This is a genomic window from Massilia sp. LjRoot122 (assembly GCF_964252725.1).
GTDB lineage: Bacteria > Pseudomonadota > Gammaproteobacteria > Burkholderiales > Burkholderiaceae_D > Telluria.
This window is the reverse complement of record NZ_CAXUPB020000003.1, coordinates 108,987-163,971: the sequence shown is the minus strand read 5'-3', so window position 1 is coordinate 163,971 and position 54,985 is coordinate 108,987. Positions and strand designations below refer to the sequence as shown.

The following is a 54,985-nucleotide window of genomic DNA, read 5'->3' as shown; positions in this document are numbered from 1 at the left end:
CCTTAGCCCCGAAGACATGCAGGCGAGAGCCTTTGGGGACGTAATTCTTCACGCCTTCCAGAATGGCCAAGAGGCCTTGCTCCGGATCGTTCAGATCACGCCGGCACATCGAGCCAATTCCGATCAGCGCAGGGGGCGCAAGCCACGGCTCCCAGCGCGACCACACATCCAACATAAGCTCCATCGAGAACTGATAATCCTCGATGGTTCGCCCCTGGATGATGGGCACACACGGCCGCAACATATTCGCCACAACCGTGGAGTTGCATTGCTTGCTGAGTTCGTCCTGCCACGCATAGAGCGTTCGCAGGACCCCTTCCAGGAGCGTTGCGGTAGCTCGGATACGATAGCGAACCTCTTCGCGGTCCTTGGCTACCTCGGCCTCCGTACATAGGTCTGGCTGCGACCACCAGCTGGCACTGGTCGAAGTCGCGAACTCAACATACTGCGCCATTGTCCATGGATAGATGCCGGCCATGCCTGGTTGCGTTCCTTTGCGCCCCCATAAACTGACGGCCACGAAGCCCGCACTATCAAGGGCGAAGTCTGTCTCGCTTAAGTCCGTGTACTCGGGCATATGAAAGCGCTGTTTGGCCCGGTTCCAGAAGGCCGAGCTGGACACCATGCATGGATACCCGGACTCGAACGCGTGGAAGGCCAAGCGGCCACTGCTGTGCGGTATACCGACCCGCATTACGAACTCTTCTGACAGGTGCGCGTTGACCTGCCCTACTGGCATATTGTTGTTCATGATTTTTAAGGGGTTGTACGGCGCCTGAGCGGCGCCGCGTGGTTGTTAGAACAGCGCGGCCTGTTCGGTGTAGGCTTGTGGGTTTGCGGTCAGCATGTCGACTGCGACTTCATCGCCGTGAAGCGCCGCGGACCATTGAACCTGAGCGGCCTGCAGCGTCGACAGAAGACGCTCTTCCCCTATAGCCTTTACGTCGCCGAAAGTGACTTTGAAGGTCGCAGACACAGGGTCGGTGCCGATGACGACGCCGAGTTTGCTGACCAGACTCTCCGCATTCTCGATGTAGTAACGGTGGTCTCCGGCGGCCGGGATGATGGTCAACGTGGCGCTGTCTGGAAGCTTAGGTGCAGCAGCCAGCTTGTCCCTGAACGCGGCAATCATCTTCTTTGCAGCGCCATCGCAGCGCAGTTCCAGCGGCAGCACAACATCCCGCGTGTACTGGACGACTGCCCTGTAGTCCCACCCCAAGATCTCGTATGGCGCACCGCCAATGCTCACCAAGACGTTATGTTCGTCGACGCGATATGCATCGACTGTCGGTGCCATGACCGGTGCATTCCGCTTCGCTGGAGCGAGCCAGTCTGCGCCGGTACCGTGTGGCGGTCCACCGTTCACGATCTTCCACAGGGAGAGCTTCGCGTCCACGCCGTAGAGAGCGATGATGATGTCGACGTCGTCGTGAAGGCTCAATGTGACCGGGCCAGCACGCAAGCCGTCAACCAGGTCGTTGCGACCGTGCTTTGCAAGGACAGCCAGAGCCTCATCGACTTCCTTGTCCTCGATCGTCGAGTAAATGGAAGCGCCGCCGAGTTTCAGCTGGATCGCCATGTCCGGCATCGGGACCGGCGCCTTGAATTCACTGCGCCATTTTTGAATGTAGGCTTCCGGACTGGTGCAGCCCGAGCGCGTTTGCAGGCTGCCGCCTTCGGTGGCCGCGGCTGAACTGAACACTATTTGCATCACGTCGTCGTAGGAACCAATGGCCCGCGCGTTCCAGCGAGGCGTGCGCGGATCGTCGCGCTTCGAGCAGGTCTCCTCGAACGTGATGTAGACGATCTCGCCGTTACTGCGTGCGAAGCCGGCTACCTTCTTGTTGATGCTGATTGTTGCGCCCATGTCGTGCTCCAGGTTTTCGTGCCGCTATGCGGCTGTGTTGTTGAGGCCTGCCGAGTGGCAGAAGTGAGGATGCCGATAGCGGCATTGAGAAAACCTTGAGCTGACGCTCTTCCAGTCCAGGCGAATGGAAGAACGGTGCGGGTGCTGGGGTGACACTTGCGAAGGATCTGACAATCCTCCGCAGGTGCGAACTTACTTGCTGAAGCGCTCGAGGGCGTTCTTGTACCAGGTGCCAAGCGAGAAGCGGTCCGACGCGCGATAGCACGCGTACACAGGTTCATGGCGTTTGACGACCTCGTTCCATTGATGGGATGAATAGCGCACGCGTACCGGGCCAGTAGGAAGGCCGGATTGCAGATCGTGCGCCTCCTTGGTGAAGCGTGCGAAGCGGAACTGCGCGTCCGCGTGCGAGGTTGTTTCAGGCATGATGATTTTCGTGAAAGGATTGTTGGAGACGTCCGGCGCCAGCGATCGGTGCTGGCGCGTTGCTGTGTTGAGCTGGTCCCGGGCGCAAGGCCAAGGCTTACTGCTCTGCTGAACTGGACGTAGGTGCCATGAAGATGGCGGGGGAAAGGCTTGAGCATGTCGCTCATCGCTGCCGAGCAGGGATGAGAGAACGGTTTGGGGGGGAGCCGACACTCGTCGTCGAGTGCCGGCTTTTCGTCAGTTCAGTGCCTGCGCAAGATGTGCTACAGGCGAATCGCTCTTGAGCATGCCAGCGATCGCGGTCGTCCAGATGCGTTCGACGCGCTCGCGGTTGCCAAGCAGGTGCAGCTCGACCGAACCACTCATGCTTTCGAGCCAATTAACATCGCCTGGAGGTACACCCAGTGCGAGCATCCATTGAAACGACGAGTTCTTCAGAGTGGTCAGGGTAGTGTTCATACAGGTCTTTCCTCAAAGGTAGGTAAATGGACGGGTTGTCCCTGCTGCGGTCTCGGCTGAAACCGCACCAGGGACAACCCGCCCCAATTGGGGAGAGTTGTCGGTACTACCCTTTCCTAGTTAAGTCGAACGCCCAGACGACTGAGCTTCTGTCCGACTTTTGCATACTGCATGGCTTCTGCAGCACGTTGGAATAGGTGCTGGGGGAGCTTCGCTACCCGCAGACTGGTGTTTTTCTTGTTCACCGAGAAGAACCCGGCTGTTGCTGGCAGAGCGAACACGCGGTTGAAGTCGAAACGGCTTTCGCCGTGCAAGACCCCGCTGCGATCGTCGGTGATGCTGACGATGAGGTCGCCCCCGTTCTTGGTTTCCTTGTGAGCTTCCATCTTGGACGTGCCATAGGCAACGACCCAGTGAGTAAGCCCATCGATTTCCGTTTCGCCCAAAAAAATAACCGGTCGAAATTTCGGACCGGCTACTTTGGGCGATTCGTCAAATGGAACCCAGGCTCTAATTATGTCCCCCATTACGAGGGCTGGATTTTTCATTTTCATGTTTATCTCCTGAACCCTCGACGAGGCGCTTGAACGCATCTGCGAGTGTTGGTGGTTGGGAAGTTGTTGAGGCATCGTAGGTAATCCGACGCTGTTTAAGGTGCTCGACTTGATCGGCCGAGAGCTCAGGAGAATCCAGATCAAGATCCGGAATATCTGCCTGGGCCCAGGTAGTCGCTGCGCGAACGAGCATTGCTTCGGGGGTGATCCCGTAACTGGCGGCCAGCGCACGCAAGGTACTCGATGAGATACCAAACGCGCTGTTGACCGGTTCCAGGGTGACGGTGAAACTGTTTTCTTTGTCCGCGGACGAAGACCCCAGCTCCTTCTTGTTGCTGTTATCGTGCATGAGTGTCCTATTGAGAGTAGTTTTCCTTGCGAGGTGGACTGGTGGTCGACTGCTCGACACACCAATCGATATCCCGGCCGTTCTTGCTGGCATGCGTGATCAGGGAGATCGTGCGGCCTTTACGGTCGCCGCTGCTTAGCTTGATGATACCAATCCGGCGATCCTCGACGTAGATTTCGTCTTGGCGCGACCAGGTGGTGCAGTTGTAGATGCGTTGTCCCACCTTGATGGTGGCGCCTTGCCGTTGCATGTGAAGCTCCAAGTCAGTTCCGCGAAAGCGGGTCAGAAAACTTGGCGGCGTTTGCCTTCTCGATGTCGTCAACATGGAGAAAGTCTGGAATTGCTGGACTGGATTGGAATGCGGGTAAGGTTCGGTCATTGCCTGGTCGGGGCGCTCGTCGATACCGTCGGCATCGAGAAGCGGAGTCGCTTCTGCCTTGCGGAATAAGCGGACGCACCATCAGGCACGTCCGCTATTCGCGCGATCACTATCGGTACGCCGGTTGGTGCCGGCAGCCGGAAACCGAGAGCAGGCCTTGGTAAGCCTGTTCCTCGATCCGGCGGATCCGGGCAGCAGCATCGGCAAAGCGTGCACTGGGCGTATTAGCGATACGCTGCAGCCACGCCACGTCTTCCTGCGGGACTCCGACGTCGACCATGTACTGCAATGGTTCCGGGGTTTGATCTTGCGACATCACGCGCTCCTGTTGAGTTATGGACAAGGCCGTCCCTGTTGCGCCCGCTGCGCGCAGAAACGCAAAAGGGACAGCCCTGGCCAAACTGGCGTGATAGTTGATGGAGGTTGCAGGCGCACTGAGGTAATGCGCGTGCTGGCGCGATACGGCCGCTAGGGACGTGAGTTGTCGCTTAGTTGTTGCAGGTTTACTGGAGAGGATTTCCGCGTAGGCGAGACAAAATCCATCGAGCTTTTTGAAGCTCACGGATGAGTGGTCAGCCGTGAACTGGATGGGCGCAAGGGCCAAGAATCATTGCCGGAAACCGACAACGGAATCTTACCACGCTTTCAAGCCGGTTTTGCAACTGTGGTTCCACTTGGCAACACGTGCCCGCTACGTCCGAAAGCGCTAGAAGGCCCAGCCACCTGGGCCTTCTATCCTTTCGCTAGCAGGAAGGGTGAGCCAGGTCCGCACGGTCTTTAGAGAAGATCGTGCCGCACTTGGAGCACACTTCCAAGCGGGCCAGCTTCTTGCGGCCGGCGCCGTGCGTCAATTCCGCCAGCTGGCGATAGCTAGTCGTTACTGAGTGTTGTTGCTCTAGCTTGTAATACTTCGAGTAGCGCATAGGCACTTCCTGATCGCGGCGCAACCTGGTGGCGAACAAGTACGGAGTGACGATATCGAAGTAGTTGCGCTTTTCGTCAAAGCTCAGCAGGAAGAATCCCAGGCCCAAGGTAGCGTTCTCGCTGTAGCCAGTAGCGTCGAACTGGTCCGCACGTGCCATTTCACTCGCAAGAAGGCTTGGCAAGGGGAACTCAACCAGCCAGGGCTTCGCCGTTTCAATCCACGAAGTCAAGCCTCCATCAAGACGGAAGCTCAACGGGCGCCACGTATGATCAAACGAGCGGATGAGGTCAGCTACCGTGTACGCAGGGAGACTAGGAAGGCGGCCCACCGCCAAAGCGACGCTGGCGCTGTGTGGCTCGAACTCGTCAACTTTCATCGACTTGAACAGGCCCAGACGCGCTTCGAGCGGTAAGCTCGCGTCAAAAAGTAACTTTTGCGAATACACCAGAAGGCCCTGCTGCAGCGTCTGCTGCTTCAGGTGCTCGACCGCGCTAAGGGCACGAAATTGCAGGGTGATCTTGTCCGGGACGGAGCCCCCGGCTTTCTCGTAAGCGCGGAGCAGAATACGTTCAGCCTTTTCAGCCATGAGGCGCTCGTTCAGCTGCTGGCGCTGCGCCATCATGTCGCGATTACGACGTTGTGCCGGGTTGTCCAGCACGAACGGGATTTTGAGGCGGACGGCCTCTTCCAAGCGAGCGACGCCGTTGCCGAGAATTCCGGCGCAGAGGATCTGGCCTGCCGATTGCGGTTGAAGTGGAAGGTTGTCGGCCTGAGCGGCCAGAGCGCCCGCAGTAGCGGTACGCATCAGAATGATGGTCATAGAGAATCCCAGTTAGTTAGCATCTGTCGCCAGTGCACATCTACCCTGAAATGTGCCGACGCGGCGACCTAACGTGGTCTTCCTGGTGCGGTACATTTTTACTACGGCCCTACTTCGCTGCGACCGGCTGCCGATGGGGGTAATCATGGGCAGCGACTGATTGCGCTTGAGGCGATTATTGTTGAGTTTTGCCCTTGTGTCAATTACGTGCCACTGCGTGCTACTGGCCGCCCTGCCACGACACCCGGCATATAGGCGGCGATCAAGATGAAAGCGACGCAAAAAGCGCCAGCATTTGCAGCGCTGCACTGGTCAGCTCGCACTAATCTTGCGCTCATGGAACATCTGCAAACCTCCCCCACCATCGTTGCCGGCGAAAACGGCACAGCCGTCACCGACGATGGCCTCGTCGTGAAAAACGTTCATCGTGCCGAACGCATCAACACGAATTTCGAGGCTCGCGTCGAGGCCCCGTTTGAGTCGTGGCAGGTTTGTCGCTTGGTGCGACGCGACTTCAACTTCGTCACCAGCAAGAGCTTCCATCGAACCGCCCACAGGCGCCAGACAGGTCATGATCTTCGCGATCTGGGCTATGACCTGCGGCTGCAAGCTGAATTCTTCCGCGACGATGTCAGCAACCTTCCTACCAATCCAGCACCCGATGTGAAGGTGGTCCCGATCCGCCTGTTCACCAACCTCGGGGGAAGCCTGTACCGCTCCTTGCTCATCGCCGACAAGGCGTACGCTCGCATCAATTACGCGTTCAGCAACAACCAGCTGTCCGAAGCCGACTATCAGGCCTACAGCAAAAATTTTGAGCTGGCCTGGGCCGGCATCAAGGCATACCTGAACGACGGCCAGTCGGAGAAGACGGCGCAACAATTGGGCGTGGATCAAGGGATTGCATGAGTGCGCAAGTCTGTGGCAACGCGGTAGCCGCAGGACAGCAGCTGGCCGTTAAGAACGTCGACCGCATAGAGGCGATCAACATCCCCGGCGTAGAGAAGAGGCGCATCGCTGAGCTTTACACGTGGGTATTCAGCCGGATGGTACGGCGCGACTTCAACCTCACTAGCGTGAAGCTCTTCTTCTACTGCAAGAAGACCGACCAGGCCGACCTGGCGCGATTCCTACTCGCGAATTTGACTGAGGAAGCACAGGTGCTCGAAGATATGGCGCGGCCGTACGAGATGCCAGCCTCGACCATCTTCAGCAGCTGCGATATGCGCATCATCTCCGACGAATCGGAAGAATTGCTGAATGCCCTACTCACTGCCGACCGGGCGCTTCACAAGCTGATGCACAGCCCGCTCGCGGAAGTCGCAGAGGCCAACCTCTTGCCCTTCATGCGGGCCTACAACGCCTTGCGTCACAAGGTGATCGGCTTCCCAAAGCGCCAGCCCGCCTGCGCTGAATAAGCGCCACCTGGGCGTCTCTCATCGCTCGGCGCCTCATCACTTCCATTTCGACTTCGGGGCCACGCGGCCCCCAGCCGCTCACCTCGCCTGCTCGATTAAACTTGGGGCCATGCGGCCCCGAATGCGTAATCCAAGGCCAAGTAGGCGAATGCCAGCACTTCAAAAGTGACTTTTCGACTTGCGCGGCGCGCGGCTCACGATACGCTAGCGGTATTCGTACAACACAAGGATTAAAAAGATGGCAAACGATATGTACAACCTGAACGAACTGTCCGAACACTTCACGCTGCAGCTGACCCCGGGGAACCTGAAAGAAGGGATGAAGGCCATTGGTGCCACCTCCAACGATCTTTGGAAGGTCCCGGTCGAACAGCTGCGCCCTATTGAGGGATTCAACGTCCGCGTGCGCAACGCCAAGTATCTCGCTCGCGTGCGTAAATATGCCGACTCCCTGAAGAAGCACGGCTACCTTTTCCAGAAGCCGATGTCCGGCTACATGGCTCGTGATGCCAGTGGCAACGATGTGGCCTATTTCACTGCCGGCTATACCCGCCGGGAAGCCATCGACCTGGCCAACAGCGAACTGCCAGAGGACCAGCAAATCAAGTTCGTCAGCATGGTCATGCAGCCGGCGAAGACCACGACGATGCGCCAACTCAATGCACTGCTGATCACCGAGAACGAGTCGGCGGCCCTGGACCCATACGAGCAGTCGATCGTCTGCAAGCGCATGCTCAATGACGGCGCAACGGTGGCGGAGATCGCATCGGAGACTGGCTTCTCGACCGAATGGGTCGATAGCCTGCTCGAGCTGGCAGCAGCGCCTCAGGAGCTCCAGCTGATGGTCGTGGACGACATCATCAAGCCCACGTTCGCGATCGAGACGATCAAGGAGCACGGCGGCGAAGGTGCGCTGGCGATCCTCAAGGAGGCGCTTGCGCGCAAGACGGGCGGGAAAGCGCAGCCACCTGGCGGCGATCAGCCGGCGGTGAGCGCGGCTCCCGATGCCGCTCCCAATCCCGATGACGCCGCGGCCGCCGCTGATGCGGATGCTGAGGAAGCCCCGGCACCGAAAAAAGTGCGTCTCACCGCAAAAGACCTGACCAGTCCGGAAGTGCGCAAGTTCCAGAACTCGCTCAAGCGTGAAGCGCCGGTGATGTACAACACTCTCTCGAGCGTCACCGAAGACCCGGCATTCGGCACCCTCGCGACCGAGACGAGGGAGAAGCTGCTGGCGCTGATGGATAAGCTGAAGAAGCATGAGGTCCCAAGCGGCGAGCCGGATCCTCGCCAGACCCCATTGTTCGACGCTGACGCCGCGGCTCCAGCACCGACTGCAGGCGCAAGCGGCGATACTCCGGCGGCCTGAGCATGCTGCCCCGGGCCCGCGCGGCGATCGCGCGGCGCCCAGACCCCCTCACCCCACCCACGTCCTTACTCGGCCCCGATCCAGGTGTGTGAACCGTTTCGACGGATAGAAGCCCACCCCGCCGCCCGCCAAGTATTGGCCAAATCTTCCGACAGCTTCTGGGCTGACACCGTCTATGCGCAGGTCCAGGGCTTGCGCCTTCGTGTGGAAGCTGTTTCGCGCACCCCCTTCGTTTGCGTTCGTATGGCCGGTCCTGTACCCGCTGTTGATGATCAGCGGCCGGTCAATGCCGTTGGCGCGAAGCCATCCGTACACCCCCCGAGCGATGTCAAGCGTGACCAGGTCGAACTGCACTGCGGTATCAGCCTGCACATCGCGCAGCAGCCTGCAAATTTGCACATACCCGTCCAGTACCAGCTGGCCGTCGGCCCAATACACGGCGCGGACTTGCTCGCGCGTGGCGGGGCGATACAGCCACAGCTCGCGCGGTAGGGACCAGAAGTCTGACGGCTGGCCAAAAGCCGGGACGACAGTAGCGGCAGCCACGCCGGCAAGGCCTCGCAGGAATCGGCGCCGGTCCGGACGCAAGATGTCCGTAGCCCCAGGAGGAAGGATCAAGGGGGTCATTTTGGACAAAGGGCCAAGGCCTTCGCCGCAGCATCCTTCTCGGCTTGCTTGCGGTTCGAGCCTGTGCCCGTAGTCTTGATGCTGAGACGTGGGATCGAGCAGGTGACAGTGAACTGCCGCTTGTCGACTTCGCCCTTGGTGAGCATCTCATATGTGGGAACAGGGATGGCGCGGGCCTGCAGGTGTTCTTGGAGCGACGTCTTCGGATCTTTGCGCAGCTCGGCCTGGCCGCTTTCGAGCAGCGCAATCATGTGCGCTTCGATAATCCGCTTCGCCTTTTCGTGACCGGCGTCGAGTTGAACCGCAGCGAACAGCGCCTCGAGCGCGTCCGAAAGAATCGACTCACGAGACAGGCCGCCGCGGTAGCTCTCGGCAACGCGTAACAAGGGCGCCAAGCCGATTCGGTTCGCGATCATCACCAGGGACTCGTGGCAGACCAGTCCAGCCCGAGTGCGCGACATCTCGCCTTCGGACAGGGATTCGTAGCGGTGGTAAAGCATCTCCGCTACGCAGTAGTTGAGGATCGAGTCGCCCAGGAATTCCAACCGTTCGTTGGAATGCTTCTGGTCGAAGCTCTTATGAGTTAGAGCGCGCAACAGAAGTCGTGCATCGGTGAAATGGTGCCCCAATTTTGCTTGTAATGCATCGGTTGGCGAACTCGACATGTTTTATTCTCCAGTAGAGCCGCGATTTTAGGTGGCTCACGCAGAGCGCAGCCGGCGAAACGAGTTCGTTTTTTCAGCCGACTCCCTCTGCCAAACAAGACAGAAAGGCTCGCAATGGCGGGAACCATCATGACCAAGACAATGAGCGGCAACCCACAGTATTTCGTTCCATCGCTGACCAATCCTTCGGTCCTTCTACGGTTCGAGGCGCAACCGATCATGTCGCTGCAAGGCGACGACGTCATTGGCCACGAACTGCTTTACCGCGGCGCGCATCCGGGCAGCTGGTCCGATGTTGACGCGGCCCTGATCGCCTATCTCCAGGCGCCGCGTGCTCACGCCCTACTGTTCATCAACCTGTCGAACCAGGGCCTGCTCAACGCGAGCATCGATGAACTCGTACGAGCGTCGACTTCCAATAGTGTGATTTTTGAGCTGAGCGAGTCCGTGCTCGAGTATGCGCAGCGTGCGCACATCGCTGCGAAGGTGAACGAACTCATCGGTCAAGGAGTGCGCGTGGCGATCGACGACTTCGGCGCCGGCCGCGATTCGCTTGAGCGTCTGTACGAGCTCGGGCCGACTACCGCGGTGAAGATCGATCGCATGTTCCTCCAGACGTGCGCACGTCGAAGCGATGCCGCCAGCACTCTGCAGCATCTGCTCCAGCAGTGGCGCGGGGCTGGTGTGATGTCGATCGCAGAGGGTGTTGAAACCGCCGCCCTCTACGAGTTCGCCCGCGAGGTGGGTTGCGACATGGTTCAGGGCTGGCACATCGATGCCCTTTGCGGCCAGCAGCGGGTCTAAAGTCGCCTTCCTGGCCCCTCGGCCGTAATCCCCTACCTGGCTTCGCCAGTCCCGCTGCTCGCCAGCGCCTGCTCAAGCACCTCGCTGCTTAGCGCCCCAGTCATTACGCTACCGTCCGACAGCACCATCGAAGGCGTTTGCTCGAGGCCGATATTCCGCGCCAAGGCAAGGTTTCTGTCCAGCGCAGCATCGTCGCAGCTCGGTGCCGATATCGATCCCCCGCCCGCAACGGTTTCCCAGGCACGCACTTTGTCAGCTGCGCACCAGACCTTCTGCGAGTCCGCGCGGGCGGCTGGGCTGTGCCCGGGCAGTAAGTGGTAGTAGACCGTGACGTCGCGAAGCTTTGCAAGCTCCGGCTCGATCTGTCGGCAGAACCTGCAATCCACGCTGATGAAGATGTGAAGCGGCCGCTTTCCGCTGCCCGAAACACGCGTGAATGTGTCCGCGGCGGAGACACTGCTCATCATGGCTTTGTCCACGACCAAGGGCTTCGCTGGCGCCAGGATGAAGTAGGCCGAGGCTGCAACGGCGCACAGCGCAGCGATGGCGGCCACGGGGCGGCGTTTAAGAGGTTTGACTTCGAGTTGCATCACTTGATGGCCGGGATAAAATGGATTCATAAATCGTACTTCAAGACATCATTCAAACGGAGCAGAAAATGGCGTTCATCATGGAAAACATCGGCTACATCATCCTCGGTCTCTGCGGCCTGGGCCTGCTGTCCAGCGCAGGCGGCGGTAGCGGCCAGGCAGAGGACGATGACACGGCGTGGTTCTACTCGAAAGAGAATGCGTGCGGCCCGAACTACGAAGGTATCTAACTGGCGCAAAGTGACTTTCTCTTCACGCCGGTTGCCTACCGGGCTTTCGGTGGAAATGGAGGAACTGCATTGTCGCGTGTAGCATCCCAGCGCCACCACCCCGCTTCACCATACCTCTTGTCGTAATAGGCCGTCTTTTCAGCCTTCCGTCTCACGTATTCCTCATCGTTTCTTCCGAAGACTTCCAGCGGCACTTCTGCGCCAGCACAGTCGATCAGCACGAAGTCAGGGAAGACCACTTCCGACTCCTGGTTGTACCGCAGTGGCTTGCTGAACGCCCTTCCCTCTTCCACCAGCTTCTCTGCAACGATCCGCTCGTGGCTGGACTCGGTCGGGATCCAGTGCTGCGAGACCGCCATCAATGCCGCGTCAACCACATTCGCGCTTTGCCGCCCTTTCCGCTCGCGCACCTCAATCTGCGCGATCACGATCGTGCTCTGGCCAGCCCTCCAACCCGCGACGGCCGACCGATAGCGCTTGTTGAGCGTCTCCCACTGACCAGGACGCATGAAAGCCCTCGGGATGCCATGGAACCCGGTAATGGCCAAGTCTTTCGCCATGCGTACTTCGCGCTCGGCGGTATAGCTGGCCAGCGGCGCGATGATGAGCATTCGCTTTTTCGCTGCAAGCGACGCGAGGACCCTTGCGCGATTTCGATCTGCCTCCGATCCATCTGCAGTAACCGCTGGCAGCAGCAGCTGATCGGAAAGCTTCAGCTCGCCCGCATGTACGTCATCGGCGGCCTGGTCCAAGCGCCAGAAGACCTGCCGCGCGTTTCGTTTGCCGTTCCAGTACGGCCGCCATTGATTGAGTGTTGCCGCGTCCCAGAGGTAATGAAGCAGCCCCGCCAACTTGATCGCTGATTGGCGGGTCGACGCCGGCCGAGCTGGCCGGTCCGAAGGCGTGCTGGAGGTGACAGGGTCAACTCCGTCGCGGACCGTCATGCCAATCTCTAGCCGGATCTTCACGCTGCCGTCCGGTTGCACGTCGAGCACGCCAGCGCCGTTTCCGGCGGGTCCACTCGCCTCGTCGCCGGCGCTGAAGTACTTGCAGTCCGCGGCGTGCTCGTATCCGCTCAATCCGAACTTCGCGAGGTCGAAACTATCGGACGATCCGTAGTACTTCACGGCTAGCCGCTTCGGGCCGCCGCCACGGCATTGGCAGCAGACCTCAGCGAGGCCATACGCGTCCTTGAGCACCTTTTGCCAGGATCGTCCAAAGTCCGGCGAGGTCTGGAATTCGACCGAGTAGCGCTTGGCCTGGCCGTTGGTTGTGATAACGACTGGATGGATGTCACTCATACGTGGGCGTGTAGATATCGATGGGCCTAGTTTCGCATCGGATTCGATCTCCGCAAGTGCAAATAGTGGTGTTTCCGTGTTTCGATTTACCTCGTTCCCAAAACGCGGCCTGCCGCTTTCAAAAAACCCCTGTTTTTTCATGCGTTTAATTTCAAGGTCTGTAAAAACGTCATGGGACACTTGTTGGGTCGATTGCAATAGCCGCAATCTAGCCATCCGGAGAAGAACCGCCATGATCCATCACGAATCGCATGTGGCCCTGCCGCAGCGACGCCGAACTGCAGCGCCAGCGCGCAACTCGGACCTGCTCACCGAAACGCAAATCCTAGCGATGCCCGACGACGAATATATGAGCGAGCGCCAGCTTACGTTCTTCTCATCGTTATTGGCCGCGCTCGAGGCGACCCTGGTGGCGAAGGCTCAACGCGCCGATGGAGAGATCGCCGCAGGTGCTGTCGAGGCCGATCCGGTCGATCGCGCGAGCATTGAGGAAGAACATCGAATGGCGCTGAGTACTCGCGCCCGGGACGCCGGCCAGCTGCTCGAAGTGCGCGCAGCGCTGGCGCGCATCGGGTCCGGAGACTTTGGCTACTGCGCCGAAACAGGGGATCCGATTGGTATCGCCCGTTTGCTAGTCCGCCCGACGACAGTCTTGACGACGGAGGCGCAGCAGCGCAAGGAAAGCATGACTCGCCGGTTTCGTGTTTGAGGGAGGCCAGCAATGATGAGTTCGCCGAGGGATGACAATCCCCACTACAACCCAGGCCACCTGCTCGATACTCTGATTCGGCTCTACAATGTGAAAAACGATCGGCAGCTGGCTGATCGGCTCAGGGTGACGCCGCCGTTGCTTTGCAAGATCCGCGGCTGCAAGATCGATCCACCGTCGTGGTTTTTGATCCATCTCAATGAGGAAACCAACTTCAGCGTACGCGAGCTTCGCGCGTTGATGGGCGACTACCGCGCCCATAGCGGGCCGTCCGCCAGACATCCGACGAGTGACGAGCTGTCAGCGCAGCGCACATTGAGGGTGGAGGTGATTCAACGTCCTGGACCTCACGCACGCGCTGCTTAAGTGTCCAGATCAATATAGAGCGCCCGGGTTGGCTCCCCGGGCGCTTTTGCGTTTACGCTTGCATCGTTGGTACCGAACTGGCTTTAGGGCGCATGATCGATGCGGCTGCCGCCTCGAGGGCAGCTAAATTTGTCTCCGGTGACGGCGGCAACCAGTCAACCGCGTGCCGGCGGCTATGGTGCTCCCAGAGCAGCTGGATCTTGCGCGGATCGTCGTAGACGCCGATCCCGATGATTTCGTTTGCCAGCGACAGGCACTGCGACACGCGCTCTGGGGGAATAGCTTTGACCTGGTCGAGCGTGACCGTTTTCAGGCAAGCCTCGATCGCGTCTTTTGCTCGCAGGCGCGGATCGTCGAGCGGTACCTCGCGGCCGAAGCTACCGTAATACGCGGTCGTGACCGATTTGCGCGAATGGCCCAACTGCTCACTCACCTGGACCCGAGTGAGGTCGAGATCTTCACGCGGCATTTGGCCTGCAGTTCCTCCGAGCGTTGGCGGAATGAGATTACGCAGCAATGCTGCATTCTCAGCGAACTGCGCACGCAGGCCGTGTCCTGTAACTTGGGCGAGCGCTTTGGTAATTCCGAGTTTTTCCATAAAATAGCAGTAGCGCCGTTCACAGTATTCAAGGGTCGCCGGCCCTCCGTCGGTTCGCTGAGTCCAGCCGAGAAATTCGTTTTTTCCCACCTTTGATTTAATCAAATCGAGAATTGCGCGCTGGACCTCAGTGTCAATGTCGACGTCGCGAGGGCGGCCGCCCTTCGTTTTGTAGACTGCGAATCGGTTCCCTTTATCGCATTTCCATGGCTTCATTTGCAGCACTTCCAACCGGCGAAGGCCGAATGCAACTTGAGCCATAACCTGCAAACCGAAACGTAGATCGAGCTGCATCGCGATATCGACTTTTTCAGCGACGTCGATCCCCATTTCCGCCCAGCTCTTGCTGCGTTCCGCAACGGTATTAACCCGCAATTCATTGCGCGGGACGTCTGGCAGGTAATAGTAAATGTCCTTTACCATGCCGGGTTTGCCGATCCATCCGCTGAAGATTCGCAGTTGAGAGATGTAGCCTTGGATTGTCTTCGGTGCTTTCTTAGTTTTGTGCCATTCGACGCAGAGCGCTTTAATGTGCTTCTCTTCCAGGTTCTGCGGTGTCTGCAACCGATAGCCGAGCTGCACAAGCAGCCGGAAGGTTGCACGCAGCGATTCGCCGGCCGCGGTCGCTGTGCGCTGACTCGCGACGTTCCCGTTGACGCGAGTGTGAGCATGCTCAGCGAGGATGGTGTTCAGCTTTGCGATCAAGTCCATATCTTTAATCTCCACTTGGTTACAGCGCAGCACGACAGGTCGATGCGCACTCACAGGAACTGCGCAGTGAGCTGTCGTGCTGCTGAGGACTGCCAGGGGTGAAGGTCCCTAACGTAAGAACACTGATTTCATGCTGTCGCCTTCATGGCAATTCGACAACACGTCGGCACCTTCCGGTAGCCGATCGCCTGACCTACAGCTGTCAGGACCCGAACATTCACGCAGTTTCTCGCGTAGCGCATCCCGCCATCACGGCAGGTTGAGGGTGGCGCTTGCACCCGGTCGTGTATTTCTCGCCCGTAGGCGTCGCGGAGGTCAGCAGTAGCCCGGCCCTTTCGGCCAGCGCATCCTGTGTCCGGTAGGTATCCGGATATCCGCCCTTCTGTCCCTGGCAGTCATTGAGACGTCGCGCAGGCCCCTGTGCAGGTGGCTATGCGCTCGGCGACGGTCCCGTTTGGGCCGTTTTGCCGTTGTACTTTCAGTTCCGTGGAAGAACTGTGTTCATAAATGTCTTGTAACCCGCATGGTTGACGGGTTTGCTCGACACTCTGTGTCCAACCGTGCCACAGAACACATGGCAAAAAAAACAGCCCTTGCGGCTGCACGATAAGGTCGGACGATTTCTGCGCCAGGCCTGCTGGCGTACTTGGAGAGTGCCGCGAGTGCGGCGTGCTACGTAAATCTTTTCACTTCCAGGGGAACTGAAAAGACAAATGTCAGATGGGATTAGCGGATGAAGCTAGTGCACCGATGAGCTGGTGAACTTTGGAGGCCACGCAATGCGTGTTTGGGTCGAATTCCATTCGGATTGCGGATGGAACACGGAATTGCAGAGTTGCCGCTGGGCGACGAAAGGATTCTAGGGGAACGCGTACCGTCGAGTCAACGCGAATCCTCCTTTTTTGCACATGGTATTCCCTGCGGCGCTTAAAGAAGGCCGCCGTATATTTGGGAAACCCCTGACAAAGTCCCTGACATGCCCCCTGACAAAGTTCCTGACAACCCCCCTGACAACAGCCCCTGACAAGCCCCCTGACAAGCCCCCTGACAAGCCCCCTGACAAAAACCGAAAACCCTCTGCTGGAACTGCTAAAAAGCCGGTAACGGTCCCGATGAGCTGAATGAACAACGAATTTCTTAAGGCACTGGAAGCCAATACATCCCAGTCCGCCGCACGGCGCGTCAAGCGTCGGCTACCTGACATCGAAGCAGCGCTCGCGCAGGGCTTCACTCACCGAGAAATCCGAGCCCAGCTCGAGCGTGAGGGCATCGTGTTGACCGAAGCGTATTACGCCCGGCTCATTCCGCGGCTGCGGAGCCAAGTACGAAGACTCGCTGCGATCCCCGCATTAGCACACCTGGCTGACGGCCGTGCGGGAGCGCCAGATGCACCGGCGCCGTCGCTCTCAGCTCAGCAAGTAAGTGCGACTGTCGGCAGCCAAGTGCCTGCGTCAAAAACGGATGATTTGAGCCCCGGACTCGCAATGAGTGCTCCCGACGGCCCGCGTACCATTTTGCCCAAGGCACCCGAGAAAAAGAAGTTCCTGTGGGACCCGCACGGCGCCACAAATTTTGACCCCGACAATTTCTAAGGATTCGTATGAAACAGAGTAACTGGACCATTATGGGTAAGGGCGGCGTAGGTAAATCTTTTGTTACCTGGCTCCTGGCTCAGTATTTCATTGAGCAAAAGCGCGACACGTATTTCGCCGATACTGATCCTACTAATGCAACTTTTAGCCGCTTCCCGGCCATCAATGCGCAACACATCAATATCACCGATGACGAGATGAATATCGACCAGAGCTTGTTCGATAAGCTGGTCAATGAAATCGCTGCTCATTCCGGATATAGCGTGATTGATACAGGTGCGCCTTCATTCCTCTCGATGATGAACTACCTTACCCAAAACGGGACTTTCGATGCATTGATCGAAGATGGGCACCAAGTGATCGTGCACACTCCGCTGGTCGGCGGCCCAGCCAAGCCCGATACGTTGCAGGGCATTTACGGTATTCTCGAAAATACGAACGCAAATATCGTCGTGTGGCAAAACGACTATTTCGGCCCTGTGATGAAAGACGGAATGACGTTCACCGATTCTGCGCTTTACTCCAAATTCGGATCGCGAATCCTGGGCGTGGTTCATCTCCCTAAACGCGAAGAAACGACTTTCGGCCGTGACATCCATGGCCTGATTGAGCGCCGCCTGCTCTTGAATGCTTGCGATGAACCGGACTTCCCCTTCGCACAGAAGTCCCGGATCAAGAACTTCCGCAAGGACGTCTTCAGCCAGCTCGACGCAATCAGGATCTGATATGCCGGATGTCACCGATCGCCGCCGCATTGCTCATGAGGTGTATACCCTGACTGGCGTGCTCGTACCGGAAGACGACGTGCTCGTACTGGCGGCCATGTTCTACGCCGCAAAGATGCGCGAAGCAGCGCGTGATGCGGCAGGCGCAATCACGGCCGCCGGCGACTCCACTCGGGCCGCGACGCACGAGGCAAAGGAGTTGGTGCGGCTGGCCACCGCCAACAATAAAGCCCTTGCAGACTTGCTCGAAGCGCGAGTGCAAAAGACATTGGGTCAAGCCCTTAAGACCCAATCCACGCGCGAAGATGGCGTTGTCTTGACGGTGAAGCACCTGTTCGGCGCGTTCGCACTGGGCGCGGCATCGGTTGTGCTCGCCACTTGCATGGCGAGCGGTTTCAGCTACTCATGGATGGCCGATGCTACGATCGGCAAAGCCTACCGTGCGATCTTGCCCGACCTGGATCCAGCAACGAAGGCCAAGATCATGGAGCAGTTGAAAAGGAGCATGGACAAGTGATCGAGCGGCGCCCTGACTTGCGCCGCCCTATTCCCTTGCTATCGTTGGTTCATGGACGAACGCAATACCGCGTGATTCCAGCTGCAGGCGAAGGCCCTACAGCCCATCAATCAGCGAGGGATGTCATGCGAATCAAAAACTCTACAAATTCCCAGATTTCGGGTACCGACTTTGCCGCCGGCGAGCGCCAGGCTGCGCTCCGCACCATGCACCGTAGCCGTCTGGGTCCAGCTCGGGCGGTTTCAAGCGGCTGGGGTGAGGATGTGGCGAAGAATGATCGGCGCTCGGTTCACGCGTGGCTACGTGGGAAGGGCGACCTGCGCGGCGCTTGGTGGAACCTGTACAGCCGGGTCTATTTGGCAGCAGTGCCAGGCGCAGACCTCGAGCGTGCCATGTATTCGTTCCACTGCATTCATCATGCAATGACGTTGGGCTGGTTGTCCTACGTAATGTCGGTCCGCAAGACGTCGGCGGACATCAGGCACGTCGGCCTGATCGCAGCTGTCCGGGCCGCAGCAGCCGACAACTCGCGTACGCTGCGCTGACCTGGCCAGCTGTACTCGCCTCCTCAAGCCGGTGGCACTATCCCTCTGCTAATCCAGAAGTTCAGGATTCGCCTTATCTTCGCCGAGTAAGCATCACGCTTGCTCGGCGTTTTGCTGTGATATGCCCCCACTGCCTCCCAGGTGTTGCCGAAGCGATCGACTTGCTTCCTGAGATGCCATGCAGCCACGTATAAAGCTTTACATGCATCCCTGAGATCGCCTGCGCTTACCCCGTAGCGAGCAAGCTCCGGTAAGTGAACGCTGTTGATCCCGGTCCAGCCCGTGTCGACTGAGCCGTCGGCATTCCTAGGGTGGGTCACGTTCGGATTAAAGCTGCTTTCCTGAGCAGTGATCGCGCGAAGTATCCAAGGGTTCACCTTATGGTGCTGCGCCGCTTCATCGAAGCAGTCTGCCCTGCTATCGAGCGCAAGCATGCTTGCGCTGATGGCGAGAAAAGCGCATAGCAAGTGACGCCGGACTCGTTGCAGCGCCAGGCCGGCGCACTGTGCCGCTTGCTTCATTACTTCAGTTTCGCCTCGATCTGCTCGGCCTTCACGTAGCCCCGTTCCTTCGGTGAGTTCTTGTAATAGATCGCTGGGGTGCCGTTGACGTGCAGTCTACGTCCCAGCGCCAGGTTGCGCTCGATCGGCGTATCGCAGCTGGAAGTTACTTGTGCAGGCATGATGTTTCTGCCCATGAGATCGGCCCAGGCTTTTGAGCGATCGGCCGAGCACCAGACCGCTTTCGCTTTGGTGGTCGAGTCTGGCGACAGAATTGGCATCAGGAAGGTGTAGACGGTCACGTTGTCGATCTTGTCGATCTCCCCGGTCAGCTTCTTGCAAAACCCGCAGTTGGGATCTTCAAAGGTAACCATGACGCGAGAGCCGTCACCCTTGACGGTTTTGATCGCATCCTTCAGCGGGAAGTCGGAAAAATTGAATTTGATCAGCTCATCGACGCGGCGATCCGTCAGGTTGACTTTCGTCTTGCTGTCAACCATGACTGCATTGAAAATGACAAAGCTGCCGCTCTTATCGGTGTAGAAGAGTCCGCGGGGTGTAAGAATCTCGTAGAGGCCGGCATGTTGGCTCTGCACTACCTTCTCGACGGGCATGTTGTTGAGCAGTGGCGTCACATTTCGGACGATCTCATCTTCGACCGAGCCAGCATGTGCGGCGCTCGAGGCGAGGAATACGGCTGCGACTGCAGCCCTGGTGATGGTGTTCATAGACTCTCCGAATTTGGCGTCCGGTGCCCTGGCAGTGGGTCGCAAACTTCAAGCCATCCGGCTTTGGCAACCCGTCACGCTCGCGAGGCGCACCCGCTATGGGCACGGACGGCAGATAAAGTATCGGGGCCACGTGGCCCCGAACGCTGAAGGCGCACTCTTTGGGGAGTACGCCGGTGGGAATGGTTACTCGACGGTTACGTTGATGTTGACGACGGAGCCATTTGCATCCCGGATCGACACGACCGCAAGTCCAGCGGCGACCCCCGCTACCGTGAACGTGTTGGAGGTTTGCGACACGGTGGCCACGCTGACATTGCTGCTCGTGACTGTGTATGGCGCAGCGCCGCCGGCGAGCTGGTAGGTTGGCGTTGCGCCGACCATGACGGTGATCGAGTCAGGAGCAGTGGTATACAGCGGTACGATGCCGGTACCACCGCCAACGGTCGCAACGACCTTGACGCTGGCGCCGATGGAGTCGAAGACAATGATATCGGCGACTCCCGCCGAAATGCCCTGAATCTCCAGCTTGTTACCGGAGACGATCGAGGCTTGCGCGACGCCGGCAGCACTGGTGGATGCCACGTACGGTGCCGTTCCGCCGTCGATGTTGTAGCTGGACGTCGCGCCAGCAGCAAGCGTCAGACCGCTCGGTGCTGTCGTGTACAGCGGCATCATGTAGTCGCCCAGGACGTTGACCGTGACGACCTGCAGGATGCCGGCTGCGTCGCGAATGTTCAGCAGACCGCGGCCAGCGGCGCCGGACGTAATGGTGAATTTGTTGCCCTCGATCGCGCCAGTGACAATCGCTGCATCGCTGGTGGTTACGACATATGGGGCCGTGCCGCCGTGGACACTATATTCGCCGGTCGCCTTCGTCGCCATGCGGATTGACTCTGGAGCAGTGGTGTAGAGCGGGACGCTGATCGTGCCGCCACCGGTGACGGTGATTTCAAAGCTGTCCGAATTACCGAGCACATCATAGACAATGACTGTCGCCGTTCCCGGATTTGCAGCGGTTACCGACACAGCGTCTTTTCCAGCAGCTGCGGCAATAACGTTTGGATTACTGATCGCCACAGAATACGGTGCCTGGCCGCCGGCGACCTTGAACTGCGATGTCAATCCAGGCGTGAGCGTGACTTTTTCCGGGCCGTTAATTGCGATCTTTGGAAGCGCCACGACCGGGACTTTTACCGTGATGGTAACGCTGGCGCCAGCTGAGTCGGTGACGATGATGCTTGCGTCTCCAGGGTTGACGCCAGTGATCTTCAGCTTTGGTCCTTCCACGGCGACCGTAGCAACCTTCAGGTCACTCGACGACGCTGTATAGGAAACGAAACTGCCGCCGCCACCGCCGCCGCCGATGGCGAAATCTGCACTGGAGCCGCTCGACAGGGTAACGACTGACCCGGCGTTGGTGTGCAGCGCGACGCCAGGTTTGCTTACGACGGTGTTGCCGCTACCGCCACCGCCACCACAGGCTGCAAGGGCCAGGGACGCGGTAACTACGGCCATCAGCTGTGCAGCTCGGCGGGCTGCGCTTGACATCAAGATACGACTCATCGATACACTCCAATGTGGAAGAAATTGTGTTGCACTGTACCAATATCGCGATTCTTTCCACGGCCGAAAGCGCTGCTCAAATCGTAAGGATTTCAGGGGACTTTACCGACTTGCGTCGGCGATTTCGCCCTATATCATGGTTGTAAGTTTCGATTGAGAAACCTTTAACCTGCTGAAAGACCATACCAATGATGAAACTCAAGACCTCCGTTGCTGCCATCGCCGTTTCCCTTTTCCTCGCTGCGTGCGGTGGCGGAGGCAGTGATGCTGCTTCCAATGCACCAGTGAGCGGTTCGCCGACCACCCCGCCAGTCGCTACACCAGCACCGACTCCTATCGTCCCGCCTTCGGACCTTCAAACCAGCGTTCCGTCGCTTACCTACCCTATGGCAAGCGCCGAGTACGAATTCGTCAACGCACTTAACCAGTTTCGCGCGAGCGTCGGCCTCGGCCTGCTGGCCCAAAGCACACTGCTGGACAAATCTGCACGCAACCATCTTGAATACGTCCTCAAGAACGACGTGCTAAATGGTGGACAGGTGAACATGCGCACCAATGATGCCGCGACCGGACGCTCGATGTTTCACATCGAGAACGCGACTTATCCGTTGTACACCGGCGTGAACGAGGCTGAGCGTGCGCGCTTTGTCGGCTACAACGGTGGCTATGTTGGTGAGGAGCTTGCGTTCGCAGGCGGTAAAGGTGGGCGCATCGCGTTGTCCAGCTTGGCAGCAACGATTTACCATCGAGCTGGACTGATGATGCAGGGCCTGCGCGATGTTGGTGTCGCTGTAGGAACCGATCGGTCGCAGACTGTCACCCTGGAATTTGGTTACGTGCAGCCTCAGTCCAATGCCAGTGACTTTGTTGGCGTCTATCCAGCGAGTAATCAGACCGGCGTCGGGCTGCATACTTACGTGGAAACGCCAAATCCCTTCCCAGAACTGTCGACCGCAACGGACGACTTTCCTACTAAAACCGGTTACCCAATTTCTGTAGTGGTGAAGGAGGGTGTTCAGTTGGAGGTGCTGACTTTCACCATGACCGAGGCCGGGGCGTCGTCGCCGCTGCAAGGCCGCGTCATGACGCGCGACAATGATCCGAATCGCATGCTCGGCACCAATATCGCGTTCTTCGTGGCGTCGGCACGGCTTAAGCCGAATACGACTTACACCGTATCGTTCAGCGGGCGTGCTGCCAACGTGGTCATCAAAAAGGACTGGAGCTTTAGTACTGGCGCTTGATGAAATTTGCCCTTAGAGGGCGAGCACCGTTAAAGAGGCTGAGCGCCCCATAACAGGGACTCAGCCTTTTTTCGTTGCCGCTATACGATGCGGTTGGCGCCCTAGCAACTTGGTGTACGGCAAGCTTCGACTTCTCCAAGATGGAAAAATGAAAAATGCCCCGGTTGAGCAAACATACCGGGGCACTTAAAAAGTTAGTTTGTCCAGGCTAGCTGCTGCATGGCCCCTGATTGACCCACTGGGAATCATACTCCTTGGACCCATCAGAGCAGCTGCGCTCATAAGTCTCTTCCCAGTCCATCGTTTCGCTGTAGCAGGTACCTTTCCCGAACGGACCAGTTTTCACCCATGCGCCGCACGTGACCGTTACTGGTGGAGGCGGTGGAGTGCAAGTTGGGAAATCGGAAGCACCGTTCGCGCAGCCACAACCGCTGTCATCTGTCTCGACAGTCTGGCGTCCGTCTGGGCACCAATAGTACGTTGTTACAGTCATCTGACCCGTGTATCCAGAGCCGCAACTTGTCTGACTGGAGACATTGTAGTCCTGGCATTGCGGCTCTTGCACTGGCGGATCGCCAACTGGCGGCGGAGGTGTGGTGGGCTCTGGTTCTGGCGCGGTCGGTGGCGGAGAAGATCCCGTTGGTTCATCTTCACATTGGCTGGTGTCCCAACCGCTGGTCGACGTCGACGGCGAACCGTACGTGCCTCCCGGGCAGCTGGTTGTGTGATAGCGCCACATCGCCCCTTTATACGGACAATAGGCCCACTCGGTTTCCGTGCCAGCAGAGCATGTCGGCGTTGGCGTTGGCGTGGGCGCAGCATCCTCGCATTCCGAGATGTCCCAGTAGAATGAAGTAGAAGGTTCACCGTAAGCACCGGCTGGGCAGGTCGTAGCTCTACGGCCATACCTGTACCCAGAACCTTCCGGACAGTCGAGGACGTATCCTGGGGCTATTACGTCGCTTTCTTGGCAGGTTGGCGCCGGCTGAACACAGCTTGATCCGTTCCATACAGTCGTGCCTGGGCATGCGCACGATTTGCCATCGGTCTGCAGCACTTGTCCGCTTGGACATGTGTTCGCCTCGCAACTTGGATTGCCAAGAAAGTCGTGCGCGAGTGAAGTTCCCCACGGGCAAACGGGATCGTTTTTGACACAATGAGCGATGCCGGATCCCTTCAATGTCCAGTAGGAGTCAGAAGGACAGTTTGAAGTGCTGATTGCCGGCGCACACGCGTCGGGATTGACCGCGCACTTATTGATTGAATTTACCGCTCCTGGAGCTGGCGCCGGAGCTGTGCAGTTGCTCGTGTCGAACTCGCGCGACTCGATCACGGCTCCGCTTGGGCATTCTTTCGTCATCGTGCGGAATTTCGAGCCCATCATCCCGTTATCGCATGCCGTAATGGTCGAGGCGATCGGGATCTTGTACGGCTCACATGCAAATTGGCTGGTGTCATTTGCATGCGCAATGCCGCCTGCCCAGAACGCGAGCAATGCAACGCTCATCCTTAAAAATTTCAAGAGACTCCCCTTTGATATAGTTCTGAACTGGTAAGCATGCTCCGGCCGCGTCGACGGCCAGAGCTAAACGCATCGCAATATTGCTGGATGCCTTGGGGCAACTGGATGTAAGTCGTTACCGATTTAGTAGTGACATTCCAGCTTCATAACGGCCGTGATTGAGTACGTGTTCGCGGAGAATTCCGCGCCTGTGTGATCTTTCAACTTGATATTTGCGGTCCACGTCGCGCCGTTATCCGTAGCTGAGACGAACATGGCTTGACGGGGCGGTGTCACGGCCACATCTACGATGGTCTGGGTCAGCTGGAACGAGTAGGCGGGCGTCCCTCCGCTTTCGCAGTTGGTTGGCTTGGTGACGATCGTGCCGTCCGCAATCAGAACCCTTGAAACTTCGACGCTTTTGGTCAGAAGATTCATCAACCGCACGTACCGTCCGTTCTTGCACACGAGTTGGACGCGGTCCACTGCCATTGCTAATCGCCCGTCGGGAGCGCAGGCCGCATTGAGTGCTGCTGTAGTGTTCACCGAGCTCCAAACTGAGCCATTACAGATATAGGACACGCCAGTCGCGTTGCTGCCGATCTGGCCTGCTGATGAGCACACGGCTCCTTCGCTGATGCCGTTGACAACATTGCCGACGAGTTGCCACGTTCCACCTGAACAGATGACCAGGGCACTCCCACTAGTGCTCTTCCGGACAATAGGCTCGCTCCCGCAAGCAGTACCAGGTGCTGCGCCGCTACCCACCAATCCAAGGGCGCCGGAGACGTTAATGTCCTGTGTTCTAAGCGTGTTCTCGACTTCTAGATTTCCTACGTTGTTGATGTCCTGGCTGTTGGCGTTCATTGGGCCTGTTAGCCTACGGCTGCCGTCAAGTCGGTAATATGGATTCAGCAGTGCCGTGATTCCTGAGTTGTTTCCGATACGAATAGCCAGTATGCCTGCTGTGCCAGCAACCGGGTTTATCATCGTTGTACCGCCTTGGAACCGAAGTTGCCCAGGATTCTCGGCATAGGACATTGCTCCGTCCTTTCCAATAGCGGCGAGAGCTATTCCAAGAACATCGGTTCGTACCTGGCCGCCAGTATCGCGGTATGCTGCGGTGGAATGGACCACGCCAGAAATGACGCAGGCAGGATCATCGGCGCTGACGTTGCAAGCAGCATCGCGAGTAATAACGATAATGAAATCAAGACCAAGAGCAGATCTTGCAGACAGGCGTGCATCAATGTATTTCGCTGGTGAGGCCTGCAGTTGTGCGATAGTTGGCTGCAGCGGCAAGGCGAACCCTGCAACTGCGTTACTGGTTTTAAGCGCCTGCAAATTCTCTTCGATGTAGCGATTGACACCGCTCTGGACTTCCTTCGCATACTCAGCCGTTGACTTAGCGTTCGTTTCGTCCAGGCCGTTGAGGATCTGGCTAAACTGGCTGGCCAAAAGAATTGTTGAGACAATCAGAACAAGGCCCAGCTCGATAAGAAGGTACCCCTTTTGACGGCGGGGGCGTATCTTAATTCGGGTTCGGGTAAGAGCGGGGGCAGGAGTGCGCGACATCGACGAATTCTCGGTGAATTGCTGTTGGAAGGGATCCAACGGAAGGCGCCGGGCCGCGGGAGGGCCCGGCGGTAGAGCTATTACTGCACCTGCATGGTGATCGTATTGTTGTCACCCGCGCAGGTGATACGCGATGGGTCCGGCAGGCCGCCGGCGGCCTTAACCACGTTCGCGCCCACGCTCAGAGTCGTGGCAGTTCTCGCGAGTGCTGCGACGAACGGTTGGCATGCTGCATCCGGGAACTGCGTGATCACGTAACGCACGCTATCGTTTGCGGCAGTGACGGTTCCAGGCGATACGGTGAGCGTGCCGCCGCCGAGCGCGGTCGTCACAACGCCTGCATTATTGGTCAGCGCCGGGTAGCCTGCGAAGAAACCACCGGTGTTGAGGCGGGCGTTCGTGACTTGTCCGTACTGGCCTTGATACGCACTTTTGACTTTGCCGACGAGCATGCTCATGTCGGTTGCCAGCTGGTTCGCTTGCGAACCGGTGTTGTTGCTCGCGAAGTAGGCCACGGCGGCCGCTACGCCGCCCAGCGCAATGATCAGAACCAGGCTGATCTCGACCATGCTCATACCGGCTTGTCGACGCAGACGGACGACCTTGCTCACTTGGGCGTTCTGCTTGTTGTTGAGGACTGCATTTTTCATTTTTTCTCCGAGTTTGACTTACGAGGTTAGTAAAGCAATGCCTTCATGCTGACGGCAGTTTTGAACATTTCGACTAAAGCAATGGTTCCAGCGTACATTCCGAGCATAGCGGCCAAGCACGCGGCCATTAATACGATCCGTACAGTGCTAGCCTTGGCTTTAATTTCTTCCGGTGCAGTTTTTAAGATAATTGCACCAACCTGCTGCAACATGACGGGCACGTCCGCATAATCTGAGATGTCAAGAATTCGGTAATACGTCGTTTGGTTTGCAATTCCGGTATTAAAGATCTCTCCTTTCCCATTTGGATTCGCAGCCAGATTGTCGAGGATTCGTGTTGTTTGCCAGCGAAGCCATGGATAGGCATTAAGCCGTATCTTGATTAATGCGTCACTCAGCTGCACTACGTTACTGTTGCGAACGGCAGTGATCATCCCTATCGTCGCGAAAAATGCTGCGGCATTAAAGTCCCGCGCCATTTGAAACGGCAATACGCGGTTGTCGAGCCACTGCCGATAATTGCCGACATAGTGTTTCAACGCCCATACGGTGAGCGCAACTATTGCGATGACAAAGACCATGTACGCCAGCCACCACGTGCGTACAATTTCCGAACCACCAAAAAATACCTTCCCGAGTGCGCCAAGATGGTTCAAGTCAACCCTGCTGGACAAGACGGCGCTATGCAGACGCGGCATAACCATGAATGCCTGCATCGCTATATATGCGTGAAACACCGAGATCATTATCACGGCCGAAATCATCAGTTTGTGTATTTCCTTCCGAGTCGATTGCATCGCCAGGATATTTGCACCTAACTTCTCTAATCCAAGCCGAAGATCGCCAGCAGATTCGGAAGCGGCCAGCGAGGCAAGGTCTTCGTCAGGGATCGTTCCGCGCAATGAATCCGTGAAGGTACCGACGTGGGCAAAGCGCTCGAGCCAGTAGTTGCAGAGAACACCTATGGACCGCTTTTTATACCGCTCGGCATAACGCGTGAGCAATTTCGTGACGGACTCGCCGGGCATGGCTTCCATCACGCTCGCTAGGTCGAGGTAGAAGTTGCCACGTTGCCCTTTGAAGTCGAACGCCGCGTTTCTAATTTTCCAGCTCAGGCGCTGCTTCATTTCTGTTCCTGTTTGTGTTCAGCACGCTTCACGCGCACTGTTCGTTGGCATAACTATAGAGCCCGGGCCATACCCCTATTTCCCAAGAGCACGTGTGAAATCTGCAGGACTTCAATTGCGGCGCAGGCGGCGGCCTGGTCGGACGGCGAAGGTGCCGACGAGGCGTTTGACGCCGACTGCGCTGGACCGCGTCCCTTGATCCTCGGCCATCTCCGTTTCGTATTGCTCGAAGGTGCCGAACTTGCGCTCGACCTCCCTTGGATCGAGCACACCGTGTGCGACGTGATACATTGCGACCTCGAGCGCGCTCTTACCTGTCGTATCCTGTTCGTCGAAGCGGGCCGTGCGAGTCTTGCGGATATAACGCTTCAGCTCCAGGTTCTTCGCCTCCCGGAAAAGCAGCAGCATTCGTGTGGTTGGTTCGATCATCTCTGCAACCACAAGGCGACCTTTTGTTCCGGCCAGTTCTGGCAAGCTCGTACGCAAGCATTGTTCGCATCCGCGAGGATTTTGGGCTTTCAACGATTTACGGCTGACCTGGAAAAGTCGTTCGATTCGATCGAGATACTTGTCGTCATAGACCGCTTCCGCATCGAGGCGGCAGCATGGGCAAAGTTTTGGCACGAGCGCTTGATACACCAGCAGATTTATGAATCCAGGCGTGGCAATTACTTCGCGCGGAATGCCCAGTTCGCTCGACACTAAACGCAGGGTGATCATGTCGATCGCCGATGGAGCGTGAAGCGTCGCCAGTGCGCGGTGGCCAGATTCGGCGACGTCACGGAACATGCTGGCGCTGTCGTGGTCACGAATCTCGGCAATCATCACGGCGTCCGGATCCATTCGCTTGGTCTGCCGCTTGACCGCAATGAAGGGATCGCCATCATCACTGTTTAAGCTCCTCGAGACGGAGAACTGGTCGGTATTCGGGATGAGATTTTCGACCGGATCTTCAGCGGTGATGATCTCCATCCAGTCCGGCATCATCGACAGCGCGGTTTGCAAGGTCGTCGACTTACCGGAGTTCACTACGCCACCGATCAGAATGCCTCCGCCGAGACGCGTAATGGCTCGTTCCCAGACGTCGATTTGTGGCGGGAGGTATCCGAGTTCAGCCAATGTTTTCGGAGCGGTTTCACTATCTTGGATGATGACCCGCATGACCACCTTGGTACCCCGGGCCGTCTTGTTCGAGGCCCAGCGGAACTGGACTTTGACGCCTTGGATCGTAGCGTTCACCTGGCACTGTTGCGGAGCATTTTCATTGAAAATGTTTTCGCTGCCGGCGCTGCTATGCATGTTGTAGACATAGGCAGTCATGGCCAACAGGCGGTCGGTCTTCACCACGAACTCGCGCGGCTTCGTGATCCGACCGTCGATGCGGAACATGATCTGCGAATCCTCTTTACTTTTATTGATGCGGATGTGGATGTCGGATGAACCGTTGTTGAGAGCAAATTCGCCGGCACTCTCGAAGAGGCTCCACAAGGCACTGTCGAACTTCCTGGTGGTGCCGCCCTTGCCTGCCTTGTGGAACTCATTGATACCATCGCGGGCCAGTTCATCCATCACAGACGGCGAAGCCAGGTAGTAGGCATCGCTTTCGATGGTCCAGCCTTTGTCGCGCAGGTTTGCAACCAGTGTGTCAGTGAGGTCCGTCCTCAGTTCGGTTTCGAGTAGTACGATTGCGCATCGATTCGTTTCACCTTCCGCGGTTACATCGATCGGGCACACCCTGTGCTTAAGCGCCGAGTTCAGTCCGACGACTTCGTAAAGCTTTTTATTGAAGTCGGGCAGGTCGTCTGTGTGTTCGACCTTCATGGCGTTCGCGCTTCGTTCGACCATGATATGAGCGACCGATGCAAGCGGTTGTGGTGCTCCGAGCGGTGGCGTCGGAGACATGCTGGGTTCGGTTTTTGAGGTCCAATTAAACATGGTCGATTATTTATGAAGCGAATTTGAAGAAAGGCCACGCGCCCAACGGTCAGCGGACCGCTAAAGGCGCGAATAAAGTAACTTTTTGCGCTTCGGCTGCGCGGCCCTTTTTACCTTTCGCGGAGCCTGCTGTCTTCGTCAGCCAGATGCCTTGGGGGCCAATCGAACTAACAACGTAATCGCGTACGACGCTGCCGTTTCGGACCGTATGAATGCGCCCTTCCATCGAAAGCTGCCCTTCGTAATAGGTGGTGCTGGTCCCGTAGATGGCGAGGGTTTCAGTCGGGTAGACAATCTTTGGTGCTCGCGGCGAAATGACGATTGGCGGCGCAGCTGGAGCATTAGGATTCGGCTTCGCCAGCTCGTCTGTCATCTTCTTAATTAAAATGCGTTCTTCAAGGTCGAGAAGCTCACCCACCTTGAGCTGGTCTTGCGCCAGCGCCAGACTGGAGAAGGCAAAGAATGGAATCAGAATAAGGGACCGGTTCATTTTTTTACTTCAGTTGGATTTCGAGAAAATAGTTCCGCTGACCGTTGCCATAGCCATTGATCGCTCAAGTTCGTAGGCCGGCTTGTCGGTGAAGCTGATGACAACGTTAGTGATCGTCGCGTAGTCGGGGAGCTGTTGCAGTCCTCTGAGGCTGCGAACAGGGCCGGCGAACTCCCACTTCGCGGCGCCTACCGGGGGCGTGGTCATTTCACCGACGTTGGCACCCGGTGGCAAAGCGAAGGGCACGTGGTCTTCCAGTTTGGGCTTGCCCATCGAAGAGAGCAGCTGCAACGCCGAGCCAAACTCGATCGTTTCTTCTCTCCTTGTCCTGGCAGCGTCGATGGCTTTGCCTTGCTCGATGAAGGGCATTGCGGAGTATCCCTTGACAGCAGTGATGGTGTTACCCGCCATTTCGATGCTGTCGAAGCCTTTACCGGCAGCGGTCATGAAAGACTGGTACGTCGCCTTGCTGTTCTCGCGCCGTGCGAATTCGTAAGTGCAGACGACCTGTTTCGAGATCGTGACGCTGCATGCTGCTTTACCAAGTGGCCAGCCGCCTATCGACGGTGATATTCCGCGGACAGGTGCGATCATTTCGGCGATTGCACGGGCAGGCAGGGCTACATCCTTTCGCCTGGCAGTAAGCTCCTCGTCGTAGAGAGTTTGGGATGATTTCTGTGCTTCCGCCGCCAAACGCTGGGCCTCAGCTGCCCGGTGCTCGTTGTAAGCATTAATGCAATATGAAACGATGAGGACAACGGCCGTCGCGCCGCCGGCGAATGCGAGTGGATTGACCAGGGCGCTCTTAACCCGACGTAGCTGAGCGGTACCGTCGACTGAAGTGATGAATGCTTCCATGGTCAGCGGCACGATCCCCGCGACATGTGCATCGCCGTAGATCTTGAATGAGGCGCCGCCACAGAGCTTTTTGAAGTCCGCGAGCAGGATGTCGAGCTCAGCCCGGTCCTTGACTACGGCATCGCATCCATTTCGCGGACGGCCTTGGTGCAGACCGCATGCAATGAAGCCCCCTCCCGGGATTTCCAGGACGAGCATTACATTCTGGATATCAGGGTAGCGGTGTTGGAGAACGATAGCCCCGGAGTACAGCGGCTTGGACAGCTTTTCCTTGCGATCAGCCTCATTCAGCACACCGTAATAGAACGCCTTCTCGTGCGCCCAGACGTACGGCGATTTGACCGCTCGTGCCTTTGCGTGGACGTCGGGGTCGGACAGGCTGGTTTCCCATTGCATGCCGAAGACGATTCGGTTGCCACTTACATCGAAGATCATCGCGTCCCTCTTACTCGGTCTCGCCGTCAGCGACTTCGGCAGTCACCAGCACGATGGTCGTTGAACGGGTCGCACTGGCCCGCAACGAGCCCCCGGCCAGGATGGGGATGTTGTTACCCAGCGTGCGCTTGTCGTACTGATTGGACCTGGTGTCGAATCCGGTGAGGACGATGGTTTGGCCGTTCCGGATCGGCACCTGCTGCGACGATCCTTCGCCCTCGATGTTCGGCAGCTGCACCGTTTGGGTGTTCTGGCCCGAACCAGACGTGAATGGATCAAGAGTTTGAAGCGTGCTCTGGTCGAGGGTCATGTTCAGCATGACCGTATCCTTAGCCGTTACCTCTGGATACAAGAACAGCTTCATGCCGACCGATTCTTGTGCAGTCGTGATGCCGGGCGTGCCGCCGGTCCCTCCCGTCGTCGCTGCGGCAGGCGTGGTCGATGCGACATACGAGAATGTCTTGCGCACGTTGTAGTAAATGCCGCGGCGGTTACGAGTGGCCAGGGGAATCTCGGTCGATGTTTCGACGTCGCCTACCTCCTTGAGCGCTTTTACAATGGCGCGGGATCCTGCCGCCGAACCAGAGAAGACCTCCAGGCCGAGTGAGCCTGCATTCGTCGATGCAAGGTTCGCCGCCGATCCGAGCGAGACGGTGAAGTCAGGCAGGTTCGTCAATGCGCGGCTGACCGCCGCGGAGACGTCCACACCCGCTTCGCCGGTGTCTCGCGTGGTGACCTTGATCGTCTGCACACGCAGCTTGACCATCCGGGTGACAGCGCGAACGCCACTCTTGATGATGTGGTCTGCCGCTTCGACGGACTCAGTTGTATCTGTCAGCGTGATCGCGCCGGTAGCTGGGTTTGCGAACACGGAACCTGAGCGGGTCATCACAGCTTCAACGTTTTCCTTCATTGCGGTCAGCTCGACGAGATCGCGCATTTGCTCGCCGACTGGCGACTCGTTTGAGCCCCGATTTTGAATAGCGTTGGCGTTACTCGACAGCGCGGTCTCGCCTTCAAGCGATGACTTGTAGCTGGACTTGGACGCCCTGAATGGCGTCTCCCAGGTCTTCGTGACCATGCGATAGAAGCGAAGGCTGTTGGACGTTTCTTCGTACTTCCACTTGATCGAGAGCTTGGTGGCGATGATGTCGAGGATCTGCGCGAGGGGAGCATTCATGCGGGGCATGTCGAAGCCGTTCGCCGACTCCGGCGGGCGCGTCCCATTTCCAGCGCTCGCCACAGCGACACTGGCTGGCGCCGCTGACGCTGCATTTCCGTGTGCGCCAGGCAGAGGCAGCGGCATAGGAGCGGCGCCCACTGGCATACCCGGTGGCATAGCTGCGAATGAAGGTTGAACCGATGCCGGGGCGCTTGGTCCAGTAGTGCTGACGCCGGCGGTCTGCATCGCCTTGCGCTGGAGCGCGCTCGAGTCGAGGTAGACGTCAGGGGCAATGGTGACGATCATTTTGGTCGCCAGCATGATACGTTCGGCGGCTTCGCTGAGCGATACCCAGTTCTTGTCGAACATGACCATCGTCTTCACGTCCTTCTGCAACGCGGCAGGCAGCGTGACCGAGCGCGCAAGGGGCACCGACTTCCCCACAATCCAGGGTGCATCCACTTCTTGCGACTTCTCGTACAACTTGTTCGATGCCGCCGGAGGCGTCGCCTTTTCGATGTTCCGGAGTGCAGCCGCTCGTGAAGTCCTGATGGCAGCCTGGGTGTCGAGCTCGAGCTTTTGAGACACGCAGCCGGACATCAGGAGGGCCGACGCGAGGACTGTCAGGTGAAGGGATGGTGTTTTCATTTGGATTACTCGTTCGGATTGCACTTAACCGTCTTGCGGACGACGCGGACCACGGCATTACTGTAGAAGCAAGGCTTGACCACGACATCGCTGAATTCTGTGGAGGTCAGCACCCAACGGACAGCGGATTTAAAGTCATTGCTCTTCTCGCCAGCAGTGCTGATTTGGATGTCACGGTCGACGTCCCAGACAGCGATCCAGCCGACCATCTTTGCCCATCGCGCAATCAGTAAGCGCAGATTTTCGTCCTCAGGGGCTGCGCGATATGTGTAGATGTCGCTGACCGTCGGACGGGTCTTAGGAGCAGATTGCGGAGATGCAGATTCTTGGGCGGTAGCCGCGGACGTGGCCAGCTTTGCGCCTGCGGAGGTTCCGGTGGACGCTCTCAGGTCCGGACTTGGCGTCGCAGGCTTGCCCGACGCGTGCGTGCTCGGCGCAGGCGTGACTACGGTCGACGCGGTGTCGCCAGCGACTTTCGATGAAAGCGCCTCGAGCTTTTCCGTCAGCTGCTTTATCTTTCCGTTGACGACCGATGGGTCGGGCGCCGCTGAGGTCGGTGCTGGCGGCACGCCGCGCACAACCGTGATCGGCTTTCCATTCATGAAGCCGCGGATCTGAGTCGGGACGCCTTTGACGATGAAGAATTCGCCGTCCGCAGTCGCGCCAGTGACGATCAATCCAGGAATCGACTGGAGAAAGGTATTGCGCCCATCGTTGTACACGTCGAATTTTTGCTGCGGCGCCAGCTCGGTCACGTAATAGCTGCGATCGTTCGCGGCGAACGCGCTTGCGGAGAAAGCTGTGAGCAGCAGCGGTGCGATGATGGATGTGAGTTTCATAGGCGATGTGGTATGAATTGGTGTAATTGTCGAATGGCAATTCGCTCGGCGGCCTGCAAGAGCACGCTTGAATCCGACCTGATTTGCGTTTCGTTGTCGGACCATGACGTAGGCGCCGGTTGGGGCTGCGCGGCCTCGAACCAAGCTGAAGGTGAATGGCCAAGAACAGCTTCGGGGCCGCGTGGCCCCGAACTTGCCGGCATGCGCCGGATCCCTCCTCAGTGATATGGCGCCATTAGCATGTCCTGGTTGGCCATGAAGATGAATTCTTGTCCCGCGAATAGCCGCAAAGTCGGTGCGATGTTCTTGTTGCGGTCGAGCAGGCTCTTAAGCACATCGTTCAGCGTGGTGGCGAACACTGATCCGGCAGTGGCTGCGCCGTTACCACCAGTCGTTCCCGGCAGTGTTGTCACCGAGGTATCTTGGCGAGGTAACAGAAGCGACGTGGCCCCGATCACCAAACTGCTTCCGAACATCTTCATGAAGTGGTTGTCGACGTCTGCACCGACACCCGAGGTGCCCATCATGTCGGTCGAGCTGTTCCCCGTCAGCGGAATCCAGTTGCCGTTAGGGAGCGTGAGCCTGGTCATCGCCATCAGAAGTCGCTCTTGTCCGACGATGACTTGGCTGTTGTAGACCCCGTTGATCAGACTGCCCTTCGGGATTACGACGAACCTCTGAGTGCTGTCGTAGACATCGGAGGTGATCCGAGCCAAGATCCGGCCGGGCAAGTCGCTGTTTACATTCGTCAGCAGGACCGCGCGGATTACAGCCCCCTCGCCGACTAGGTAGCGGCCGGCAGCGCTTTGCAACGATGCTAGTTGGGCACGTGTCGTAGCGGAGGCAGCCGCGCCAGCAAGAAACTCCTCGTTTGTTCCCCGGCTTTTCTGAGCCTCTTTTGGAGTCATGGCGGCGAGCATCTGCTCCTGCAAGGCCTGTTGCGATCGGAGTGCTGCGTCACGCTCTCGGTCACCCGTCAAGTCGCTCTGCATCTCAGCGAGCGCGGCCGGGCTTTTGGAGGCGTCGGACGCACCACCCTGCCCCATCAAGCGCACTTGGCCCGCCTCGAGCGGAGCGGAACGAATCTCCTCTTCGCGCTTGAGTTGGGCCAGACGGCGGCCTTCCGCCTCGCGCATCACCTCTTCGGACATGGCCGTTGGCATTGGGGCGGCAGGCGTGTAGGCTTGCGAACGGTAAGCTGCGTCCGATGGTGAGCCGTAGGCCGGAGATGTCGATGGTGTATTCGCTCCCACGTACCCACCGCGCGATGTTGTCGCGTTCGGCGGCGTGGGCGCTGGTGACGCGATCGAGCCCATGGGCGACTGCGACGGCGATTGCGCTCCAGCTGGTGAGCCTGGCATCACTGGGACCACGACTGGCTTCGGCTTCGCTGCCTCAGCCTTCATCTGTTGATACATCGATGCTGTCGTTGCAGTCTGCTGCGCAGTGTCGACGCTGATCTGTTCTTGTGCAACGCGCTTGCCAAGCTGGGGATTGTCGGGGGTGTAGAACAGCCACACGATCACCGAGCCAACGATTATTGGGACGGCATATTTTGTCGCAGTCTTAATGAGATTGCGTGGCGGTGCGCTAGATGCTATATCCTCAGCCGATTCTTTGGCCGGCTCACCAAAAGTCGGCGCCGGACCGCTCTCGTGCTGCGGCTCTGGTTCAAGAGTAGGCAGGGTCTCGAAGGGGTCTTTATTCGTTGCCATCGCTTACCACTTCGATCGGTTGTTCTTGAGGCCGTGCTTGGTGACGAAAACTTCGGCAGCGCCCAGCTTAAGCAGCAGGCGCTGCGCTGCGCGCTCGACCACGACCATGCGGCCCTTCACCTGGTAATTGATCAGAGATGGATTATGTTCGTCGTCTAGCAGGAATACAGCGGGGCTGTCCTGGGTGTCCGGCATGACCAAGAACGTGAACTTCCCGTTCGTGTAGACAGCTGTGGGTTTAAAGCTCGCCGTGCCCTCGATATCGAAGCCAAAATCAAGTGTGGTTGGGTCGAGGTTTGGGACAACTACTTGGTCGGCCAGACGCACTTTTTCGGCTTCGACGGCGCCGGCTTCAGCTTCTTTACGCAGTTTAATTTCGAGGTCGCGGTCCGGATACAGGAAACTAACTTTTTGATAGGCGTCTCCTGCAGCCGACTTTCCTGACACGAGCTGGATCTGGTAGGTGCGCTTGTTTGTCACGAGCGTCATCGATGTTTCGAGGTCATAGCGCAACGGCTTGACGTAGAGATTGCGCGGTCCGCCGCTAACGCGCCACTGCATCGAGTCGCCCACGACCGGAGTTTCGACGACACCCTCGTCTTCTGCCAGCTGAATATGGGTATGCATCTCCGGAAGGGTCAGCAACCGAAAGATTATGTCTGGCGAATAGTTGTACGTGACGATACGGTTCTCTTTCGGCGCAGCCATCGGCCTTGCCGCCTCGTCGACGACAATACGGGGCGGCTGCTTACTGGATGCCGCCTGGACGGAGGCAGTAGCGCCGAAGGCTATGGCCAGGCATGCCGCGATCTGGGCAATCTTCATTTTGAAACGCTTTCTTCGGTCGGATTGAAACTGGTGATGAAGAGGCCGGCCGGGTTTTTCATCACCTCAGCGCGAGTGCGTGGCTTGACGCGCGTGAAGGTCACGGTCATCGCATAGGTCGTGTAGACCGGTTGGGCCTCTGGGCTTAGACGGGTCACGGTGCGGAAGCGCAGCAGTCTGACATCGTCCTTGACCTTGTTCACGCTGATGAACTCATAGGTCCGGCTATAGCCCGGGTTGCTGTGCAGCGATGCGAGCGGGTTGTCCTTGTTGCGCAGCTCTTGCATCTGGACCTTGGCGATGCCGACCACCTGCTCGGCTGACTCAGCGAACGTGCTTTCGATGGTCGCGCGGTTGACGTCCCAGGTCTTGCTTGCCCACTGGTTCACGAAATAATCGATCGCGTCATCGTCGGGAGTCCAAGTTCCGACCGGCGTGCCATCGGTGACCAGCCGACCGTTTTCTCCCTGATTCACGACGACCGTCTCGACAGTCTTCAGCGGGAGAAACCCATTCCACGCGACCCCTTGGAGAACGTGGCCAGCTGCAAGAATGGCCGCGATGAAGAACATGCGGTTGTTCTGCACGTCCTTTTTAGAGCCACGAGCAAAATACTCCTGCGCCGCAGCTTGCTTTGGCGGGCCAGGGGCGAAGTCCGGCGGGTTGCTAAGGGCGGGTGCCTGCTGTGCTTTGGAGAGGGGAAGGTCATTTTTCATGGTTCGGATATTTTCGCTAAGGATTGATTGACGGCTGCGTGGATTGCGCCATGGAAATGAGTAGAATTCGCAAAAAAAATCCCGCACTGGGCGGGATTGGGCGGGAGAGTATTGTGTTTACGACGCGCGAATCTCAACACGCCGGTTCGCTGCTTTGCCTTCTGCGGTTGTGTTGTCGGTGACAAACTTACCGGCCGGCTCATATTCGACGCGAACCTTCTTCCCATCGACACCGTGCCGCATGAGAAAGCGCTTGGCAGCCGATGCCCGACCCTTTGCCAAGGCTTCGGAAGTTCGGGACCGTTGAGCGCTATCGGTGAACCCGCGGACCTCGACGACTGTGGCCGACTTCGCCATTTGCACAAGCTGGTCACGCACCTCACGCGGTGGCGCGAAGTATTCACTGTTATTGGCGAAACTAACCCGCACGACATCGGTCGACTCAGTCGGCACAGGTGCCTGGTGAGCAATCGCTGACTGATTGCCTGTCGATGGTGGTTCCGCTGCAGCCAGCATCCTCTTGAGTTCAGCGAGTTCGGTTTTGATGCGAGTGATTTCGGCCAGAAGCTTTTCGTCCCGAGCTGAGCTAGTTGCGGCCATAATGCCCGGGTTCGCTCCTGCAGCGGCACGAGCGGCAGGCACCGCAGGAAGCGGCGTCGAGGTATCGGCGCTCACTGGCGCCGTCCGGATCACGCGGGAAGCGGCGCGATCCGAAGATACAGTGAAGCTGTTTTGCAACCCTTCCAGCACCACGTTCTCGCCCATGACCTTGTACGGTATTTCAACGTTGCGGGCATTGTAGATGCGTGTGGACTTGGGATCGACGTTGCGTATCTGGACCACAGTGTTGCCCGATAAGTCGAATACTTGAACGATCCGGTTAGCCGGTCCGTTGTCCACCTGGTAGTTGAAGCCGATGGGTGACGGCGGCGTACTCATGCAGCCCCCGAGCCCCATCGCAGCCAGCGTGACACCAATGACGAGGCCAGTCTTCAATCTCTTCATAGCGCTTTAAATCCTTTATGGAGTCTTTGGGTACATCTTCGCGTCCGCGGCTTTAGTCATCTTCACGCCTTTCTTCGCCGCCGTAGCGAGGCCTTTTGCGGTCGCTGTAGCTCCGGACTTCGCGTGATTAGCCGCCTGGGTGGCAGCTTGCTTCATCCCTTGTCCGGCACCCTTATGGGCACCAAGCGAACCTGGCAGAAGCGCACTTGCGATAGTCGGCGCTTGCGAAATGAGCGAGTTGACTGTGACGAGCAGCACGGTCACGATGATCATGCCGGCCGCAGTCGGCTCCTTGCCAACCAGCTTATCCAGTCCGAGACCGTTGGGGCCAAGGATCGAAGCAGCGATGGAAAGGATAACGTTGATCACGCCGGTGAGCGCCGCCGAGACCACCAGGAATTGAGCCCACTTTTTGAAATAATCCGTCGTCCACGGCGTCACGATGCCAACGATGAGAAGCGGGCCGAACGCGATACCAACGGCCGTCAGGAATGGGCCGAGCAACAGCAGGCCCATGACTTCGGCTACACCCAGCAGGACTAGTACCAGAATTACGAACGTAAAGATCAAGGTTGCCAAAAAGTCGGCGAGGTTCGAGAACCACCCGCCAGGTTTGGTAACAAGCTCGGTCACGTCCACAACGTTAAGGAACAATGTGCCGAGCGCCCGCCCAATGTCGGCGAGGATGCCACCGTAAAGCGTCATCAGCTTGGCCGTGGGGTTGTCGCCCCCCGCGCCCAGGTGGGCCATTCGGAAGGGATTGAGCATGTCGTCGAATTGCAGAATTCGCAGCTCGTAGGTATGGATCAGGAAGACGGCAACGACACATGGAACGCCCACATCGAAGATCACGGTCAGCATCGACGGGCGTTTGCCGGCATAGAACTGGAGGCACTCCCACATTAGGTACATGAAGGCGAGTCCACCACCAATCGTGAGCGCCGGCTGCTTCATCTTAACTGCGACCTCGTTGACTGCGAAGTGCTTCATCGTCTGGCCAAGATTCGTGTTCAGCTTAGCGTTAAATGTACGCATCGAGCCTTCAAGATTTGCGAAGAAGCCGCCGCTCTTTGCTGCGGGCTGCTGGTAGTTTGCCGGGTTGGCTGATGCAGGCATCGCTGTCATCGGCACGGTCTGCGCGGACGCGAGCGGCGCTAGGCAACCAAGTGCCCAGAACAGCAGGGTAATGAGAATGTGTCGATGACTCATGTCTTTTATGTGCGCTGCGTACGCTGTAATCGCTTAGAACTGGTTGGCTGCTTCACGCAGTCGCTTCTGGTAGAGGGCACGCTGATTTTCAGCCCATTGTTGCTTGCCCGCGTCAACGTCCTCGTCCTGGACTTTCATCTTGTCCTCGGCCTGCATCCTTGCCACTACCTGCTGGTTTTGACCGATGATGACGTCGAGCGCCACCCCAAGAGTTTGCATAGCCTCGGTCTGACCTTGTACTGCGGCCAGCTGAGAGACGATTTCTTGGCGGCGGCGGGTGGTGTCGCTCATAGAGCGTGAGACGGACGCGAAGCGCTCGCGATTTGCGCGCTGTCTGGCGGCGTCCGACTTGGCCAGCGAGTCGGCGAATGCTTCAAACGTGAGATTCGACGCGCCATACTGAGCGCGGAGGTCGTTGACCAATGCGCTGTTCCTATCCAGCGTCGCACTCAGGCTCTCGTCAATCTCGACCAAGGCGCCATATAGCTGCGCAGTCTGACGGATAGCCGCAAGCCCGTTCACGTCCTTGAGGCCTTTCACCGATCTTGCCATATCCTTCGCCGCATTAATTTGCTGGATCAGTTGCCGTGCGCTGTTGATCTCATTCTGGATTCCTGCTCTCGCGCCAAAAGTGTTTTGCGCGAGGTTTAGGAAGTCTGTAAAGGTAAGCGCCTGAGCCGGCGTGGCCGAAAGCAGGCATGCCATGAAGGCAGCGACGGCGCGAGTAAAGCTTCTCTTCAAGTTCATTTTTAGTTCCTTATAGATGTTGGCATTACATCGTTTCGACTTCGCGCAAGTACCGCTCCTTCCAGTCCGGCGCCCTCTCGGCTTCCAAGGCGTCAAGGACGTTTAGGACGGCCTTCTCCGAACGAAGGTAGGCCAGCGCCGAGGGCGAAAACTCGGTGGTCATCACGCGTGCCTTACCCGCCTGAATCAGCAGGTAGTCGCGCTTTGGCTGCAGCTGGGCGATCATGTCGATCTGATGATCTTCAAAGCCAAAGTTAGTTTTGTAGGCGTCGCGGTGCGTTTCGATCTTCTTGTTGTAGAGAAGCAGGAAGCTGTAGATGTTGTCGAGGATCGTCGCGGACATCTCGGCGTTGGTCACTGACTGGGGCGACTGAATCGTCAACCACAGGAAACCGTTGCGGCCGCGGATGGCCTTGAGCCATTCATCGATCATGGGCGCAAAGCGCGGATCGTTCAGGAGGAACGAAGCCTCCTCGATGTAGATGAAGGTCGGTGTGCCATCGAGTGAGGTGAAGATCTTGCGGAAGACGAGGTCGATGAACGCACGTGCTATCCGGTCGACTGCCAGGATTGAGGACATCTCGATCGTCGTCCAGTTGGTCAGCGACAGGTCGTCTTCCTCGTTATCGAACATCCCGTAGGGCCGCCCCTTCAGCCATTCGCCCAGCTCTTTCTCGAGCCTTAAAGGGACCAGCACAGCAAGTTTGCTCATGCTCGGCGTGCCCATCTCCACGAGCTTTGCGAGCGCCTCATCGAGGTGTTGGCGATCTGCTGTGTCCGCTTCAAAACCGCCTTCAGCAAGACGGCGCAGAATGAATTCCCGCACCCAGGTCCGGCCGTCCGGGGTCCCGTCCATCATCATTGCAAGTGGGTTGAGCCTGGTACCTGCCTTCTTGATGTCGACATGCTGGCCATCATGGAGTTTGGTGACCACTTCACAGCTCCTGTTTCGGTCGAAGATGAATGTGCGCACCTTGCCGTAGCGCTGGAACTGGGAAAGGCAGAAGTTCACGAACGTCGACTTGCCGCCGCCGGTCGGGGCGATAATCAGCATGTGCCCGACCTGCTCGACGTGCGAAGAAAAGTGGAAGCGCCCGCCGTAGCGGTTGCCGAACACAGCAAGCTGTGGCATGGGCCGACGGTACACGGTCTTGGAAAAGTAGCCGTGCGTGCGTGGACCTTCATCCATCGTGTAAAGCGGATAGGAGTCAGCCACGTTTTCGACCGAAATCAGGTCGTAGCGCGACTGCGTCGCCCACTGGCCGGGCTGCATGGCCGCAAATGACGGACCGAGGTTCAGGCGCTCGCGCGTGGCGTTGAATTTCAAATTCTCGAGCGCAGTTACCACCAGATCGCAGTTACGTTTCACCTCTTGGCGAGTGTCGCCGGCGACGAAAACAGTGGTCGCCATGTAGCAGAACGTCAGGCCTTCGGCGCCGATTCGTTCCTGAGCATGCTTACAGTCCGCCAGCAGCTGTGCTTTACCCGGGCGCGACTCAGGTGTGTTACCTGAGGCCTTCGCGAAAGCGTGTGCGACCAGGTTGTACTGGGTCAGGTTGTAATACTCGATTGCCTCCTGGATTGCTTTCATGCTCTCGACCGAATTCATGAAGCGCACTACCTGGCAGACTGTCAGCTCCATATCGAGTGATGCGAGCGTCTCGAATAACATGGGTGAGGAAGTCTTGGGCCACTTCTTCAGGCCAACTGCGCCAACGTACACGGATCGCTGGCTGCCTTGGAAGTACAGGAGATCCTCTCCTTTTGCCATATAGTCGCGCGGCAGCCACGCGTCCAGCATGGCGCCGTCCGGTTTGCTCTGCGGAGCTGGATTGCTCGCGCGGTTCAGGGTCCTGCTTAAGGCGCTGGTGAAGTCGTCGCCCTCCAGGCGAGAAAGCTTGATCGGCGCGGAATTCACGAAACTCGACAGGATGCGCTCGAACGTCAGCACGTTCTCACGCAGCGTCCCAACGTCGGCCGCAAATGCTCGCGTCCCTGAGAGCGATTCTTTCAGGGCCGAGATGAGAGCGCCGCCGACTGCCTTGCCCGTCTCTTTTTGGATTCGGGCCACGCGGTCGAAGAACTTGTCGGCGCCGGTCGATCCGGTGAACAGCAGGTAGAGTGAGTAGCGCGTCGTGTAACGGCGCCCGTCAGTGAACTTGGCAGAGTAGATTTCGTCCAGCTTGGCTGCGGCCTCGTTCTCAAACTGTCCTGGCACGTAGCTCGCGTCCCGACGTTTATCAACAATCCACCACGCGGTAACACGGCTGTCCAGGCGCTGCGAGATATTCTGCATCTGCTCAGCGAAGGCGTCGACCTGCTCGTCGAACAGATCGTCGGGATCGGCTCCGCGGTAATCGAAGGCGGCCAGCAGCGAACCGTCCTTGTTGAGCACGATCCCATCGGTGATGAAGTCGAGCCAAGGGCACAACGCCTGCATAGGATGGAGGTCGTCGTCTTCGGTCTCGCGGAATTTGAGCTTGAGCATAGTTACATGCGTACACCGCGACCGAACTTAGCAGGTCGCTCATACGTAGCAGGGAGGTTTTCTCGTGAATCAGGGTGGTATTGCTTACCCATGCGGGCATACTGGACGTAGACCGTGAAAATGTGGTGATCTTTCTTGTATGCCCACGCGAGCAAGGCGTGGAGCACGGCTGAGATGCCAAGCGGGATGGCAGCGTAATAAACGCTAACACTGCCGGCCAGGACGGCGATGAACGCCGCCGGTCCCCAGCAAAGTCCTAGTGCCTTATTGGAGACGCCGTTGCTTAGCCGCGGCTCCAATAGGGCGTGGTTGACTTCGGATACGCGCATCAGCCGATCATGCAGTTTGGTGGGGTCAAGCCCGAGTTGACAATGATGATCGATGAGCCGGCCACGATCGCGGCGCCAATGCCGACCTTGATCACGACGTCGTGCAGCTTGGCGACGCCGAAGAAATGCTCGATCGCCCACAGCAGGATCACGACCAGCGCGCAGGAACCGACGATTCCCTTGAAGTAGTTGGCGATGTAGCAGAAGAACTGGTTGCCGTTGCCGGCGCCGCCCTGCGCGAACGCAAGGGTGGGGCTCATCAGCACCACCCCCATTGCGGATGCCTTGCAAATGCCCTTCGCAGTTGGCGACAGGTTGTCCCAAGCGGCGGCGAGCTTCGCGCCATTACCCGAGAGTTTCGAGAAGATATTTTTCATTTTGGACTCCAGTGATGAGGGAAATTTGTTCGATGCGTCGAACTACGTGCTGCACGCCGTCCACAGGAACGATCCGGCGAGCGGCGAAAACGATGACGTGAACCGACTCGGCGATGTACTTTTTGACGAGATCGGGCGGCATGGATGCGTTTGGCGGCAGGCTCATCTGGAAAAGCATCTCCAGGGCCGACATTGCCTGTATTGCAGAGTCCGCGTGGATGGTCGATACGGAGCCCGGGTGGCCCGAGTTGAACGCGCGGATCAGGTCGTAAGTCTCATCGCCACGTGTCTCGCCGAGAATGAGGCGGTCAGGACGCATCCGCATTGCCAGCTTGACCAGGTCGCGTGCCGTGACCCCGTCGTCGGGATTCGACAGGAGGGAAATCACGTTCGGTACCGAAATTTGGATCTCGCGCGAGTCTTCGATCGTCAGAATTCGTTCGTGCTCGCCGATTCGGCTCAACAATGCGTTGAGCAGTGTTGTCTTGCCGCTGCCGGTACCGCCGGCGATGATGCAGTTCTTGTGTTCTTTCAGGACAAGGCGGACTAGCAGGTCGGCCTGCTCTTGCGTGAGCGCTTTGTATTTGTGGATGAGGTCGTCGAGCGTTGGTCGCTCGCTCTTGTCTTTATGCTTCCGGATGGTCATGAAAGACCCATCCGGGCAGACAGGCCTTTTCGCACCGGCGATTCGCATATCCTCAATCGACGCGTTCACGATAGCGCTCGCAGACTTGGCAATTGCGTCCTTGCCGACCATTTTGGCGATCGCCGTCAGTGCCATATCGATAGCGCCTTCCGAGAGCAGCGCCCCGTGGGGCACTATGACGCCATTGGTCTCGGCGAACACCAGCCCTCCCGGATTGATCATCAGCTCGGTTACGCTGGGATCGTCAAGCCAGCTGCGCACAGGGCTGAGCTGGGTTGCGAGAAGTTCGAGGGCGACGTTGGGGTTTAACATGCGGCAATTTTCGGACAAGTATTGCTCTCGGGAACCGCAAATGCGCGCCGCTTTTTGTGGGTATTCGTATTCGCTGGTGGCGCTGGCTCACGAACTGCAGCGGCGGGTCGCCAGGCAGGGCTGGTGAGAGAGGTATGGATTCGTCTTTTCATCAATCTGACAGTTCGGGGCCACGTGGCCCCGAACTTGTCGCGAAACTGATGGCTATTGAATCAGTCCTGCCTCAACAACGAACAGGCTCGGCTTCTTGACCTTGGTGCCGGAGATGTAGAGGGTTTCTTTGGCACGGGTCATCGCGACGAACATCAGGCGTCGCTCTTCCTCAAGCGAGCTTTTGTCCGACGGGAATGCACCGGTGTCGAGCCCTACAATCCAGACCCGGTCGAACTCCAGGCCTTTGGAACCGTGAGCTGTGGTCAGCAGCGCAACCGGCCCCTCCCCTTCCAGTGGAGCTTCTTTCTTGTCGGCTGCCTTCTGCTTTTCCTCGCGCGCACGGACGGTAGCAAGCTGCTCTTCGAGCGTGCAGTCGACCGGCTTGTAAATGTCGCGAGCCGCGTCGAGAATTGCCTGGTTGTTGGGCTTTTGTAGGGTTTCGGATAGCCACTCATGCACGCCGAAAAACAGCGTCGCAACGAAGCCTTGCTCCTTTGCCGAGGTCCAGCCGGCGAACCGTTTCGCGAACGTCCGCCAGATTTCGCTCCCCTTCTCGGAGATGCCCGCATTACGGAAGTCGTCTCGGCTGCCGATCATGATGTTTACGCCGAATAGCTTTCGGATCTTCCGAGTGTCCTCGACGTCCATGCCGGCCCATGCGAGGACGATATCCAGGTCGTTACTGCTGGGCTTGACTAGCAAGCGTAGGAGTGCGGCGCAGGCCTGCACTTCCGGACAATCGAAGATACTTCGGCCATCTGTTTTGCGGTAAGGGACGCCCCGCGTGGTCATTGCCGCTTGTAATAGTGTCAGCTCATCGTTTGTACGGGCGATGACGGCGAAGCCGGCGCCCTCATCTCGCGCGATCATGGCTTCTTCAGCCGCTGCTGCATATTCTGTCGCGTTGTCCTTGAAAGATTCCCAGATGACGGTACCACCAGGGCCCTTGGCGGCGAAAAGGCGCTTTTCGATGCGTTGCCGGTTACGGCTCACCAGCTGCTCAGCAGCGGCAAGAATCTCCGCGCGGCAGCGGTAGTTCGTGCCAAGCAGCACCTGAAGGGCATTGAACTGTGTGGCAAATTTTTCCATGCCGCCAAAGCCCAGGGCTCGGCGGAAAGCGTAGATCGACTGATCGTCATCGCCCACGACCGTGAGGGCGGCCCCGGCTTTTCCATGGTGCGCAGCCCATTCGTACTGGGCCTTGTCCGTGTCCTGGTATTCGTCGATCAAGAGGTGGTCGACAGGGAGGGGCGACATTGAACCGTCACGCATTGCAGAGTTTACGCGCAAGATGATGTCTTGAAAGTCAATCACCCCCGCATCGGTCATCAGCTGGCAGTAGATGTCGACCATCTGCTGGAGTTCTGGATCGATCGTTTCCAGCTTCCCGCCAGCTTCCTTGACCTGCTCGATGATGGGCGTGGCGTCTCGCGCGGTCATCTTCAGGCCGCTTTCACGGATAGCGCGTATTACGTAGGATACTCGCACGCCTTCCTTGACCAGATTGGGCGGCGATGCAAACGGTGAGCGCATGCCTGTGAGGATCTCGCGGCCGAATTCCCCCTTATGCTTATGGGGGGTCGTCATCAGCAGGGAGACGCTGTGGAACGTGCCCACAAGAAGGCGAGGCTTCCCGCTGGGCTGGGCCAGCTTCATGATGCGCTCGCGCAGCTCGAGCGCGGCGTCGCGTGTGAAGGTGACAGCACACACCTTGTCGCCTTGGTCCAGCAGCAACGCGGCTTTTGTCGCCATCGTCTTCGTCTTGCCGGCGCCGGGGCAGGCAATCGCGAGGGTATGCCCAGTATGCAGCGCCACTTGGCGCTGCTCCGGGTTTAATTCCTCGAGGATTTCGTTCACGCTGCCAGAGCGTCAGCCGATTGCGGTTCGGCCTGCAGTTCGGCCTGCGGAGCGGTAGCGGCCGGCGTGGTGGCCTTCTTCGCTTCGGTCTTGTTCTGGATGCCGCGCAGGGTCCGGGCGATGAACTGAGCCAAATCGCGCACTTCCTTCTTGATTTGGTATTCGCTCAGTTCCACTGCGTCCCCTTCGGCTTCGCCGTTCCACACCAGCTGGTTCAGCTGCTGGACGTACTGGTCCTGCTTGATGAACGCGCTTGCCACGCGGTTTGCCAGTGGCGTGCGGATCTGGATCGTGTGCTTTGCGGCCGGGTTCGTATATCCAGGCTTGATCCAGTCAGCATTTGTCGCATGCGCTTCGAGAACCATTTTGATCTGCTCGGTTTCGGTAGCCAGCCGCGCTTCCATCTCGGTGACCTTTTCCTTGATGGTCCCGATCAGTTTGTCGGCATTGTCGTCACCGATGAAGAAGCCACCCAGCTTGGAGATGAAGTGGATTCCGTGTTCGATGCCGGCGTAGTAGCGCTCGAACGCGGAACCGATGACGCGCTCCTGCAGTTCGACGTCGCGAATCAGCGAAGCGACGCCGTCGTGGCGACGTGCCAGGCCCTGCACGCCGCGGTCGCGCTGGCGCTTGGCGCGGTTGCGCAGCAGCTGGACGCGCGCTTCGTCGGTGGCTTGCAGAACCACTTGATCAGCGTTTACGGCCGCCGGAGTGGCGCCTTCATTCATGCTCTGCTGGGAGAGCTGCGATGCGGTGTCGAGTTCGCGCAGGGCCTCACGGGCAGCTGAATCGGTCAGAACTTCGGGTGCGGCGGTAGTCATAGGGTCCTCGGGGATAAAAGTGTTCGGAAACAGCATCGTGCCTATTGCCTGTAGGAACCTCGCAGCAAAAGCACCACTTTTTTTCGCGGGATTCCACTGCACATCACGAAAAGAAAAGCTGGCGAGGAGATGCTTTTGTTTCCTGTCCGCAACCGATTCAGGCAAAAAAACGTCGTGGTTTCGTAGGATCGGCGAGAGCACGCGCATTTATAGTTTCGGCCAATCGACAGGAGGCGCGTTGTGGTGAAGGGCGAAAAGTTCCAGAAGTTAGTTTTGTTTGGCGGGATGTGCGCCGGTGCGCTACTTTGCGCCGAGGGCTATCTTCAAGGTCGAGCATTCGTAGCCCGTGTCGGCGTCGCGGAGCGCCAGGTGGCACTTCTAAAGCAAGAGGTCGAGGCCTTGCGTGTCCAGGTTGAAGTGACGCCACGACCAGCTTCGCCAGCGCCTGCTCCAGTGATCGCCCCTGGCCCCCACTCCCTAATGTTGCCGATACCTGAACCAATGCGCATCCCGGCCGCGGCCCATGAGCGATCGCGTAAGACGCCTCCCGCTGCGGACGTCTCCCAGGTCGCCATCAGTGACCAACCGGGTAAGAGTGACGCGGTGCCCGACGATGGGCGCGTCGTCCTGATGAAGGACGTGAAAGAGGCAAAAGGTGCTACTCAGGCACCAACTGCAGGCCAGCAAGCAGTTGCCACCCCTACCGTCGACGTCAAGCTGTGGGCTAAAAAATGAGAGCACGCCTCGTCCGCAAAGCTGTGGGCGCCCTTGCACAGTCCACCCGCCGCAAGCGTCAGGTCCTGGTCTTCAAGATGCCGATTGTGGTGCTTGGAATCGGTGGGCTCTTGCTGACAACCGACATCGCTGAATCCTTTAAATCCATGTGGGCAGCCGGCGAGGTCGCAGCCGCAGCTGTCCAGAACGTAACCCAAGTAAAGCAGCCGTAAGATATGAACAAAATCGACAGCGCCACCGCAGAAGAACACCTGCGCGACGGCCAGGACAGCATCAAAGAATGTGTGAAGACGCTTCAGCGCGTCCAGAAAAGTTTCCCCGAACTGAGCGCCGAGCTGACTCAGGCGATTGGGACACTCACTTCCGTGCGCACAGACATAGCTGGGGTTGCCGAGCGCCTCAAGCGAAGCTAGGGACATGCCACTACTGTGTCTCATCGGCCGGCATGGCAGCGGCAAGTCAACGATCGGAGCAAGGCTCGCATCGCTTTACGGCTATCGGCATATCAGCGTTGGCCTTCTGCGTAGACTTGCCCAATCCAGACAATACCCTGTCGACGTTCCAGCCATACTGATATCCTCGATGCGCCGTGAGCGGCCCGGGGCAGTCCTGTCTATTCCAACGGCCAAACGCCTGGTCGACCATGCGGTCGGCAGCGCTCTTACTGTGCTCGATGGCTTCCCAGCCGCGCCTGAGCAGCTTGGCTTGCTCCCGGCAGAGACGATTTTCTGCGTCGTATGGACGCCAAATGGCCTGCGCAATGAACGGCTCGAGGGCCGCGCCGCCAGTACCAAGCGTCAGTGGACACCTGGGCGGGCCTCGGAAAGGGAAACAGCCTTGCCAAAGCTGATCGCGCATGTGCGCCGGTCGCACCAGTGTCTATTCCTGCGTAATGCCGCTGACGTAGAAGCGGCTGTTGGTGAGCTACAACGCAAGGTTGCGCGGTTCCAGGTTGCGTAGGGGCAAATGGATGGTCTAATAGCACTGTTACCCAACAGAAAGACCATACCATGAGCTACGAATTCAACCACGACGACACATTCCTCAACGAGCCGCCGAATCCGTTTCGGTACGAGAACGTGTTTCTCTTCATTGCAGCGCTGGCTGCAGGCGCAGGCGGTATCCATGCGCTAATGACGGCCAAAGAGCTGTTCAAGAACCAGAACGACAAGGTGGCGCTGGTCGCCGTTGTAGTCGCTACGCTCGTTCTCGGCGTTGCGGTCAAGCTGCTGATCCAAGGGTTGTCTCAGGTGCGTTTCTACCTTGGGCGAAAGTTTCCGCTCGGGCTTGCGGAAGAGCTTCCGGTGACGGAGGCCGGCGTTGGCCTCGGCACCGAGGAAATCCTTGAAACGCTCCGTCATCGCGCGATCGAGTTTCCAGAGCCGAAGGGTGCGCTGAACGGTGTGTTGTATTCGATGGTGCGCAGCTTGGTTACTTCTCCAACCCAGGTGCAGGCAGCCGCGGTGCAGCACTTCCATTCGCTGATCGCGATGGTGGCCCTGTTTGTTTCCCTGGTTGTCTCATATTTCGTGTTCAAGGGCACGCCATACGAAGGCATCGCCTCGTGGCTTTACCTGCCGATGAGCGGCCTGTCACTGGCGACGCCGTTCATGAAGCCCGACAGCCTCAATGTCCAAACCACGCAGGCCGGCACGCCTGTCGAGACTGGTGACAAGGCACTCTGGAAGCTGATGGGTCTCGTGATCTTCTCTATCATGGCCCCGGTCCTGATCCCACGCGTTGCGCCCGAACTTGCAATAGCGCCGATGTGGGTTGCCCCGGCCCTGCTCCTGATCGGCTCGATGGTTGCGTCGACCCTGTTCTTCTTCGCGATCGTCTCTCGCCTCGATAGCGCCGCACGTACCAGCGTTTCGTGCGAACAGACGAAGATCGCGATGAACTGCCCGCCAGCGCAGTTGTGGACCGAAATGAGTCGGGACTTCCAGAATTCGTGGGTCCGCGGAATCCCGAATCGTGCCTACGCCAACATTCCGCCGGAGGTGTCCGAAGAAGAGCGCGGTTCCTTCGGTGGTTTCGTGCTCGAAGAAACGCAGCCTGTCCCTACCAGCACAATGCAGTTCACAACCTGGGCCGAAGCGTTCCAGACCCGCTATTCACGCTTCCTGCTACTGCTCGGTGCATGGGGCGTAGCGACTGCGTCCGCCTGTGGCTATGCGGCAGCGCATTTCACCGCGCAGTTCGCCGATATGAGCCGCATGGAAATCAGCCGGGCCGTGCTGATGGTCATGGCGCTGGGGATGGTGGCTGTACTGAGCTTCCGCATTGGCCACCTGCTTTGGTCGCGCATGCAGTTCAAGTCGCGCCTGTACTGGATTGAGTGCAGCGGGACGTACCAGACGAGCCAGATCAGCGTAGGCAACCAGTTCCGTGGATCGGCCTTGTCCAGCTCGACGCTGACCCGCGTCCAGGATGCTACGTTGCGTGTCTGGGTTACCGATATTGTGTCGGTCGTGTTCGGGAAGGACGGTAAGCGCAGCATCATCGCTATGGCGCCAGTGGACAGCGTCGCGAAGAGCATCGCCAGCCGCCTGATCGACTTCGCCGGCCAGCAAAGCGCCGTGGCCACCCCCACCTCCGCGAATGATCTGGCACGTGCTGCCTCGATCGGAGGCTTGGATGCCGCTGTGCGTGCTGCAACCAGCAGCGCAATGAAGGGGCAAGCCATCGAGTCGATCGCAGGCGCATCGCAAGCCACGCGTGCGCTTGCTGGCGACGAACCACGCCTGGCAGGTCGCGTGAAGTTTTTCGACACAGCGAAGGGCTACGGATACATCGCGGCCGAGAGCGGCGAGGACTACTTCTTTAATTCCAACGGGTTCCGCGGCGAGGCGCCACGCAAGGGCGACCGCGTCGAATTCGCGCCAACACGCGGGCCGAAAGGGCTGATGGCAAAGCAGCTGGAGCTCTTGGCCAGCGCATAAGCCAAGCGACGACGTTCACGCGATAATGAGCAGGTCGGGCAGCAGTTCGACCTGTCATCAATTTTTAGGTAAGGAGGCGCGATGACCTGCGAATTTATTCCAGCGGATCAGCTCAAAAAACAGTTCAGAGTGCTAGGCCATTTTTACAACGTCGTCGTCGGCGGCCAGAGGGTCTTCTGCCGAAGCTCGCTCGAAATCGTGCGCGATGCGCTGTTCCCGAACCGCCTGGACGCCGCGCCCGACGCTATCGTGGTGATGATGAACCCAGGATCTTCGCAACCGTTGGCTACCGTCCCAGAGGAAGTCGACCATACCGCGTTTCCATTCACCCGAAAAAACTTAGTTGCTACCAAGCCCGACACAACCCAGTACCAGATAATGCGGTTGATGCACTACTGTGGATGGGACCACGTGAGGGTGCTCAACCTGTCCGATCTCCGTGAGGCATCAAGCGCCAGCTTCGTAAAGCAATACCGCTCGCTTGAGGCCGAGCATAACTACAGCAAGCACTCGATCTTTTGTCCGTCTCGGAAACGTGAGCTGTCAGATAGCCTGCGTCGGTCGTCGGATGCGCCGATCATCTCCGCATGGGGTACTAGCGCGAAGCTGGACCCTTTGATACAGCGGTGTACTCACGCCATCAACGAGCGTGGCCAGTTTGTGGGGTTAAAACACGTAGACGGTTTCGACCGCTACCTGCACCCTCTGCCCAGGATGCAGGAGGCCAAACAGGCTTGGGTCGACGACATGGTCAAGCTCGTCCAGACATTGTGACAGTGTCTCGCCACAGCGACGGGCGAAAAAAAAGGCCTGCTCGATGAGCAGGCCTTTTGCTTTGTGCAGCCGGATCGCCCGGCACATGATTGTTTCACTTCCAGTGCTTCACTAACGGCGTCACCCGCCACGACAGCCCGTTGAGGGAACTGGCCGTGGCGTAGATAACCCGGCCAGCCCCTCGCTTGACCAGCTGCGAGCCGTCCTGCTGGAACCCCAACATGACAAGCTCGCTGCGGTCAAAGTAGCGCCGAAGTGTCGCATAGACCTTCGGCTGCCGCTTAGGCATCAGCCGGCGCCAGTACCTGGGCCTGCGGCACGACCATGATGCTCGAAATCGCACCGTGGACTGCGTAGCCACCCAACTCGTTCTCGTGCGGCTTATGCACCAGCCGATCAAGGTACAAGTGCTGTCGCCCTGCCCGCTCAGCGCTGCCGAGGATCTTGGCAACAGCAGGGATGCTGGAGCCCTTACGCCGGATGACTACCACGCCATCGCCTACGTGCACGTTTGCTTCTTGAGTTTCCATACTTCTCCTATGCTGCTTTCAACATCGCGCGCATTGCACGCGGTGTCATGTTGTGAATTTTCCCGAGGTCGTCGACGAAGTTTTGAAGGACCGTAGAGAGGTGCAAAAATTCCGCGTCCTCCAACTCCGGCGTTGCCCAATCCAGTCCCGCTTGCGCGGAGTCTGCTTTGAACTTGACCATCTGGTCTTGGTAGTGGTCGAGCGATCCAGGGAGATGAAAGTACACGACGGTCACCGGTTCTTTGCGCTCTACGCGCATCGGACGGTGCATTGCCTGCCCTTCAGTTTTTGCGCTCCAGGAGCGATCGTAGAACAGCACATAATCAGCTTCTGGGATGTTGTAGCCCGCACGGGCGGACGCTTTAGTTGCGAGCAAGTGGTCGGCAGAGCCTCGGATAAATTCATCGTCCTTGGCTTTGACACGACGCTTGATGCTTATCCCGCCGTGGAACTGCACTGCCTTGATTCCGCGTGCGGCCAGCTCGGCAAAGAGCAACTTCACCGTCGCCGGGTTTTCGCAATACAGCAGCGCTTTCTTCCCCCTGGCCGAGAGGTTGACCATGTACTCGACGACTGCACGTTGTTTCGACGTGAGGCCCGGGTACACGCCAAGCCCTTCCACTCCAGCTTGCGGGATGTTCAGCGCTTTTTGTACGGCCTGGAGTTTCGCCAGCAGCAGCGCGAGATTGTTCTTCTCGTCGCTGTCGCGGGCACGGCGGTAGATCTCCGCAAAATCATCGGCAGCCTTCAAGTAGTAAGCCAGGTGCTGGCTGTCCCACTCGACCTCGATCGTCTCAAACTTCGCCGGCGGCAGAGTGATGTACTTTGCGACATCTGGTTCAGCGGTCAGGCGGCGCTTGACATGTGGGGCCAGCCACGCGCGGTACTTTTCGACGTTGGCGATCTTCGGGATCTCACGCTTCGCACCCTCGCGCAGCGTCTCAGAAAATTCGTGCGTGCACCATTCAATTACTACGAAATCATTTCTGATTTTTTCGATGCCGCGGGTAGCGTATTGCATGGTGTCGACCTGCCACGCCTCCAGGAATTGACGACGGTAGCCGTATGGCTGCGCCGCTGTCCCATCCCCGGCCGTGAATAACAGCAGGCCATGTATATCGCGCGGGTAGTTGGCCACCGGGGTGCCGGTTAGTATGTACCGCTTGCGGGCGGATAGCTGAAACAGAGCACGCGACTGGTCGCTATCGAAGTTGGCGAGCCTCTCGCCTTCGTCAGCAGCGACGAGGCCGATGCGGCGCCTCAATGCTTTCGCATACGTCGTGTTTTTGGACACCGATTCATCTACCAGCATCCGAAGGCGCTCGTAGGCGATCAAGTTGATCTGCTTGAGTTGCGAAAGCTTTGCGGGAGCATCGATTACGCAGACGTCCTCAGCACCGATGCCGATGCGGCGAAGCTGCCCGACCATCTCGTCGATCAGTCGTGATTCCACGACGATGAGCCCGTGCTTCACCCCGGACAGGCGGATAAGCGCGACACCCAGCCGGCTCTTCCCACAGGCCATTTGCCACGCCGCGGTCCCTCCCCAAGGTTTCATTGTCATCTCGATGAGGTCATCCAATTGGAAATCCCACGAGAGCCACTTTTCGATGCCGAGCTTAAGCGCCCTGCTGCGCAGGCGGGCCGCTTCTGCCGGATAGGCTTGAGCAAGTCCTTCATGCACAACTTGCCACCCAGCGCTGGCCCCTTCGAGTGTGAACTTGGCCTCGAGGTCGTCTGCACTGATCACATAGTCGCGACCTTTCTTCTCGTACGAATACTTGCCGGACTCTACCCGCTTGAACTCGATCTGCTCGCCTTCTTGAATCACAGGCGACACCCACAACTTTGGGTCCACGTTGTGCGTCTTTTTCGCGATGCCCCGCACGCAGGACATATTCGCGGCGCCTCGGGTCCAGACGGTGTGCCTCAGCGGCATTGTGCCCCGCTGATTGCGCCTATGCTTGCGCTGGATTGCCTCGATCACGCCACGCTGTACGCATGGTTCGCCGCCGGCCTCACGAATCGAGTCGACGAACTTGTTGAACGATGCGACCGGATCCGACTGCATCAGGTACACCTCAACATCGAGCTTCCCCTCACCGTCGAACCTGACGCCGCTTGGCAGCCTGTGGTGCTCGGTCGAGAAGATGCGGCGCTTTAAAACCGCGTTTGCGACCATGGCTTGCGTGAGGCCGCAGAAGTAGCGCAGTTTGACCTTGCGGCCATCCAGGCTGATTCTGACGGTTTGATCACCGGTTACTGGAAGCGTGATTGTCGGCTCTGCAGCGTCGAGCAGCTGATAGCGCAGCTTCGGTTCGCGTGATGCAGTCTTTTCGTAATCCAGCAGGTCAAGAACCGGTACCGGATCGTCGAACGATTCCACGACCTGGTGCAGCGGCGGACGTTTGCTGGCCACCTCCCCAAAAATTACGACGGAGGTGTGGACGTTGGCGTTCTCTTCGCGGAAGGTATTTGCCGGTAGATCGAAAACGGCACGAAGGCGAGATTGCACCTTGTTGGACTGCCAGCATCCGGTGCCCGCGCGAATCGCATCGGCGCTCGAGCGAGGCAGCAGCGCCAGCACAACGCGCGACGCCTTAAGTGCTTGCACGACTGCATACTCATCGCTCGTGGCGCTACTGTCGGGCCCGAAGCGGCCCATACGGGTAAAGCCCTGCTCCGGTTCCAATCCAGCGCTTTCAAGATGCACCGAGAAGGGTGGGTTGATGAGCGACGCGCAGACGCCCTTCGGCCGGACAGTCTCCATTCCAGCGCAGATGATGTCGCACTTGAAGCCAGCTTCGCTGACGACACGTTTGACTTCGTCCACAGTTTGCTGGTGCACGTCGACGCCCAGAAGCATGTGCTTCGTCGGGTCGGCGAACTGCAGCAGTCGGCCGGATCCGATCGAGTTGTCGAGGACCGAATGGATCGGCAGATCGGCGATGAAGCTCCACATCCAGCGAGCGACAAAGTCAGGGGTGAAGAACTGGCCCA

The 54,985-nt window shown here is 58.3% G+C and carries 59 protein-coding genes (2 of these 59 only partly in view); 19 read left to right on the top strand and 40 right to left on the bottom strand.

Translation table 11 applies throughout. The features are described from left to right. The 9 genes from ACSQ25_RS25040 to ACSQ25_RS25000 form a co-directional block, all read right to left on the bottom strand. Nucleotides 1-751, bottom strand: the 5' portion of a protein-coding gene (locus ACSQ25_RS25040) for a DUF7221 family queuine tRNA-ribosyltransferase-like protein (RefSeq protein ID WP_436108450.1). 212 nt of this gene lie to the left of the window's left edge; 751 of the gene's 963 nt are visible here — the first part of the coding sequence; it begins with the start codon at nucleotides 749-751; its stop codon lies beyond the left edge, outside the window. A 45-nt stretch (nucleotides 752-796) separates the two neighbouring features. Next, nucleotides 797-1,867 carry a hypothetical protein gene (locus ACSQ25_RS25035; protein ID WP_436108449.1) on the bottom strand — a complete coding sequence of 357 codons (1,071 nt, stop codon included), beginning with the start codon at nucleotides 1,865-1,867 and terminating at the stop codon, nucleotides 797-799. 192 nt (nucleotides 1,868-2,059) lie between these two features. Next, a complete protein-coding gene (locus ACSQ25_RS25030; RefSeq protein WP_436108448.1) occupies nucleotides 2,060-2,293 on the bottom strand; it encodes a hypothetical protein in 234 nt (77 codons plus the stop codon). A gap of 237 nt (nucleotides 2,294-2,530) precedes the next feature. Next, nucleotides 2,531-2,752 (bottom strand): hypothetical protein, encoded by a 222-nt coding sequence (locus tag ACSQ25_RS25025; protein WP_436108447.1) that lies wholly within the window; start codon nucleotides 2,750-2,752, stop codon nucleotides 2,531-2,533. Nucleotides 2,753-2,868: 116 nt separating this feature from the next. Next, the gene (locus ACSQ25_RS25020) at nucleotides 2,869-3,306 is read right to left on the bottom strand and encodes a hypothetical protein (RefSeq protein WP_436108446.1); all 438 of its coding nucleotides are present in this window, start codon (nucleotides 3,304-3,306) and stop codon (nucleotides 2,869-2,871) included. After that, nucleotides 3,263-3,655 carry a hypothetical protein gene (locus ACSQ25_RS25015; RefSeq protein WP_436108445.1) on the bottom strand — a complete coding sequence of 131 codons (393 nt, stop codon included), beginning with the start codon at nucleotides 3,653-3,655 and terminating at the stop codon, nucleotides 3,263-3,265. The genes ACSQ25_RS25020 and ACSQ25_RS25015 overlap by 44 nt, the downstream gene beginning before the upstream one ends. 7 nt (nucleotides 3,656-3,662) lie before the next feature. Continuing rightward, nucleotides 3,663-4,034 (bottom strand): hypothetical protein, encoded by a 372-nt coding sequence (locus tag ACSQ25_RS25010; RefSeq protein ID WP_436108444.1) that lies wholly within the window; start codon nucleotides 4,032-4,034, stop codon nucleotides 3,663-3,665. Between the two features lie 109 nt (nucleotides 4,035-4,143). Beyond that, the gene (locus ACSQ25_RS25005) at nucleotides 4,144-4,596 is read right to left on the bottom strand and encodes a hypothetical protein (protein WP_436108443.1); all 453 of its coding nucleotides are present in this window, start codon (nucleotides 4,594-4,596) and stop codon (nucleotides 4,144-4,146) included. Nucleotides 4,597-4,777: 181 nt separating this feature from the next. Next, nucleotides 4,778-5,779: a hypothetical protein gene (locus ACSQ25_RS25000; protein ID WP_436108442.1), complete on the bottom strand. Its 1,002-nt coding sequence runs from the start codon at nucleotides 5,777-5,779 to the stop codon at nucleotides 4,778-4,780. Nucleotides 5,780-6,046: 267 nt separating this feature from the next. On the opposite strand from ACSQ25_RS25000, the gene ACSQ25_RS24995 reads away from it, so the two are divergent. The 3 genes from ACSQ25_RS24995 (at nucleotide 6,047) to ACSQ25_RS24985 (ending at nucleotide 8,566) form a co-directional block, all read left to right on the top strand. Further along, on the top strand, nucleotides 6,047-6,688 hold the full coding sequence (locus ACSQ25_RS24995) for a hypothetical protein (protein WP_436108441.1): 642 nt from the start codon (nucleotides 6,047-6,049) through the stop codon (nucleotides 6,686-6,688). Continuing rightward, on the top strand, nucleotides 6,685-7,197 hold the full coding sequence (locus ACSQ25_RS24990) for a hypothetical protein (protein WP_436108440.1): 513 nt from the start codon (nucleotides 6,685-6,687) through the stop codon (nucleotides 7,195-7,197). The genes ACSQ25_RS24995 and ACSQ25_RS24990 overlap by 4 nt, the downstream gene beginning before the upstream one ends. A gap of 238 nt (nucleotides 7,198-7,435) precedes the next feature. Next, on the top strand, nucleotides 7,436-8,566 hold the full coding sequence (locus ACSQ25_RS24985) for a hypothetical protein (RefSeq protein ID WP_436108439.1): 1,131 nt from the start codon (nucleotides 7,436-7,438) through the stop codon (nucleotides 8,564-8,566). A gap of 48 nt (nucleotides 8,567-8,614) precedes the next feature. On the opposite strand, the gene ACSQ25_RS24980 is transcribed toward ACSQ25_RS24985, so the two are convergent. Then, nucleotides 8,615-9,154 carry a YcbK family protein gene (locus ACSQ25_RS24980; protein ID WP_436108438.1) on the bottom strand — a complete coding sequence of 180 codons (540 nt, stop codon included), beginning with the start codon at nucleotides 9,152-9,154 and terminating at the stop codon, nucleotides 8,615-8,617. A gap of 35 nt (nucleotides 9,155-9,189) precedes the next feature. Next, nucleotides 9,190-9,858, bottom strand: a complete 669-nt coding sequence (gene rnc / locus ACSQ25_RS24975) for a ribonuclease III (protein ID WP_436108437.1) — start codon at nucleotides 9,856-9,858, stop codon at nucleotides 9,190-9,192. A 129-nt stretch (nucleotides 9,859-9,987) separates the two neighbouring features. On the opposite strand from rnc, the gene ACSQ25_RS24970 reads away from it, so the two are divergent. Then, nucleotides 9,988-10,662 carry an EAL domain-containing protein gene (locus ACSQ25_RS24970; protein ID WP_436108436.1) on the top strand — a complete coding sequence of 225 codons (675 nt, stop codon included), beginning with the start codon at nucleotides 9,988-9,990 and terminating at the stop codon, nucleotides 10,660-10,662. Between the two features lie 32 nt (nucleotides 10,663-10,694). Here ACSQ25_RS24970 and ACSQ25_RS24965 read toward each other — a convergent pair whose 3' ends face one another. Further along, nucleotides 10,695-11,282 (bottom strand): DsbC family protein, encoded by a 588-nt coding sequence (locus tag ACSQ25_RS24965; RefSeq protein ID WP_436108435.1) that lies wholly within the window; start codon nucleotides 11,280-11,282, stop codon nucleotides 10,695-10,697. Nucleotides 11,283-11,320: 38 nt separating this feature from the next. Between ACSQ25_RS24965 and ACSQ25_RS24960 the strand changes: the two genes are divergently transcribed. After that, the gene (locus ACSQ25_RS24960; RefSeq protein ID WP_436108434.1) at nucleotides 11,321-11,482 is read left to right on the top strand and encodes a hypothetical protein; all 162 of its coding nucleotides are present in this window, start codon (nucleotides 11,321-11,323) and stop codon (nucleotides 11,480-11,482) included. A gap of 35 nt (nucleotides 11,483-11,517) precedes the next feature. Here the strand turns inward: ACSQ25_RS24960 and ACSQ25_RS24955 are convergent, their stop codons facing one another. After that, nucleotides 11,518-13,017 (bottom strand): DUF1173 family protein, encoded by a 1,500-nt coding sequence (locus tag ACSQ25_RS24955; protein ID WP_436108433.1) that lies wholly within the window; start codon nucleotides 13,015-13,017, stop codon nucleotides 11,518-11,520. Between ACSQ25_RS24955 and ACSQ25_RS24950 the strand changes: the two genes are divergently transcribed. After that, nucleotides 13,016-13,492 carry a TraR/DksA family transcriptional regulator gene (locus tag ACSQ25_RS24950; RefSeq protein ID WP_436108432.1) on the top strand — a complete coding sequence of 159 codons (477 nt, stop codon included), beginning with the start codon at nucleotides 13,016-13,018 and terminating at the stop codon, nucleotides 13,490-13,492. The genes ACSQ25_RS24955 and ACSQ25_RS24950 overlap by 2 nt on opposite strands. Before the next feature lie 12 nt (nucleotides 13,493-13,504). Continuing rightward, nucleotides 13,505-13,858, top strand: a complete 354-nt coding sequence (locus tag ACSQ25_RS24945) for a hypothetical protein (RefSeq protein ID WP_436108431.1) — start codon at nucleotides 13,505-13,507, stop codon at nucleotides 13,856-13,858. 52 nt (nucleotides 13,859-13,910) lie between these two features. Here ACSQ25_RS24945 and ACSQ25_RS24940 read toward each other — a convergent pair whose 3' ends face one another. Next, nucleotides 13,911-15,167: a site-specific integrase gene (locus ACSQ25_RS24940; RefSeq protein WP_436108430.1), complete on the bottom strand. Its 1,257-nt coding sequence runs from the start codon at nucleotides 15,165-15,167 to the stop codon at nucleotides 13,911-13,913. A gap of 1,121 nt (nucleotides 15,168-16,288) precedes the next feature. Between ACSQ25_RS24940 and ACSQ25_RS24935 the strand changes: the two genes are divergently transcribed. The 4 genes from ACSQ25_RS24935 to ACSQ25_RS24920 all read left to right on the top strand — a co-directional run bounded on the left by ACSQ25_RS24935 (nucleotide 16,289) and on the right by ACSQ25_RS24920 (nucleotide 18,546). Continuing rightward, nucleotides 16,289-16,759, top strand: coding sequence for a hypothetical protein (locus ACSQ25_RS24935; RefSeq protein ID WP_436108429.1), 471 nt, complete (start codon nucleotides 16,289-16,291; stop codon nucleotides 16,757-16,759). A gap of 8 nt (nucleotides 16,760-16,767) precedes the next feature. After that, nucleotides 16,768-17,484 (top strand): hypothetical protein, encoded by a 717-nt coding sequence (locus ACSQ25_RS24930; protein ID WP_436108428.1) that lies wholly within the window; start codon nucleotides 16,768-16,770, stop codon nucleotides 17,482-17,484. Between the two features lies 1 nt (nucleotide 17,485). Beyond that, on the top strand, nucleotides 17,486-18,001 hold the full coding sequence (locus ACSQ25_RS24925; protein ID WP_436108427.1) for a hypothetical protein: 516 nt from the start codon (nucleotides 17,486-17,488) through the stop codon (nucleotides 17,999-18,001). 125 nt (nucleotides 18,002-18,126) lie between these two features. Continuing rightward, nucleotides 18,127-18,546 carry a hypothetical protein gene (locus ACSQ25_RS24920; protein ID WP_436108426.1) on the top strand — a complete coding sequence of 140 codons (420 nt, stop codon included), beginning with the start codon at nucleotides 18,127-18,129 and terminating at the stop codon, nucleotides 18,544-18,546. Nucleotides 18,547-18,569: 23 nt separating this feature from the next. Here the strand turns inward: ACSQ25_RS24920 and ACSQ25_RS24915 are convergent, their stop codons facing one another. From ACSQ25_RS24915 to ACSQ25_RS24905, 3 genes are all read right to left on the bottom strand, one after another. Further along, nucleotides 18,570-19,067: a lytic transglycosylase domain-containing protein gene (locus ACSQ25_RS24915; RefSeq protein ID WP_436108425.1), complete on the bottom strand. Its 498-nt coding sequence runs from the start codon at nucleotides 19,065-19,067 to the stop codon at nucleotides 18,570-18,572. Next, nucleotides 19,067-19,774 (bottom strand): DsbC family protein, encoded by a 708-nt coding sequence (locus ACSQ25_RS24910; RefSeq protein WP_436108424.1) that lies wholly within the window; start codon nucleotides 19,772-19,774, stop codon nucleotides 19,067-19,069. The genes ACSQ25_RS24915 and ACSQ25_RS24910 overlap by 1 nt, the downstream gene beginning before the upstream one ends. 186 nt (nucleotides 19,775-19,960) lie before the next feature. Further along, nucleotides 19,961-21,292 (bottom strand): hypothetical protein, encoded by a 1,332-nt coding sequence (locus ACSQ25_RS24905; protein WP_436108423.1) that lies wholly within the window; start codon nucleotides 21,290-21,292, stop codon nucleotides 19,961-19,963. 236 nt (nucleotides 21,293-21,528) lie between these two features. Here ACSQ25_RS24905 and ACSQ25_RS24900 point away from each other — a divergent pair, with 236 nt between their 5' ends. Continuing rightward, nucleotides 21,529-22,584 (top strand): CAP domain-containing protein, encoded by a 1,056-nt coding sequence (locus ACSQ25_RS24900; protein ID WP_436108422.1) that lies wholly within the window; start codon nucleotides 21,529-21,531, stop codon nucleotides 22,582-22,584. Between the two features lie 1,211 nt (nucleotides 22,585-23,795). Continuing rightward, a complete protein-coding gene (locus tag ACSQ25_RS24895) occupies nucleotides 23,796-24,140 on the top strand; it encodes a hypothetical protein (RefSeq protein WP_436108421.1) in 345 nt (114 codons plus the stop codon). 89 nt (nucleotides 24,141-24,229) lie between these two features. Here ACSQ25_RS24895 and ACSQ25_RS24890 read toward each other — a convergent pair whose 3' ends face one another. The 20 genes from ACSQ25_RS24890 to ACSQ25_RS24795 form a co-directional block, all read right to left on the bottom strand. Further along, nucleotides 24,230-25,699: a type II secretion system protein gene (locus tag ACSQ25_RS24890; protein WP_436108420.1), complete on the bottom strand. Its 1,470-nt coding sequence runs from the start codon at nucleotides 25,697-25,699 to the stop codon at nucleotides 24,230-24,232. Nucleotides 25,700-25,740: 41 nt separating this feature from the next. Beyond that, nucleotides 25,741-26,310, bottom strand: coding sequence for a type 4 pilus major pilin (locus ACSQ25_RS24885; protein WP_436108419.1), 570 nt, complete (start codon nucleotides 26,308-26,310; stop codon nucleotides 25,741-25,743). Nucleotides 26,311-26,336: 26 nt separating this feature from the next. Further along, nucleotides 26,337-27,437 carry a hypothetical protein gene (locus ACSQ25_RS24880; protein ID WP_436108418.1) on the bottom strand — a complete coding sequence of 367 codons (1,101 nt, stop codon included), beginning with the start codon at nucleotides 27,435-27,437 and terminating at the stop codon, nucleotides 26,337-26,339. A 111-nt stretch (nucleotides 27,438-27,548) separates the two neighbouring features. Then, nucleotides 27,549-29,258, bottom strand: coding sequence for a GspE/PulE family protein (locus ACSQ25_RS24875; RefSeq protein WP_436108417.1), 1,710 nt, complete (start codon nucleotides 29,256-29,258; stop codon nucleotides 27,549-27,551). Nucleotides 29,259-29,421: 163 nt separating this feature from the next. Continuing rightward, on the bottom strand, nucleotides 29,422-29,862 hold the full coding sequence (locus ACSQ25_RS24870) for a hypothetical protein (RefSeq protein ID WP_436108416.1): 441 nt from the start codon (nucleotides 29,860-29,862) through the stop codon (nucleotides 29,422-29,424). A 9-nt stretch (nucleotides 29,863-29,871) separates the two neighbouring features. Then, entirely contained in the window at nucleotides 29,872-31,155 is a 1,284-nt protein-coding gene (locus ACSQ25_RS24865; protein ID WP_436108415.1) for a hypothetical protein, read from the bottom strand. A gap of 10 nt (nucleotides 31,156-31,165) precedes the next feature. Continuing rightward, nucleotides 31,166-32,965, bottom strand: a complete 1,800-nt coding sequence (locus tag ACSQ25_RS24860; protein WP_436108414.1) for a type II secretion system protein GspD — start codon at nucleotides 32,963-32,965, stop codon at nucleotides 31,166-31,168. A gap of 5 nt (nucleotides 32,966-32,970) precedes the next feature. Next, complete coding sequence (locus tag ACSQ25_RS24855) at nucleotides 32,971-33,804, bottom strand: TcpQ domain-containing protein (RefSeq protein ID WP_436108413.1); 834 nt, start codon at nucleotides 33,802-33,804, stop codon at nucleotides 32,971-32,973. Nucleotides 33,805-34,022: 218 nt separating this feature from the next. Then, the gene (locus ACSQ25_RS24850; RefSeq protein WP_436108412.1) at nucleotides 34,023-35,519 is read right to left on the bottom strand and encodes a TrbI/VirB10 family protein; all 1,497 of its coding nucleotides are present in this window, start codon (nucleotides 35,517-35,519) and stop codon (nucleotides 34,023-34,025) included. A 3-nt stretch (nucleotides 35,520-35,522) separates the two neighbouring features. Beyond that, entirely contained in the window at nucleotides 35,523-36,344 is an 822-nt protein-coding gene (locus tag ACSQ25_RS24845) for a TrbG/VirB9 family P-type conjugative transfer protein (protein WP_436108411.1), read from the bottom strand. Further along, a complete protein-coding gene (locus ACSQ25_RS24840) occupies nucleotides 36,341-37,060 on the bottom strand; it encodes a VirB8/TrbF family protein (RefSeq protein ID WP_436108410.1) in 720 nt (239 codons plus the stop codon). The genes ACSQ25_RS24845 and ACSQ25_RS24840 overlap by 4 nt, the downstream gene beginning before the upstream one ends. A gap of 117 nt (nucleotides 37,061-37,177) precedes the next feature. Continuing rightward, the gene (locus ACSQ25_RS24835) at nucleotides 37,178-38,065 is read right to left on the bottom strand and encodes an OmpA family protein (RefSeq protein ID WP_436108409.1); all 888 of its coding nucleotides are present in this window, start codon (nucleotides 38,063-38,065) and stop codon (nucleotides 37,178-37,180) included. Nucleotides 38,066-38,080: 15 nt separating this feature from the next. Beyond that, a complete protein-coding gene (locus ACSQ25_RS24830; RefSeq protein ID WP_436108408.1) occupies nucleotides 38,081-39,274 on the bottom strand; it encodes a hypothetical protein in 1,194 nt (397 codons plus the stop codon). A gap of 33 nt (nucleotides 39,275-39,307) precedes the next feature. Further along, nucleotides 39,308-40,021, bottom strand: coding sequence for a hypothetical protein (locus ACSQ25_RS24825; RefSeq protein ID WP_436108407.1), 714 nt, complete (start codon nucleotides 40,019-40,021; stop codon nucleotides 39,308-39,310). A 25-nt stretch (nucleotides 40,022-40,046) separates the two neighbouring features. Beyond that, complete coding sequence (locus ACSQ25_RS24820; RefSeq protein ID WP_436108406.1) at nucleotides 40,047-42,509, bottom strand: VirB4 family type IV secretion system protein; 2,463 nt, start codon at nucleotides 42,507-42,509, stop codon at nucleotides 40,047-40,049. 2 nt (nucleotides 42,510-42,511) lie between these two features. Continuing rightward, entirely contained in the window at nucleotides 42,512-42,838 is a 327-nt protein-coding gene (locus tag ACSQ25_RS24815) for a hypothetical protein (protein ID WP_436108405.1), read from the bottom strand. Further along, nucleotides 42,838-43,215: a TrbC/VirB2 family protein gene (locus tag ACSQ25_RS24810; RefSeq protein ID WP_436108404.1), complete on the bottom strand. Its 378-nt coding sequence runs from the start codon at nucleotides 43,213-43,215 to the stop codon at nucleotides 42,838-42,840. The genes ACSQ25_RS24815 and ACSQ25_RS24810 overlap by 1 nt, the downstream gene beginning before the upstream one ends. Then, nucleotides 43,184-44,173, bottom strand: a complete 990-nt coding sequence (locus ACSQ25_RS24805; protein WP_436108403.1) for a CpaF family protein — start codon at nucleotides 44,171-44,173, stop codon at nucleotides 43,184-43,186. Before ACSQ25_RS24805 ends, ACSQ25_RS24810 begins: the two co-directional genes overlap by 32 nt. 204 nt (nucleotides 44,174-44,377) lie before the next feature. Next, a complete protein-coding gene (locus ACSQ25_RS24800) occupies nucleotides 44,378-46,183 on the bottom strand; it encodes an ATP-dependent helicase (RefSeq protein WP_436108402.1) in 1,806 nt (601 codons plus the stop codon). Then, nucleotides 46,180-47,211: a hypothetical protein gene (locus tag ACSQ25_RS24795; protein ID WP_436108401.1), complete on the bottom strand. Its 1,032-nt coding sequence runs from the start codon at nucleotides 47,209-47,211 to the stop codon at nucleotides 46,180-46,182. The genes ACSQ25_RS24800 and ACSQ25_RS24795 overlap by 4 nt, the downstream gene beginning before the upstream one ends. A gap of 33 nt (nucleotides 47,212-47,244) precedes the next feature. On the opposite strand from ACSQ25_RS24795, the gene ACSQ25_RS24790 reads away from it, so the two are divergent. The 6 genes from ACSQ25_RS24790 to ACSQ25_RS24765 all read left to right on the top strand — a co-directional run bounded on the left by ACSQ25_RS24790 (nucleotide 47,245) and on the right by ACSQ25_RS24765 (nucleotide 51,455). Continuing rightward, on the top strand, nucleotides 47,245-47,739 hold the full coding sequence (locus ACSQ25_RS24790) for a hypothetical protein (protein WP_436108400.1): 495 nt from the start codon (nucleotides 47,245-47,247) through the stop codon (nucleotides 47,737-47,739). After that, entirely contained in the window at nucleotides 47,736-47,951 is a 216-nt protein-coding gene (locus tag ACSQ25_RS24785; protein ID WP_436108399.1) for a hypothetical protein, read from the top strand. The genes ACSQ25_RS24790 and ACSQ25_RS24785 overlap by 4 nt, the downstream gene beginning before the upstream one ends. A 3-nt stretch (nucleotides 47,952-47,954) precedes the next feature. After that, a complete protein-coding gene (locus ACSQ25_RS24780; protein WP_436108398.1) occupies nucleotides 47,955-48,152 on the top strand; it encodes a hypothetical protein in 198 nt (65 codons plus the stop codon). Nucleotides 48,153-48,156: 4 nt separating this feature from the next. Then, on the top strand, nucleotides 48,157-48,699 hold the full coding sequence (locus tag ACSQ25_RS24775) for an AAA family ATPase (protein ID WP_436108397.1): 543 nt from the start codon (nucleotides 48,157-48,159) through the stop codon (nucleotides 48,697-48,699). Nucleotides 48,700-48,749: 50 nt separating this feature from the next. Further along, nucleotides 48,750-50,681, top strand: coding sequence for a cold-shock protein (locus ACSQ25_RS24770; protein WP_436108396.1), 1,932 nt, complete (start codon nucleotides 48,750-48,752; stop codon nucleotides 50,679-50,681). 81 nt (nucleotides 50,682-50,762) lie between these two features. Then, nucleotides 50,763-51,455, top strand: a complete 693-nt coding sequence (locus tag ACSQ25_RS24765; protein ID WP_436108395.1) for a hypothetical protein — start codon at nucleotides 50,763-50,765, stop codon at nucleotides 51,453-51,455. 94 nt (nucleotides 51,456-51,549) lie between these two features. On the opposite strand, the gene ACSQ25_RS24760 is transcribed toward ACSQ25_RS24765, so the two are convergent. The 3 genes in view from ACSQ25_RS24760 to ACSQ25_RS24750 are tightly spaced (at most 7 nt apart) and all read right to left on the bottom strand, a layout consistent with a single transcriptional unit that may run on beyond the window. Beyond that, the gene (locus tag ACSQ25_RS24760; RefSeq protein WP_436108394.1) at nucleotides 51,550-51,744 is read right to left on the bottom strand and encodes a hypothetical protein; all 195 of its coding nucleotides are present in this window, start codon (nucleotides 51,742-51,744) and stop codon (nucleotides 51,550-51,552) included. Next, nucleotides 51,737-51,985 carry a hypothetical protein gene (locus ACSQ25_RS24755; protein WP_436108393.1) on the bottom strand — a complete coding sequence of 83 codons (249 nt, stop codon included), beginning with the start codon at nucleotides 51,983-51,985 and terminating at the stop codon, nucleotides 51,737-51,739. Before ACSQ25_RS24755 ends, ACSQ25_RS24760 begins: the two co-directional genes overlap by 8 nt. Before the next feature lie 7 nt (nucleotides 51,986-51,992). Then, nucleotides 51,993-54,985 carry the 3' portion of an SNF2-related protein gene (locus ACSQ25_RS24750; protein ID WP_436108392.1) on the bottom strand. 115 nt of this gene lie beyond the right edge of the window, so 2,993 of the gene's 3,108 nt are visible here — the last part of the coding sequence; the start codon falls outside the window, past its right edge — the gene reads right to left on this strand; it ends in the stop codon at nucleotides 51,993-51,995.

Coding starts and splice junctions, on each gene's coding strand:
- ACSQ25_RS24830 (WP_436108408.1), bottom strand. CDS start 39,274: ATGAGTCATCGACACATTCTCATTACCCTGCTGTTCTGGGCACTTGGT.
- ACSQ25_RS24930 (WP_436108428.1), top strand. CDS start 16,768: ATGAAACAGAGTAACTGGACCATTATGGGTAAGGGCGGCGTAGGTAAA.
- ACSQ25_RS24860 (WP_436108414.1), bottom strand. CDS start 32,965: ATGAAAACACCATCCCTTCACCTGACAGTCCTCGCGTCGGCCCTCCTG.
- ACSQ25_RS24935 (WP_436108429.1), top strand. CDS start 16,289: ATGAACAACGAATTTCTTAAGGCACTGGAAGCCAATACATCCCAGTCC.
- ACSQ25_RS24945 (WP_436108431.1), top strand. CDS start 13,505: ATGATGAGTTCGCCGAGGGATGACAATCCCCACTACAACCCAGGCCAC.
- ACSQ25_RS24970 (WP_436108436.1), top strand. CDS start 9,988: ATGACCAAGACAATGAGCGGCAACCCACAGTATTTCGTTCCATCGCTG.
- ACSQ25_RS25010 (WP_436108444.1), bottom strand. CDS start 4,034: ATGACCGAACCTTACCCGCATTCCAATCCAGTCCAGCAATTCCAGACT.
- ACSQ25_RS25035 (WP_436108449.1), bottom strand. CDS start 1,867: ATGGGCGCAACAATCAGCATCAACAAGAAGGTAGCCGGCTTCGCACGC.
- ACSQ25_RS24920 (WP_436108426.1), top strand. CDS start 18,127: ATGCGAATCAAAAACTCTACAAATTCCCAGATTTCGGGTACCGACTTT.
- ACSQ25_RS24795 (WP_436108401.1), bottom strand. CDS start 47,211: ATGCGCGTGCTCTCGCCGATCCTACGAAACCACGACGTTTTTTTGCCT.
- ACSQ25_RS24900 (WP_436108422.1), top strand. CDS start 21,529: ATGATGAAACTCAAGACCTCCGTTGCTGCCATCGCCGTTTCCCTTTTC.
- ACSQ25_RS24835 (WP_436108409.1), bottom strand. CDS start 38,065: ATGAAGAGATTGAAGACTGGCCTCGTCATTGGTGTCACGCTGGCTGCG.
- ACSQ25_RS25015 (WP_436108445.1), bottom strand. CDS start 3,655: ATGCACGATAACAGCAACAAGAAGGAGCTGGGGTCTTCGTCCGCGGAC.
- ACSQ25_RS24910 (WP_436108424.1), bottom strand. CDS start 19,774: ATGAACACCATCACCAGGGCTGCAGTCGCAGCCGTATTCCTCGCCTCG.
- ACSQ25_RS25020 (WP_436108446.1), bottom strand. CDS start 3,306: ATGAAAATGAAAAATCCAGCCCTCGTAATGGGGGACATAATTAGAGCC.
- ACSQ25_RS24825 (WP_436108407.1), bottom strand. CDS start 40,021: ATGAACTTGAAGAGAAGCTTTACTCGCGCCGTCGCTGCCTTCATGGCA.
- ACSQ25_RS24985 (WP_436108439.1), top strand. CDS start 7,436: ATGGCAAACGATATGTACAACCTGAACGAACTGTCCGAACACTTCACG.
- ACSQ25_RS24775 (WP_436108397.1), top strand. CDS start 48,157: ATGCCACTACTGTGTCTCATCGGCCGGCATGGCAGCGGCAAGTCAACG.
- ACSQ25_RS24805 (WP_436108403.1), bottom strand. CDS start 44,173: ATGTTAAACCCCAACGTCGCCCTCGAACTTCTCGCAACCCAGCTCAGC.
- ACSQ25_RS24905 (WP_436108423.1), bottom strand. CDS start 21,292: ATGGCCGTAGTTACCGCGTCCCTGGCCCTTGCAGCCTGTGGTGGCGGT.
- ACSQ25_RS24990 (WP_436108440.1), top strand. CDS start 6,685: ATGAGTGCGCAAGTCTGTGGCAACGCGGTAGCCGCAGGACAGCAGCTG.
- ACSQ25_RS24995 (WP_436108441.1), top strand. CDS start 6,047: ATGAAAGCGACGCAAAAAGCGCCAGCATTTGCAGCGCTGCACTGGTCA.
- ACSQ25_RS24875 (WP_436108417.1), bottom strand. CDS start 29,258: ATGAAGGTCGAACACACAGACGACCTGCCCGACTTCAATAAAAAGCTT.
- ACSQ25_RS24950 (WP_436108432.1), top strand. CDS start 13,016: ATGATCCATCACGAATCGCATGTGGCCCTGCCGCAGCGACGCCGAACT.
- ACSQ25_RS24925 (WP_436108427.1), top strand. CDS start 17,486: ATGCCGGATGTCACCGATCGCCGCCGCATTGCTCATGAGGTGTATACC.
- ACSQ25_RS24855 (WP_436108413.1), bottom strand. CDS start 33,804: ATGAAACTCACATCCATCATCGCACCGCTGCTGCTCACAGCTTTCTCC.
- ACSQ25_RS24765 (WP_436108395.1), top strand. CDS start 50,763: ATGACCTGCGAATTTATTCCAGCGGATCAGCTCAAAAAACAGTTCAGA.
- ACSQ25_RS24865 (WP_436108415.1), bottom strand. CDS start 31,155: ATGATCTTCGATGTAAGTGGCAACCGAATCGTCTTCGGCATGCAATGG.
- ACSQ25_RS24915 (WP_436108425.1), bottom strand. CDS start 19,067: ATGAAGCAAGCGGCACAGTGCGCCGGCCTGGCGCTGCAACGAGTCCGG.
- ACSQ25_RS24940 (WP_436108430.1), bottom strand. CDS start 15,167: ATGGACTTGATCGCAAAGCTGAACACCATCCTCGCTGAGCATGCTCAC.
- ACSQ25_RS24965 (WP_436108435.1), bottom strand. CDS start 11,282: ATGAATCCATTTTATCCCGGCCATCAAGTGATGCAACTCGAAGTCAAA.
- ACSQ25_RS24785 (WP_436108399.1), top strand. CDS start 47,736: ATGAGAGCACGCCTCGTCCGCAAAGCTGTGGGCGCCCTTGCACAGTCC.
- ACSQ25_RS24820 (WP_436108406.1), bottom strand. CDS start 42,509: ATGCTCAAGCTCAAATTCCGCGAGACCGAAGACGACGACCTCCATCCT.
- ACSQ25_RS24880 (WP_436108418.1), bottom strand. CDS start 27,437: ATGAAGCAGCGCCTGAGCTGGAAAATTAGAAACGCGGCGTTCGACTTC.
- ACSQ25_RS25025 (WP_436108447.1), bottom strand. CDS start 2,752: ATGAACACTACCCTGACCACTCTGAAGAACTCGTCGTTTCAATGGATG.
- rnc (WP_436108437.1), bottom strand. CDS start 9,858: ATGTCGAGTTCGCCAACCGATGCATTACAAGCAAAATTGGGGCACCAT.
- ACSQ25_RS25000 (WP_436108442.1), bottom strand. CDS start 5,779: ATGACCATCATTCTGATGCGTACCGCTACTGCGGGCGCTCTGGCCGCT.
- ACSQ25_RS24955 (WP_436108433.1), bottom strand. CDS start 13,017: ATGGCGGTTCTTCTCCGGATGGCTAGATTGCGGCTATTGCAATCGACC.
- ACSQ25_RS24885 (WP_436108419.1), bottom strand. CDS start 26,310: ATGAAAAATGCAGTCCTCAACAACAAGCAGAACGCCCAAGTGAGCAAG.
- ACSQ25_RS24850 (WP_436108412.1), bottom strand. CDS start 35,519: ATGGCAACGAATAAAGACCCCTTCGAGACCCTGCCTACTCTTGAACCA.
- ACSQ25_RS24760 (WP_436108394.1), bottom strand. CDS start 51,744: ATGCCTAAGCGGCAGCCGAAGGTCTATGCGACACTTCGGCGCTACTTT.
- ACSQ25_RS24840 (WP_436108410.1), bottom strand. CDS start 37,060: ATGAAAAATGACCTTCCCCTCTCCAAAGCACAGCAGGCACCCGCCCTT.
- ACSQ25_RS24755 (WP_436108393.1), bottom strand. CDS start 51,985: ATGGAAACTCAAGAAGCAAACGTGCACGTAGGCGATGGCGTGGTAGTC.
- ACSQ25_RS24845 (WP_436108411.1), bottom strand. CDS start 36,344: ATGAAGATTGCCCAGATCGCGGCATGCCTGGCCATAGCCTTCGGCGCT.
- ACSQ25_RS24770 (WP_436108396.1), top strand. CDS start 48,750: ATGAGCTACGAATTCAACCACGACGACACATTCCTCAACGAGCCGCCG.
- ACSQ25_RS24815 (WP_436108405.1), bottom strand. CDS start 42,838: ATGCGCGTATCCGAAGTCAACCACGCCCTATTGGAGCCGCGGCTAAGC.
- ACSQ25_RS24870 (WP_436108416.1), bottom strand. CDS start 29,862: ATGAACCGGTCCCTTATTCTGATTCCATTCTTTGCCTTCTCCAGTCTG.
- ACSQ25_RS24810 (WP_436108404.1), bottom strand. CDS start 43,215: ATGAAAAATATCTTCTCGAAACTCTCGGGTAATGGCGCGAAGCTCGCC.
- ACSQ25_RS24780 (WP_436108398.1), top strand. CDS start 47,955: ATGAACAAAATCGACAGCGCCACCGCAGAAGAACACCTGCGCGACGGC.
- ACSQ25_RS25030 (WP_436108448.1), bottom strand. CDS start 2,293: ATGCCTGAAACAACCTCGCACGCGGACGCGCAGTTCCGCTTCGCACGC.
- ACSQ25_RS24960 (WP_436108434.1), top strand. CDS start 11,321: ATGGCGTTCATCATGGAAAACATCGGCTACATCATCCTCGGTCTCTGC.